Source organism: Streptomyces sp. HNM0574, from assembly GCF_012726235.1.
GTDB lineage: Bacteria > Actinomycetota > Actinomycetes > Streptomycetales > Streptomycetaceae > Streptomyces.
The window spans coordinates 113,133-170,607 of record NZ_JAASAH010000007.1 but is presented as its reverse complement, the minus strand read 5'-3'; the positions used below and the strand labels follow the sequence as shown (position 1 = coordinate 170,607).

General features: G+C 73.1%; 53 protein-coding genes, 1 tRNA gene and 1 pseudogene (1 of these 55 running past the window's edge). 40 read left to right on the top strand and 15 right to left on the bottom strand.

All coding sequences use genetic code 11. The annotated features are described in order from the left end of the window. The 29 genes from HCC30_RS15030 to HCC30_RS14890 all read left to right on the top strand — a co-directional run. Positions 1-288, top strand: the end of a protein-coding gene (locus HCC30_RS15030) for an MFS transporter (RefSeq protein ID WP_169443017.1). 927 nt of this gene lie to the left of the window's left edge; only the last 288 of its 1,215 coding nucleotides appear in the window; its start codon lies beyond the left edge, outside the window; the stop codon is at positions 286-288. Then, positions 285-677 carry an acyl carrier protein gene (locus HCC30_RS15025; protein WP_169443016.1) on the top strand — a complete coding sequence of 131 codons (393 nt, stop codon included), beginning with the start codon at positions 285-287 and terminating at the stop codon, positions 675-677. The genes HCC30_RS15030 and HCC30_RS15025 overlap by 4 nt, the downstream gene beginning before the upstream one ends. Beyond that, positions 674-1,498: a 4'-phosphopantetheinyl transferase superfamily protein gene (locus tag HCC30_RS15020; RefSeq protein WP_206323842.1), complete on the top strand. Its 825-nt coding sequence runs from the start codon at positions 674-676 to the stop codon at positions 1,496-1,498. The genes HCC30_RS15025 and HCC30_RS15020 overlap by 4 nt, the downstream gene beginning before the upstream one ends. Positions 1,499-1,521: 23 nt before the next feature. Continuing rightward, entirely contained in the window at positions 1,522-3,066 is a 1,545-nt protein-coding gene (locus tag HCC30_RS15015; RefSeq protein WP_169443015.1) for an acyl-CoA carboxylase subunit beta, read from the top strand. 13 nt (positions 3,067-3,079) lie between these two features. Beyond that, a complete protein-coding gene (locus tag HCC30_RS15010; RefSeq protein WP_169443014.1) occupies positions 3,080-3,313 on the top strand; it encodes an acyl-CoA carboxylase subunit epsilon in 234 nt (77 codons plus the stop codon). Next, positions 3,310-3,792, top strand: a complete 483-nt coding sequence (locus HCC30_RS15005) for a nuclear transport factor 2 family protein (RefSeq protein WP_169443013.1) — start codon at positions 3,310-3,312, stop codon at positions 3,790-3,792. Before HCC30_RS15010 ends, HCC30_RS15005 begins: the two co-directional genes overlap by 4 nt. A 47-nt stretch (positions 3,793-3,839) precedes the next feature. Next, positions 3,840-5,138, top strand: a complete 1,299-nt coding sequence (locus tag HCC30_RS15000; protein WP_169443012.1) for an activator-dependent family glycosyltransferase — start codon at positions 3,840-3,842, stop codon at positions 5,136-5,138. Positions 5,139-5,294: 156 nt separating this feature from the next. Further along, positions 5,295-5,894 (top strand): NAD(P)H-dependent oxidoreductase, encoded by a 600-nt coding sequence (locus HCC30_RS14995; RefSeq protein WP_169443011.1) that lies wholly within the window; start codon positions 5,295-5,297, stop codon positions 5,892-5,894. A 127-nt stretch (positions 5,895-6,021) separates the two neighbouring features. Continuing rightward, a complete protein-coding gene (locus HCC30_RS14990) occupies positions 6,022-6,888 on the top strand; it encodes an NAD(P)H-binding protein (RefSeq protein WP_169443010.1) in 867 nt (288 codons plus the stop codon). A gap of 31 nt (positions 6,889-6,919) precedes the next feature. Beyond that, positions 6,920-7,546, top strand: a complete 627-nt coding sequence (locus HCC30_RS14985; RefSeq protein WP_169443009.1) for an antibiotic biosynthesis monooxygenase — start codon at positions 6,920-6,922, stop codon at positions 7,544-7,546. Positions 7,547-7,589: 43 nt separating this feature from the next. Next, positions 7,590-8,375: a class I SAM-dependent methyltransferase gene (locus HCC30_RS14980; RefSeq protein ID WP_169443008.1), complete on the top strand. Its 786-nt coding sequence runs from the start codon at positions 7,590-7,592 to the stop codon at positions 8,373-8,375. 32 nt (positions 8,376-8,407) lie between these two features. Further along, on the top strand, positions 8,408-9,541 hold the full coding sequence (locus HCC30_RS14975; protein ID WP_169443007.1) for a glycosyltransferase: 1,134 nt from the start codon (positions 8,408-8,410) through the stop codon (positions 9,539-9,541). A gap of 56 nt (positions 9,542-9,597) precedes the next feature. Next, positions 9,598-10,536: a hypothetical protein gene (locus HCC30_RS14970; RefSeq protein WP_169443006.1), complete on the top strand. Its 939-nt coding sequence runs from the start codon at positions 9,598-9,600 to the stop codon at positions 10,534-10,536. Positions 10,537-10,652: 116 nt separating this feature from the next. Then, positions 10,653-11,666, top strand: coding sequence for an NADP-dependent oxidoreductase (locus HCC30_RS14965; protein WP_169443005.1), 1,014 nt, complete (start codon positions 10,653-10,655; stop codon positions 11,664-11,666). A 57-nt stretch (positions 11,667-11,723) separates the two neighbouring features. Next, positions 11,724-12,479, top strand: a complete 756-nt coding sequence (locus tag HCC30_RS14960) for a class I SAM-dependent methyltransferase (protein ID WP_169443004.1) — start codon at positions 11,724-11,726, stop codon at positions 12,477-12,479. 236 nt (positions 12,480-12,715) lie between these two features. Beyond that, entirely contained in the window at positions 12,716-14,023 is a 1,308-nt protein-coding gene (locus HCC30_RS14955) for a nucleotide disphospho-sugar-binding domain-containing protein (RefSeq protein ID WP_169443003.1), read from the top strand. An 80-nt stretch (positions 14,024-14,103) separates the two neighbouring features. After that, positions 14,104-15,195, top strand: a complete 1,092-nt coding sequence (locus tag HCC30_RS14950; protein WP_346776638.1) for a Gfo/Idh/MocA family oxidoreductase — start codon at positions 14,104-14,106, stop codon at positions 15,193-15,195. Further along, positions 15,188-16,855: an MFS transporter gene (locus HCC30_RS14945; protein ID WP_169443001.1), complete on the top strand. Its 1,668-nt coding sequence runs from the start codon at positions 15,188-15,190 to the stop codon at positions 16,853-16,855. Before HCC30_RS14950 ends, HCC30_RS14945 begins: the two co-directional genes overlap by 8 nt. Continuing rightward, positions 16,852-18,009 (top strand): DegT/DnrJ/EryC1/StrS family aminotransferase, encoded by a 1,158-nt coding sequence (locus HCC30_RS14940; protein ID WP_169443000.1) that lies wholly within the window; start codon positions 16,852-16,854, stop codon positions 18,007-18,009. The genes HCC30_RS14945 and HCC30_RS14940 overlap by 4 nt, the downstream gene beginning before the upstream one ends. Positions 18,010-18,141: 132 nt before the next feature. Further along, entirely contained in the window at positions 18,142-18,759 is a 618-nt protein-coding gene (locus HCC30_RS14935) for a dTDP-4-dehydrorhamnose 3,5-epimerase family protein (protein ID WP_169442999.1), read from the top strand. A 3-nt stretch (positions 18,760-18,762) separates the two neighbouring features. Continuing rightward, positions 18,763-19,830, top strand: coding sequence for a glucose-1-phosphate thymidylyltransferase (locus tag HCC30_RS14930; RefSeq protein ID WP_169442998.1), 1,068 nt, complete (start codon positions 18,763-18,765; stop codon positions 19,828-19,830). Next, positions 19,827-20,816 (top strand): dTDP-glucose 4,6-dehydratase, encoded by a 990-nt coding sequence (gene rfbB, locus HCC30_RS14925; RefSeq protein WP_169442997.1) that lies wholly within the window; start codon positions 19,827-19,829, stop codon positions 20,814-20,816. The genes HCC30_RS14930 and rfbB overlap by 4 nt, the downstream gene beginning before the upstream one ends. A gap of 8 nt (positions 20,817-20,824) precedes the next feature. Beyond that, entirely contained in the window at positions 20,825-22,156 is a 1,332-nt protein-coding gene (gene rfbH / locus HCC30_RS14920) for a lipopolysaccharide biosynthesis protein RfbH (RefSeq protein ID WP_169442996.1), read from the top strand. Next, the gene (locus HCC30_RS14915; protein WP_169442995.1) at positions 22,153-23,559 is read left to right on the top strand and encodes an NDP-hexose 2,3-dehydratase family protein; all 1,407 of its coding nucleotides are present in this window, start codon (positions 22,153-22,155) and stop codon (positions 23,557-23,559) included. The genes rfbH and HCC30_RS14915 overlap by 4 nt, the downstream gene beginning before the upstream one ends. Next, entirely contained in the window at positions 23,556-24,548 is a 993-nt protein-coding gene (locus tag HCC30_RS14910) for a Gfo/Idh/MocA family oxidoreductase (RefSeq protein WP_346776637.1), read from the top strand. Before HCC30_RS14915 ends, HCC30_RS14910 begins: the two co-directional genes overlap by 4 nt. Before the next feature lie 86 nt (positions 24,549-24,634). Beyond that, positions 24,635-24,949 carry a VOC family protein gene (locus HCC30_RS14905; RefSeq protein WP_169442994.1) on the top strand — a complete coding sequence of 105 codons (315 nt, stop codon included), beginning with the start codon at positions 24,635-24,637 and terminating at the stop codon, positions 24,947-24,949. Between the two features lie 299 nt (positions 24,950-25,248). Further along, entirely contained in the window at positions 25,249-25,896 is a 648-nt protein-coding gene (locus HCC30_RS14900; RefSeq protein WP_169442993.1) for a hypothetical protein, read from the top strand. A gap of 108 nt (positions 25,897-26,004) precedes the next feature. Continuing rightward, on the top strand, positions 26,005-26,904 hold the full coding sequence (locus HCC30_RS14895; RefSeq protein ID WP_169442992.1) for an alpha/beta fold hydrolase: 900 nt from the start codon (positions 26,005-26,007) through the stop codon (positions 26,902-26,904). Beyond that, positions 26,901-28,187 carry an MFS transporter gene (locus tag HCC30_RS14890; protein WP_346776636.1) on the top strand — a complete coding sequence of 429 codons (1,287 nt, stop codon included), beginning with the start codon at positions 26,901-26,903 and terminating at the stop codon, positions 28,185-28,187. The genes HCC30_RS14895 and HCC30_RS14890 overlap by 4 nt, the downstream gene beginning before the upstream one ends. 24 nt (positions 28,188-28,211) lie before the next feature. Here the strand turns inward: HCC30_RS14890 and HCC30_RS14885 are convergent, their stop codons facing one another. The 6 genes from HCC30_RS14885 to HCC30_RS14860 all read right to left on the bottom strand — a co-directional run bounded on the left by HCC30_RS14885 (position 28,212) and on the right by HCC30_RS14860 (position 33,910). Beyond that, on the bottom strand, positions 28,212-29,084 hold the full coding sequence (locus tag HCC30_RS14885) for a serine hydrolase (protein WP_169442991.1): 873 nt from the start codon (positions 29,082-29,084) through the stop codon (positions 28,212-28,214). A gap of 139 nt (positions 29,085-29,223) precedes the next feature. After that, positions 29,224-29,490, bottom strand: coding sequence for a hypothetical protein (locus HCC30_RS14880; RefSeq protein WP_206323841.1), 267 nt, complete (start codon positions 29,488-29,490; stop codon positions 29,224-29,226). Between the two features lie 453 nt (positions 29,491-29,943). Continuing rightward, the gene (locus tag HCC30_RS14875) at positions 29,944-30,129 is read right to left on the bottom strand and encodes a DUF397 domain-containing protein (protein ID WP_169442990.1); all 186 of its coding nucleotides are present in this window, start codon (positions 30,127-30,129) and stop codon (positions 29,944-29,946) included. A 16-nt stretch (positions 30,130-30,145) separates the two neighbouring features. After that, on the bottom strand, positions 30,146-30,997 hold the full coding sequence (locus HCC30_RS14870; RefSeq protein WP_169442989.1) for a Scr1 family TA system antitoxin-like transcriptional regulator: 852 nt from the start codon (positions 30,995-30,997) through the stop codon (positions 30,146-30,148). A gap of 123 nt (positions 30,998-31,120) precedes the next feature. Then, the gene (locus tag HCC30_RS14865; RefSeq protein ID WP_169442988.1) at positions 31,121-32,374 is read right to left on the bottom strand and encodes a hypothetical protein; all 1,254 of its coding nucleotides are present in this window, start codon (positions 32,372-32,374) and stop codon (positions 31,121-31,123) included. Between the two features lie 249 nt (positions 32,375-32,623). Beyond that, entirely contained in the window at positions 32,624-33,910 is a 1,287-nt protein-coding gene (locus HCC30_RS14860) for an adenylosuccinate synthase (protein ID WP_169442987.1), read from the bottom strand. Between the two features lie 152 nt (positions 33,911-34,062). Between HCC30_RS14860 and HCC30_RS14855 the strand changes: the two genes are divergently transcribed. Then, complete coding sequence (locus HCC30_RS14855) at positions 34,063-35,181, top strand: hypothetical protein (RefSeq protein WP_346776635.1); 1,119 nt, start codon at positions 34,063-34,065, stop codon at positions 35,179-35,181. 180 nt (positions 35,182-35,361) lie between these two features. On the opposite strand, the gene HCC30_RS14850 is transcribed toward HCC30_RS14855, so the two are convergent. Both HCC30_RS14850 and HCC30_RS14845 read right to left on the bottom strand, forming a co-directional pair. Then, positions 35,362-35,940: a DinB family protein gene (locus tag HCC30_RS14850; protein WP_206323839.1), complete on the bottom strand. Its 579-nt coding sequence runs from the start codon at positions 35,938-35,940 to the stop codon at positions 35,362-35,364. 42 nt (positions 35,941-35,982) lie between these two features. Then, positions 35,983-36,516 carry a MarR family transcriptional regulator gene (locus HCC30_RS14845; RefSeq protein WP_169442985.1) on the bottom strand — a complete coding sequence of 178 codons (534 nt, stop codon included), beginning with the start codon at positions 36,514-36,516 and terminating at the stop codon, positions 35,983-35,985. A gap of 99 nt (positions 36,517-36,615) precedes the next feature. On the opposite strand from HCC30_RS14845, the gene HCC30_RS14840 reads away from it, so the two are divergent. Continuing rightward, positions 36,616-37,551, top strand: a complete 936-nt coding sequence (locus tag HCC30_RS14840) for an ABC transporter ATP-binding protein (protein ID WP_169442984.1) — start codon at positions 36,616-36,618, stop codon at positions 37,549-37,551. After that, a complete protein-coding gene (locus HCC30_RS14835; protein ID WP_169442983.1) occupies positions 37,548-39,182 on the top strand; it encodes an ABC transporter permease in 1,635 nt (544 codons plus the stop codon). The genes HCC30_RS14840 and HCC30_RS14835 overlap by 4 nt, the downstream gene beginning before the upstream one ends. A 449-nt stretch (positions 39,183-39,631) precedes the next feature. On the opposite strand, the gene HCC30_RS14830 is transcribed toward HCC30_RS14835, so the two are convergent. The 3 genes and pseudogenes from HCC30_RS14830 to HCC30_RS14820 all read right to left on the bottom strand — a co-directional run. After that, complete coding sequence (locus HCC30_RS14830; RefSeq protein ID WP_169442982.1) at positions 39,632-41,617, bottom strand: serine/threonine-protein kinase; 1,986 nt, start codon at positions 41,615-41,617, stop codon at positions 39,632-39,634. A gap of 130 nt (positions 41,618-41,747) precedes the next feature. Then, the gene (locus HCC30_RS29180; protein ID WP_169442981.1) at positions 41,748-42,593 is read right to left on the bottom strand and encodes a DUF4328 domain-containing protein; all 846 of its coding nucleotides are present in this window, start codon (positions 42,591-42,593) and stop codon (positions 41,748-41,750) included. Between the two features lie 163 nt (positions 42,594-42,756). Beyond that, positions 42,757-43,662 (bottom strand): annotated as a pseudogene (locus HCC30_RS14820) (serine/threonine-protein kinase); the annotation flags it as partial. A gap of 299 nt (positions 43,663-43,961) precedes the next feature. Here HCC30_RS14820 and HCC30_RS14815 point away from each other — a divergent pair. The 4 genes from HCC30_RS14815 to HCC30_RS14800 all read left to right on the top strand — a co-directional run bounded on the left by HCC30_RS14815 (position 43,962) and on the right by HCC30_RS14800 (position 47,955). Beyond that, positions 43,962-44,900 carry a VTC domain-containing protein gene (locus HCC30_RS14815; RefSeq protein WP_169442980.1) on the top strand — a complete coding sequence of 313 codons (939 nt, stop codon included), beginning with the start codon at positions 43,962-43,964 and terminating at the stop codon, positions 44,898-44,900. Positions 44,901-45,084: 184 nt separating this feature from the next. After that, on the top strand, positions 45,085-46,464 hold the full coding sequence (locus tag HCC30_RS14810) for an aspartate aminotransferase family protein (RefSeq protein ID WP_206323838.1): 1,380 nt from the start codon (positions 45,085-45,087) through the stop codon (positions 46,462-46,464). 37 nt (positions 46,465-46,501) lie between these two features. Beyond that, positions 46,502-47,173, top strand: coding sequence for a GntR family transcriptional regulator (locus HCC30_RS14805; RefSeq protein WP_169442978.1), 672 nt, complete (start codon positions 46,502-46,504; stop codon positions 47,171-47,173). Between the two features lie 131 nt (positions 47,174-47,304). Next, positions 47,305-47,955, top strand: coding sequence for a hypothetical protein (locus HCC30_RS14800; RefSeq protein WP_169442977.1), 651 nt, complete (start codon positions 47,305-47,307; stop codon positions 47,953-47,955). Between the two features lie 346 nt (positions 47,956-48,301). On the opposite strand, the gene HCC30_RS14795 is transcribed toward HCC30_RS14800, so the two are convergent. Next, positions 48,302-49,099 carry an SLATT domain-containing protein gene (locus tag HCC30_RS14795; RefSeq protein WP_169442976.1) on the bottom strand — a complete coding sequence of 266 codons (798 nt, stop codon included), beginning with the start codon at positions 49,097-49,099 and terminating at the stop codon, positions 48,302-48,304. A 345-nt stretch (positions 49,100-49,444) separates the two neighbouring features. On the opposite strand from HCC30_RS14795, the gene purD reads away from it, so the two are divergent. The 4 genes from purD (at position 49,445) to HCC30_RS14775 (ending at position 56,080) form a co-directional block, all read left to right on the top strand. After that, complete coding sequence (purD, locus tag HCC30_RS14790; RefSeq protein WP_169442975.1) at positions 49,445-50,731, top strand: phosphoribosylamine--glycine ligase; 1,287 nt, start codon at positions 49,445-49,447, stop codon at positions 50,729-50,731. A gap of 551 nt (positions 50,732-51,282) precedes the next feature. Continuing rightward, the gene (locus tag HCC30_RS14785; protein ID WP_169442974.1) at positions 51,283-53,097 is read left to right on the top strand and encodes a hypothetical protein; all 1,815 of its coding nucleotides are present in this window, start codon (positions 51,283-51,285) and stop codon (positions 53,095-53,097) included. 478 nt (positions 53,098-53,575) lie between these two features. After that, positions 53,576-55,063, top strand: a complete 1,488-nt coding sequence (locus tag HCC30_RS14780) for a N,N-dimethylformamidase beta subunit family domain-containing protein (protein ID WP_169442973.1) — start codon at positions 53,576-53,578, stop codon at positions 55,061-55,063. Positions 55,064-55,171: 108 nt separating this feature from the next. Beyond that, complete coding sequence (locus HCC30_RS14775) at positions 55,172-56,080, top strand: phosphoribosylaminoimidazolesuccinocarboxamide synthase (RefSeq protein WP_169442972.1); 909 nt, start codon at positions 55,172-55,174, stop codon at positions 56,078-56,080. A 100-nt stretch (positions 56,081-56,180) separates the two neighbouring features. Here the strand turns inward: HCC30_RS14775 and HCC30_RS14770 are convergent. The 3 genes from HCC30_RS14770 to HCC30_RS14760 form a co-directional block, all read right to left on the bottom strand. Next, a tRNA-Gly gene (locus HCC30_RS14770) sits at positions 56,181-56,253 on the bottom strand. 12 nt (positions 56,254-56,265) lie between these two features. Beyond that, positions 56,266-56,433 (bottom strand): hypothetical protein, encoded by a 168-nt coding sequence (locus tag HCC30_RS14765; protein WP_169442971.1) that lies wholly within the window; start codon positions 56,431-56,433, stop codon positions 56,266-56,268. A gap of 333 nt (positions 56,434-56,766) precedes the next feature. After that, entirely contained in the window at positions 56,767-57,363 is a 597-nt protein-coding gene (locus tag HCC30_RS14760; protein WP_169443128.1) for a response regulator transcription factor, read from the bottom strand. Positions 57,364-57,475 lie beyond the last annotated feature (112 nt).

Below are 57,475 nucleotides of genomic sequence, written 5' to 3'. Positions count from 1 at the left end.
CCCACGCTGCTGCTGGTGGGCGCCGCCTTCGTGGGCGCCTTCGGCGCGCTCAACATGCAGGCGACGTCCGGGATTCCGGCGGCGGACCGGGGCCTGGCCGTCCCGCTCTACCAGACCGGTGTCCAGCTGGGCGCCGTCGTGTCACTGACCACCACCGCCGCACTGCTGACCGCCGCCGCCGACGAGCGCCCGGCGCTGTACGTCATCACCGCGCTCGGCGCCCTCGGCCTGCTCACCGCGCTGGCCGGACGGCGCCGACCGGACGAGGAAGAGGACACCCGAAGATGACCGCGACCACCGTTCCCCAGGGCCGCGCCCCCGCGCGCTCCGCGCTGCTGGCGCAGGACATCGACGCCCGCATCCGCGGCATCGAGACCTTCGTGGCCGGCGAGCTGACCCGGCTGCTGGAGGTGCCGTCCGCGCACCGCGTCGACACCAGCCGCCCGCTGCACACCCAGGGCGTCGGCTCGATCCTCGGACTGCACCTGAAGCAGCTGCTCCAGCTGTCCTTCGGCGTCGACATCGGCGTCGTCACCGTCCTGGACGACAGCGTGGCCGAGCTCGCCGCCAAGGTGGCGCTCCGGCTGGAGGACGAGCCCGGCACGGACGGCACTCCGCTCGCGGCCGCCACCGTGCGGGAGGAGGCCGGCTCCGCGCACCTCGGCGGGCACCGGTGACCGGGTACGCCGGGCCGGACCCCGTCCCGCGCGGCCGGCTCGACCTGTGGATGCTGCGCCAGCCGTGGACCGAACCGCCCGCCGACCCGCTCGTCACCGCCGAACTCGACGAGCGGGAACGGGCCAGGGCCGCGGCCTTCTCGCTGCCGCACGACCGGCTGCTGTACCTGTCGGCGCACATCGCGCTGCGCCGGGTGCTCGCCGCCTACCTGGACGTGCGCCCCGGCGAGATCCGCTTCACCCGCGAGGCGTGCCCGGGCTGCGGCGAGGCCCACGGCAGGCCGGCCGTCGCGTACCCGGACACCCCGCTGCACTTCTCGCTCTCGCACAGCAACGGCCTGGCCCTGTTCGGCGTCGCCACCGAGCCCGTCGGCGTCGACGTGGAGAAGCTCCCGGCGGCGGAGACCGTCGAGCTGTGCTCCTCGTCCCTGCACCCCGCGGAACAGGAGGAGCTGGAGCGATCGGCGTCCCGGGAGCGGCAGTTGGCCTTCGGCCGGCTGTGGACGCGGAAGGAGGCGTACCTCAAGGGCCTGGGCACCGGCCTGGGCCGCAGCCTCTCGGCCGACTACCTGGGCAGCGGCCCCGGACCCGCCGGAGCGGAGGGACCCGAGCGCCCGCGCGGCTGGACGGTGGACAACGTCTCCTGCGGCTCCTCGCACGTCGTGCACGTGGCCGCCGCCGCGGTACGGGGCGACGTCGCCTGGCCGGAAGCGGTGCGCTGGCTGCCCGCCGACTGCCTGTACGCGCCCGATCCCGCGGGACTGCTCGCACCGCTCCCGCTGCCCGGCCCGCCCCCGGTCCGGGCGGCGGCCTGGGCCTGACCACCGACAGGAGAGTGACTGGCATGGCATCGGCTCATCTCGAGGAACTCGCCTCCGTCAAGGAGGAGATGCTGCGCGGGGACGCGCGGGCCACCGAACGACAGCACGCCAAGGGCAAACTCACCGCGCGCGAACGCATCGCCCTGCTGCTGGACGAGGGCTCCTTCCACGAGCTGGAAGGGCTCCGCAGGCACCGCGCCACCGGCTTCGGCCTGGAGCGCAAACGGCCCGCCACCGACGGCGTGATCACCGGCTGGGGAACGGTCTACGGCCGGACGGTCTTCGTCTACGCCCACGACTTCCGCATCTTCGGCGGCGCCCTGGGCGAGGCCCACGCCGAGAAGATCCACAAGCTGATGGACCGGGCCGTCGCGGTCGGCGCCCCGCTGGTGTCCCTCAACGACGGGGCCGGGGCCCGCATCCAGGAGGGCGTCACCGCGCTGGCCGGGTACGGCGGCATCTTCCGCCGCAACACCCGCGCGTCCGGCGTCATCCCGCAGATCAGCGTGATGCTCGGCCCGTGCGCCGGCGGTGCCGCGTACAGCCCCGCGCTGACGGACTTCGTGTTCATGGTCCGGGAGACCGCGCAGATGTTCATCACCGGGCCCGACGTGGTCGAGACGGTGACGGGCGAGAAGATCAGCCACAACGGGCTCGGCGGCGCCGATGTGCACGGCGGCACCTCCGGGGTGGCCCAGTTCGTCCACGACGACGAGGAGAGCTGCCTGGAGGAGGTCCGCTACCTGATCTCCCTGCTGCCCTCGAACAACCGCGAACTGGCACCCGAGGAGCCCTCCGACGACCCGGCCGACCGCCCCACCGGCGCCCTGCGCGAGGTGGCGCAGCTGGAGGGCAACTGCGCCTACGACGTGCGCACCGTCATCGAGGAAGTCGTCGACGACGGGCAGTACTTCGAGATCAGCGCCGCCTGGGCGGCGAACGTGGTGTGCGCCTTCGCGCGGCTGGACGGGCAGACCGTCGGCATCGTGGCCAATCAGCCGCAGTCCATGGCCGGCGCCCTGGACATCACCGCCTCCGAGAAGGCGGCCCGCTTCGTGCAGTTCTGCGACGCCTTCAACATCCCGCTGGTCACCCTCGTCGACGTACCCGGCTTCCTGCCCGGGGTGAGCCAGGAGCACGACGGCATCATCCGGCGCGGGGCGAAGCTGCTGTACGCCTACTGCAACGCGAGCGTCCCGCGGGTCTCGCTGGTGCTGCGCAAGGCGTACGGCGGCGCGTACATCGTCATGGACTCGCACGCGATCGGCGCCGACGTGGCCCTGGCCTGGCCGGCCAACGAGATCGCCGTGATGGGCGCCGAGGGCGCCGCGAACGTCATCTTCCGCCGGGAGATCGCCGCGGCCGAGGACCCCGAGGCGGTGCGCGGGCAGCGGGTGAAGGAGTACCGGGCCGAGCTGATGCACCCGTACTACGCGGCCGAGCGCGGGCTGATCGACGACGTCATCGATCCGGCCGAGACCCGGCAGGTGCTCATCGGCTTGCTGGCCATGCTCCGGGCCAAGCACGCCGACCTCCCGTCCCGCAAGCACGGAAACCCGCCGCAGTGAGGAGGAGCCCGCGATGCCGCACAGCACGGACCCCGCACAGCCGGCGCCCGCCCCGTACCTCCGCGTGACCCGGGGCAACCCGGACGCGGCCGAAGTCGCCGCCCTCACCGCGGTGTTGCTCGCCCGGGGCGCGCGGCCCGGCGCGGCCGCCCCCCGCCGGGAGCGCGCTCTCGCCCGCTGGTCGCGCGCCGAGACCGGCTTCGCCGGCGCCGGCACCTGGTGGCGGCGCGAGGACCGGAACCGGTGACGTTCCCGACCGCCGCGCGGCCGCCCGCCGGTCCGGCGCGGCGGCCGCCCGGCGAGGACCGGCGCCGGATCAGGGAACTCGTCGCCCGCTACACGGTGTTGCTGGACACCCACGACGCGAACGGCTTCGACGCCGAGTGGCCCCGCACGGTCTTCACCCGGGACGCCCGGCTCCGCTTCCCCATCGGGGAGGTCGACGGGCTGGACGGCGTCGCCGCGTTCCACCACGAGGCCAAGGCCAAGTTCGAGAGCACCCGCCACCGGTCGTTCCGCGTCCGGACCGCGCTGCGCGGGGACCTGGCGGACGTGCGGTTCCGGATGCGCGCCACGCACGTCCACCCGGAGCGACACGGGCGCCCGGGGCCGCTGTTCGAGATCGGCGGCCACTACACCTGCGAGGCGGCGCGTACGGAGCAGGGCTGGAGGTTCCGCGCGCTGACCTTCCACCTGTCCTGGCAGCGGGGCCCGGGACCCGCGTGAACGCGCCCCACTCTCCCTCCACAGGCTGCGAAAGGCGGCGACGGTACATGAGGATTCTGTTCGGGATCATCCCGGCACCGGCACACCTGCTCCCGGTCGTGCCCCTGGCCTGGGCCTTCCAGAGCGCGGGGCACGAGGTGCGGATCGTCTCGCACCCGCAGGTGGCCGGCGCCGTCCAGGCGGCGGGCCTGTTCCCGGTGCCCCTGGCGGACGACGTGGACCTGCGGGCCTCCAGCCGCTCGGCCGCGGGCGACGAGCGGCTGGAGGCCGTCGTCGGGGCGCTCCCCATGGACGAGGCCACCCGGGACCTGCGGTCCCTGCTGAAGGCGTACATGATGGCGCCCTTCGCGTACCACTACACCCCGGCGCCGCCCGGCGGCGCGCGGCCGATGACGGACGAGCTGGTGCGCTTCGCCCGGTACTGGAAGCCCGAACTGGTGCTCTGGGACCCGCTGTTCTTCCCCGCCCCCGTCGCGGCGCGCGCCTCCGGCGCCGCGCACGCCCGGCTGCTGTGGGGCCAGGACTACGTCGGCTGGATGCGGCAGACCTACCGTGAGCAGCTGCGCCGCTCCGGCGGCGAACCGGGCGGCCCCTCGGACGCCATGGCCGCCATGATGGAGCCCCAACTGCGCCGGTTCGGGCAGCGGTTCGACGAGGAGCTGCTGCTGGGCCAGTGGACGGTCGACCCGACGCCGGACGCGCTCCGGCTGCCCGTCGAGACCCGCTCGGTGCCGGTGCGCTGGACGCCGTACCACGGTCCGGCCGAGGTGCCCGAGTGGCTGCGCACCCCGCCGCAGCGGCCTCGGGTGTGCATCTCGCTCGGCATGAGCGGGCGGGCCTTCCTGGGCGGCACCGACCTGGCCTCGGAACTGTTCGAGGCGGTGGCCGGGCTGGACATCGAGGTGGTGGCCACCCTGAACCAGAACCAGCTGGAGGGCCAGGCGGCCGGACAGGCCGTGCCCGAGAACGTGCGGCTGATCGACTACCTGCCGCTCAACCTGCTGCTGCCGACCTGCTCGGCGATCATCCACCACGGCGGCAACGGCACGGTCATGGCCGCGCTGCACCACCGGGTGCCGCAACTGGCCGTCCCCAGCCCGGACCCCTTCGCGCTGCGGCAGGTCCGGCACGTCGCGGACAGCGGCGCGGGGCTCGTCCTCGACTCCGCGGAGGTGTCCGCCGGGAGCCTGCGCGAGGGGCTGCTCCGGCTGCTCGGCGACCCGGCGTTCCAGCAGGGGGCCGACCGGCTGCACGCGGCGGCGCAGGCCGTACCGGGGCCGGCCGAACTGGTGCCGGTGCTCACGGAAATGGCCGAGAAGCACCGGCCGGAATCCACCGTGTTCTGAAAGCCGGTGAAGTCAACTACAACTCTGTGTCAACCCACTTGCGGCGGCCGCGCGCGCGTGAAGAGACTTGTCCACAAGCCCCGGCCGGTTCAACGGCCCCCCGTCGCGGGGGAATTACGTCCCGCGGCAATTTCCCGAGACGTTGGGAGCGTCACTGTGCAGGAGAATCCGATTAAGCTCGCCGTCATCACCGGCAGTATTCGCGACGGCCGGTTCGGCCCCACGGTCGCCCAGTGGTTCGCCGGTCAGGCCGAGCGGCACGGAGGCGTCACCGTGGACGCGATCGACCTCGCGGACTACCCCATCACCTCCAAGATGCCCGACGTCATGGTCGGCGCCGAGCCCGACGAGGCCACCCAGAAGGTGCTGGACAAGCTCTCGGCGCGGCTGACGGCGGCGGACGCGTTCGCGGTCGTCACGCCCGAGTACAACCACTCGGTGCCGGCCTCCCTCAAGAACGTCATCGACTGGTACCTCGACGAGTGGAAGGCCAAGCCGGTCGGCCTGATCAGCTACGGCGGGATGGGCGGCGGCCTGCGCGCCGCCGAGCACCTGCGGCAGATCTTCGCGGAGGTCCACGCGACCACCGTGCGCGACATGATCAGCTTCCACAACGCCTGGGGCGCCTTCGAGAAGGACGGCCAGGCGGTCAGCCCCGAGGGCAGCGAGGGCGCGGCCAAGTCCCTGACGGACCAGCTCGTCTGGTGGGGCAACGCGCTGCGCGAGGCCAGGGAGAAGACGCCCTACACCGCGTGAACAGACCTTCCGCCGGACCTTTTGAGCGGAAGCGGCAGCCGGCTGCCCGGGTTCCACCCGGGCAGCCTTCTCATGTCTCCGGGCCCCTGTGCCGGTGCCGGTGACCGAGACGAAGGAGACGCCTCGCATGGCGAAGCAGCAGCGCGTACTCGTGACCGGCGCGACGGGCAACGTCGGCCCGCACGCCGTGGCCCAGCTCCTCGACGCCGGGGTGGAGACCCGCGCCCTGGTCCTGGAGAACGACCCGAACAGCGACCGGATTCCGCCGGGCGCCGAGGTGTTCCACGGCAGCCTCGCCGACCCGGACAGCCTGGACGCGTGCCTCGAAGGCGTGGACGCCGTATTTCTGATGTGGCCGTTCTTCACGCTCGACGTGGACACGGTTCCCGCCGTTCTGGAAAAGCTGGAGAAGCACACCCGCAGGGTCGTCTTCATTTCCTCGATCGGTGTGCACATCGGCCTGGAGCCGGTCGGAAACAGGTGCCACGCCTATCTGGAACAGCAGATCGAGAAGACCTCCCTGGAATGGACCTTCCTCCAGACCACGGGATTCGCCTGCAACACCCGGATCGGCTGGGCGGCGCAGCTCAAGGAGAGCGGCGTCATGCGCTCCCCGTACGGCGAGGCGGCCCGCTCGCCCATCCACGAGGCCGACGTCGCCGCCGTGGCCGTACGCGCGCTCACGCGGGACGGGCACGCGGGCCGGCGCTACGTGGTGACCGGCCCCGAAGCCCTGCCGCAGATCGACCAGTTGGCCGTCATCGCCGAGGTCACCGGACGCGACCTGCGCTGGGAGGACGTCCCCGCGGACGCGGCCAAGGCCGCGATGGTGGAGGTCGGCTGGCCCGAGTCGTACGCCGCCGGCGCGCTGGACTACTTCGCGATGCTGGTGAAGGAGCCCGAGACCGTCACCGACCACGTGGCACAGGTCCTGGGCCGCGCGCCCCGCACCTTCCGTGAGTGGGTCACCGAGCATGCCGACGACTTCCGCTGACCGCCCGACGGGCGCCGGAGCGCCGGGCTGCGTGACCTTCTGCACGCTGCACGCGCGGGACCGCGCCGCCGGCGAGGAACTGGCCCGCACCATCCGGCAGGAGCTGCGCCAACGGGTGCGGCACGCCCGGGGGTTCGCCCGCGCGCGGGTCCACCTCAGCCAGGACGGCACCACCACCGTGGTGCGCGGCGAGTGGGCCTCGGAGGCCGACCACCGCGAGGCGCTCGGCGGCCCCGCCGGCGAGGTCCTGCGCGGCCTGGCCGAGCGTCCCGCCGTACAGGAGGCGCACACCTTCAGCGGCGTGCCCGTGCCCGGCCTCGACGGGCCCGACGCCGGGCGGCTCCCGGGCGTCGTCTGCGTGGCGACGCGGCACGTCGGCACCGCCGGCAACGCGCACCGCCTCGCGGGGCTGCTCCGCAGCGGGGAGTGGAAGCGGGGCTTCCCCGGCTTCATCTCCGCCGAGCCCTTCATCAGCCACGACGGCGGCACCTACGTCAACTACCCGCAGTGGGTGGACGAGGCGGCCTTCGCGGCGTACATGGCCGACCCCCGGAACCAGGCGGGCCAGCCGGACATCGCCGATCTGGAGGTCGCACCGCCGCAGCTCGTGATGTGCACCGTCGTGGAAGAGGTGCGCGGCCCGGAGGCCGCGGGCTGAGCGGGCCCGCCGAGGCAAGCCGAGAGACACCCGAGGGGGAGAGATGGCGTCAGCCCGGAGCACCGGGTCCCTGACCAGGGGGCAGTTGTCCCCGCTCGACCAGCTGCGGCTGTTCGAGCAGAAGTACGACCCCGGCACCCGAGCCCTGATCGACCGCCTGGGGCTCCCGTCCGACGCCAGGTGCCTGGAGTTGGGCGCCGGCGCGGGCTCGATGGCGTACTGGCTGGCCGGCCGCGCCGAGCGGGGCAGCGTCCTCGCCGTCGACACCGACCCGCGCCACCTGGACGCCGGCCGCGCCCCCAACCTGTCCGTCCGCCGGGCCGACGTCACGGAGGAGGACTTCGGGGAGGGCGCCTTCGACCTGATCCTCGCGCGCGCCGTACTGGAACACCTGCCCCGGCCCGACGAGACGCTGGCGAGGGCGGCGCGCTGGCTCGCCCCGGGCGGTCTGCTGCTGGTGCAGGACTTCTACTACCTCCCGGCCGAGCACGCCGCGACCCCCGTCAGCCGCGCCCTCGTCGGCGCCTACGTGCGGCGCATGGAGCAGCAGGGCGCCGACATGGGCTGGGCCCGGCACCTCCCGTCCGCGCTGGCCCGCGCCGGTCTGTCCGGCGTGGACGGCTCCGTCGCCCCGGCGGGCCCCGGACAGTCGCCGCAGGACGACGAGCTGATCGGCACCCGGCTCCGGCAGGAGGGCCACACGCTGGTGGAGAACGGGCTGGTGACGCAGGAGGAGCTCACGTCCTTCGTCGACGCCCTCGGCAGCCCGCACGCAAGGGACATGACGACGCTGCTCGTCTCCGCGTGGGGGCGGCGCCCCCGGGCGTGACCCGCGTCGGACGACACCTTCCAGGAGGAACCGTGAAAGTCCTGTTCGTCGGCGGGGGTTCACCCGCCACCATCTTCGGGATCGTCCCGCTCGCCACGGCGGTCCGGAACGCCGGGCACCAGGTCTTCATGGCCGCGCCGGAGGAGATGGCCCCGGTCGTCTCCCGGTCCGGCCTGCCGGCCCTGTCGGTCACCCCGCACGACATCTGGCACTACATCGGGTCCGACCGGGCCGGGAACCCCGCCACCGTGCCCGAGGAGCCGCGCGCCCTCATGGAGTTCATCGGCTCCTGGTTCGCGCACATGGGCGCCGACGGCTACGCCTCGCTGAAGGAGATCACCGGCAACTGGCGTCCCGACCTCGTCGTCGGCGGCACCATGAGCTACGCGGCCCCGCTGACCGCGGCGCGGCTCGGCGTCCCCTGGGTCCTCCAGGAGTGGGACGCGAGCGAGTGGGAGTGGACCGACGACGGCGCCCGCCGGGTCCTCGAACCCGAACTGCGCGAACTCGGCCTGCCCGGCATCCCCGAGCCCGACCTGCGGATCGGCGTGGCACCGCCCGCGCTGGCGCCGCCCCGTCCCGGACCCGTGCAGCTGATGCGCTGGACCCCGGGAAACCTGCAGAGCAGCCTCGAACCCTGGATGTACACGCGCCCCGCGCGCAAGCGGGTCTGCGTGACGGCCGGAAGCCGGGCCAGCAGCGACCGGAACCTGGAGCAACTGCTCTGGCTGGCCGACCGGTTGGAGGGCCCGGACGTCGAGGTCGTCATCCCCGCGCCCGCCGAGATCGCCGACGAGCTGCGCGCCCGCCGTCCCGGTGTGCTCACCGGCTGGATCCCGCTCGACGTCCTCGCGCACACCTGTGACGCGCTCGTCCACCACGCGGGCGGCGCCACCACGCTGACGGCCGTGCACGCCGGGGTGCCGCAGCTGATCATCCCCGAGTCGAAGGCGTTCATGCCGCTCGCCAAGCGGCTGGAGAAGCTCGGCGCGGCCCTCGCGCTCGGCCCCGACGAGGCCACGGACGACGAGGTCGTCCGGTCCTGCCGGCGGCTGCTGGACGAGCCGGACTTCCGGCGGAGCGCGGCCGCGCTCGGCGGGGAGATGGCCCGGCTGCCCGCTCCCGCCGACTTCGTGCCGCAGCTGGAGAAGCTCGCGGGCCGCTGACCCGCCCACCGGGTAGCTCCCTTTCACCCCTACTCCGGATCAGGAGAGTCACCACCGTGAAGAGAAGACCCCGCACCCTTGCCGCCGGGCTGGCCGGCGGCACCCTGGCGGCGCTGCTGGCCGTCATACCGGCCTCCGCCGAGGCGCCCCGTCCGGCCCCGGCCGCCCCCGCCGCCGTCTCCGCCGCGCCGTCGGCGGCGAGCGAGCAGGTGCTCGACATCCGCTCCACGGCCGACGGGCTGCACGCGCCGAGCAAGGCGGCGCCCGGCGCCGTCACCTTCCGGACGACGACCGAGGCCGAGGGCTCCGGCTCCGTCGGGCTCGCGCGTCTGCACCCGGGCGTGAGCTGGGACCGGTTCCGCACCGTGCTGCGCAAGGTCATCCAGAACAACCCGGACGACATCATCGAGGGCAGCCGCGAGCTGGAGGGCACGGCCGACCTGCTCGGGGGCACGGTCATCTGGCCGGGCATGAAGGCCGAGTTCAGCCAGAAGCTGGAGCCCGGCACGTACTACCTCTTCGACTTCAACCACATCCACGACGCCCAGCCCCGGTACCAGACCCTCACCGTCGAGGGGGCGCCGCAGGGTGAGCTGCCGAAGACCTCGACCACGCTCACGGCGAAGATGTCCGCCGACGGCAAGCCCGTCTACGACCTGGCGGGCGAGGTGCGCGCGGGGCAGCCGCTGACGTTCACCAACGCCATGCCGGCCCGCCAGCCCGCCGAGGCCATCGTCTTCAAGCTGGAGGACGGGGTGACGGAGGAGGAACTGGTCGCGTGGTTCGACAAGTTCGGTGACCACGGCGAGTTCCCGCCGGGGCCCGACCCGCTCGGCTACGGACCCGGCGCGCTCCCGCTGTCGCCGGGCGAGTCCCAGGTGGTCAAGCTCCCGCTGTCGCCGGGACGGCACATCGTCATCGACTGGTTCCGGGACGCGAACGACGCCGTGATGCTCCTGAAGAAGGGGCACTACAAGATCTTCCAGGTTCACTGAGCCCGGCCGCACCGACAGCTCCACCACTTCCAGCAGGCCGGCGCACGGCACCCCGTGCGCCGGCCTGTTCCCTTGCGCGCACCCCGCGCGGCACGAACACCTCGGAGGAGAACGTCATGCAGGCTGCCGTACCCGCGACGCACACGGAGATCCGGCTCGCCCGTCGCCCGACGGGACCGCTGGGCCCCGAGCACTTCCGGCAGGTCCGGGTCCCGGTGCCCGATCCGGGCCCCGGCGGGGTCCTCGTGCGCAACCGCATGATGGCCGTCACCTCCGTGATGCGGACCCTGATGGAGGAGAGCTCCCCGCTGCCCATCCCGGAGTTCCGGGTCGGGGAGACCATGATGGCGCCCACCGTCGGCGAGGTGATCACCCCGGGCGACAGCGGGCTGCGCCCCGGTCAGCTGGTGCTGCACCACGCCGGGTGGCGCGAGTGGGCCGTACCCGAGCCGGACGACGTGCAGCCGCTGAACACCGCGAGCCTGCCCGACCCGGCGGCGCACCTGTCCCAGTCCTTCGCGTCCTGGGTCGCCGTCGTGCGCGGCGCCGAAGTACGCCCGGGCGACACGGTGTTCGTCTCCGGCGCGGCCGGCGGGGTGGGCGTCATGGCCGGCCAGTTCGCGCGGCTGCACGGGGCCGGCCGGGTCATCGGCAGCGTCGGCTCCCAGGCCAAGGCGGACTTCGTGGTGCGGGAACTGGGCTACGACGCGGCCGTCCTGCGCAACGCGGGCGAGGGCACCTTCGAGGAGCGGCTGCGGGCCGCCGCGCCGGACGGGATCGACGCCGTCGTCGACAACGTCGGCGGCGAACAACTCGGCGCCGCCGTGCGGGTGGCCCGGCACGGCGCGCGGATCTCCGTCTTCGGGACGCTGGCCGAGCAGGGCGGCGGCAGCGCGCTCACCGAGATCGACACCGGCCTCCTCATCGGGAAGGGCATCGTGCTGCGCGGCACGCTGGTCTTCGACCACACCGATGTGATCCCGGACTTCGAGGCGGCACTCGGAAAGGGCCTGGAGGACGGCTCCCTCGCCTTTCCGCACAACCGGTTCACGGGCGTCGAAGAGGCACCGCGCGCACTGCGGGAACTTCTCGCCGGAAAACTCAGCGGCTCCGTTCTCGTGGAGTTGTGAGCACACCCGCCGGCATCACGGACGCAGGAAATTCCGACCAACGACACAGGGGGCACGATGAGTTCCGCACCGGAGGCCGTGCATTCCGCGTACAGCGCGGAGCACGCCGAGATCTACGACTTCATTCACGCGGCCCGCGGCCGTGACTGGGCGGCCGAGGCGGACGAACTGGCCGGCATCGTCAAGCAGCGCAATCCCGGCGCCGATTCGGTGCTCGACGTGGCCTGCGGTACGGGTGAGCACCTGGTGCACTTCTCCCGCCGCTTCGGCCGCGCCGACGGCCTGGAGCTCTCCGAGGGGATGCGCCGCATCGCCCAGGCCAAGCTGCCGCACGGCCGGGTGCACGCCGGGGACATGCGGGACTTCGCGCTCGGCACCACCTACGACGCGGTGCTGTGCATGTGCTTCTCGCTGGCCTACGCCGCCGACGAGGCGGAGATGCGCGCCGGCGCCGCCGCGCTCGTACGGCATCTGGCCCCGGGCGGCGTCGTCGTCGCCGAACCCTGGTGGTTCCCGGAGAAGTTCCTCGACGGCTTCGTCTCGGCCGGTCTCGCGCAGGAGCCGGGCCGGGCCGTCAGCAGGCTCTCCCACTCGACCCGCGAGGGCCGCAGCAGCCGCATGACGGTGCGGTACACCGTGGCGGACACGAAGGGCATCCGGGAGTTCACCGAGCACGAGGTGTACTCGCTCTTCACCCAGCAGGAATACGAGGACGCCTTCGCCGCCGCCGGCTGCCCCGTGACGTACCACCCCGGGGGCCCGAACGGCCGCGGGCTCTTCATCGGCCGACGGGAGACCGGGCCCGGGGCCTGACGCCCCGGAGGGTCCGGGCCCGCCCCGTCGCGCCCGTTTCTGCAACTCTTTGTCAAGTGGCTTGCCGGTCTTGCGCGGTGCGAAGAGACTTTCCGGTGTGCTCGACACATGTCCCGGCGCATGGTCAGAAACATGCCCCGGTACAGGAAATCGGGCGAGGGAACGCCCCCTTTTCCGTCGAGTTCTTCCGGACGATTTCGCAGGGCGCGCAGGGAAGCCGAAGAAAGGGAAGACCCATGAGGGTTCTCATCACCGTCCCGCCTGCCTTCGCGCACATCAATCCCGTGATTCCGCTGGCCGGAGCACTCCGGGGAGCCGGACACGACGTCTGCTTCGCCACCCACCCGGAAATGACCGAGGTCATCAGGGACTTGGGTTTCTTCGTCGTGCCGGTGGGCGGAGAGGGCTTCGGAAAGGTGCAGCTGCCGGGGAGCGAAGCGCTCTACGACCGCATCGTCGAGGTCCTGGCCGGAGAACTCTCCGAGGGGTCAGGGCCGGGCGGGGAGAGCCCGCACCGGCTGCCGACGAAGCCCGTGTTCGAGACGTTCACGAACTACTGCAGCGACCGCCCGACCGCCGAGGGCGCCGGACTGATGGCCGACGAACTCGTCGAGTTCGCCCGCGGCTGGCAGCCGGACCTCGTCCTGTGGGACACGGTCGCCTTCCCCGGCGCGGTGGCGGCGGCCGCCTGCGGCGCGGCCCACGCCCGCCTGGTCTGGGGCATGGACGACTTCGGCTGGACCCGGCAGCGGCTGTCCGAGCAGCGGCGGCGCCCCGGCGCGCCCGCCGACGCGGACCCCATGGCCGAGATGATGCGGCCCCTGCTGCGCCGCCACGGCCTGGAGTTCCACGACGAACTGCTGGTCGGCCAGTGGGTCATGGACAACTTCCCCGCCATCGGCCTGCGCGCCCCGCTGGACCTGCCGTACCTGTACTCCAGGCCGGTGCCCTTCAACGGCTCCGGCGTGGTCCCCGACTGGCTGTACGCGCGCTCGGGCCGCCGCCGGGTCGCCCTCTCGCTGGGCGCCGGCATGCGCAGCTTCTACCCGGCGGACAGCGTCATCGACCTCGACGCGCTCTTCGAGGCCGCCGTGAAGCTGGACGTCGAGATGGTGGCCACGCTCAACAGCGTCCAGCTGGAAAGCGTGCGGAACGTGCCGGAGAACGTGCGGGTGATCGACTACCTGCCGCTCAACCTGCTGCTCCCCACCTGCTCGGCCCTGGTGCACCACGGCGGCGGCGGAACCTTCGGCGCGGCCGTGGCGTACCGCGTCCCCCAGCTGGTCTGGCCCGAGGAGAGCCAGTACTACGAGGACATCGCCCGGTACGTGCACCGCAGCGGCGCCGGGCTGGCCGTCGACCGCGAGGACGACTCGCCCGGCACGGTGACCGGACAGCTGGCCGGTCTGCTCGACGACCCGGCCTTCGCGGACGGCACCGAGGCCCTGCACCGGAACATGCTGACGGTGCCGAGCCCGACCGACGTCGTGCCCGCCCTGGAGAGGCTGACCGCGCAGTACCGCGGGAACGCCCGCCACCGGTGATGGCCTACCGACAGGGGCCCGGGGCCGGCCCGTTCACCGCAGGACCGCCCGCAGGACCGCCCGGAGGACGGAGCGGGCCCGTGCGGATCGGCGTCCTGGGCGCCGCCTCCATCGCCCGGCGCCGGGTGCTCCCCGCGATGGCCCGGCGCCCCGAACTCACCCTTGTGGCGACGGCGAGCCGGAGCCTGCCCAAGGCGAGGGAGATCGCCGAGGAGTTCGGCGGCGAAGCGGTCGAGGGGTACGAGCGGCTGCTGGCCCGGGACGACATCGAGGCGGTCTACATCCCGCTTCCGGTGACGATGCACGCCGAGTGGACCGAGCGGGCGCTCCGCGCCGGGCTGCACGTGCTGTGCGAGAAGCCCCTCACCGGCGAACTGGGCAGCACCCGGCGGCTGACGGCCCTGGCCCGCGAGCGGGGGCTGACGCTCATGGAGAACCTGATGTACCGGTGGCACTCCCAGCACCGCACCGTCCGGGAGCTGCTCGACTCCGGCGCGGTGGGGGAAGTCCGCACGCTGACCGCCGAGTTCGCGTTCCCGCCGAAGTCGCCGAAGGACATGCGCTACCAGCCCGTCGGCGGCGGCGCGCTGATCGAGATCGGGGTGTACCCGATCAGCACCGCGCTGCTCTACCTGGGAGACCGGCTCGACGTGCTGGGCGCCTCCGTGCGCCGGCACGCGCGCACCGGCGTCGACCTGTCCGGCGCGGCGCTGCTGTCCGCGCCGGACGGCAGGTACGCGCACCTCACCTGGGGCATGGAGCACGCCTACCGCTCCGTCTACGAGATCTGGGGCAGCGAGGGGCGGCTGGTCGTCGAGTGGGCGTACACGCCTCCGGCCACGCACAGCCCGGTCGTCAGGATCGAGCAGCAGGGACGCGTCGAGCGGCTCACGCTGCCCCCGGACGACCAGTTCGGGAACGTCCTCGCCGACTTCGGCCGCGCGGTGCGCGGCGCCGACGAGGGGACGCACGCCGAGGACTCCCTCCGGCTGGCCGCGCTGATGGACGACGTGGCCACGCGGGTCCTGATGGACGACGTGGCCACCCGCGTCCGCTCCGCGGCCTCCGCACCGCCCCGCCGTACGGAGGGTCGCCGAACGACCGGCAGCTTGCCGGGTGTTCGGCCCGTGCGTGCCGGAACACCCACCCTTGAAGGAGAGAAACATGGCTGAACAACCGCCACCCCGCGCAGGACGGCGGGAGTGGCTCGGGCTGGCCGTCCTGGCGCTGCCGACCCTGCTGCTGGCGCTGAGCATGACCTCGCTGAACCTGGCGATCCCGCACCTGAGCGCGGACCTGAAGCCCAGCGGTACCCAACTGCTGTGGATCATCGACATCTACGGGTTCCTGATCGCCGGAACGCTGATCACGATGGGCTCGCTCGGGGACCGGTTCGGCCGCCGCAGGCTGCTGATGATCGGCTCCGTGACCTTCGCCGCAGCCTCGGTCGTCGGCGCGTTCTCCACCAGCCCCGAGATGCTGATCGTGATGCGCGCGCTGCTCGGGCTGTCCGGCTCGACGCTGATGCCGTCCACGCTGGCGCTGCTGAGCACCATGTTCCGGGACAAGGCGCAGCGGACCTTCGCCATCTCGACGTGGATGGCCACCTTCATGGGCGGAACGGCCGTCGGGCCGCTGGCCGGCGGGGCGCTGCTGGAGTACTTCTGGTGGGGCTCGGTGTTCCTCATGGGCGCGCCGGTCATGCTGCTCCTGGTGCTGCTGGGGCCCCTGCTGCTGCCGGAGAGCAAGACGGAGGACTCCGGCCGGATCGACGTGATCAGCGTCCTGCTGTCCCTGGCGGGCATCCTGACCATGGTCTACGGGCTGAAGAAGGGCGCCGAACAGGGCCTGGAGGTCGTCCCGTTCGTCTTCATGGGCGTCGGCGCCGTGATCTGTCTGGTGTTCCTGCGCAGGCAGCGGCGCCTCACGCATCCGCTGCTCGACCTGGACATCTTCAAGGAGCGGTCCTACAGCACGCCGATCGCCGCCGTGGCCATGGCGATGATCATGAACGGCGGCATCAACTTCTTCCTGATGCAGTTCCTGCAGATGATCGTCGGCCTCTCGCCGCTCCAGGCGGGCCTGTGCACGCTGCCGCCGACCGCGGTCAGCATGGCCAGCTCCATGCTCGGCCCGAAGATCACCAAGGGGATACGGCCCGGCTACGTCCTGGCCTGCTCGTTCCTGATCACGGCCGGCGGTTTCGCCGTGGTCGCGCAGGCGGACCGGAACTCCGGCGTGGTGCTCGTGGTCTCCGGCCTCGTCGTCATGGCCGTCGGCTTCGGCACCGCCATGGCCCTGTCGACCTCGCTCGCGCTGGGCTCCATCTCCACGGAGAAGTCCGGTGTCGCCTCGGCCACTTCGGAGACCAGCACCGAGCTGGGCATGTCGCTGGGCATCGCCTTCCTCGGCAGCCTGGGCACGGCCGTCTACCGCAACCAGATCAACGCCCTGGCCCCGGACGGCGTGCCGGAGGCCTCGCTGGCCCGGGCCGAGGACACGATCGGCGCCGCCATGACGGAGGTCGAACGCCTCTCCGGGCAGGCCGCCGACGGGCTGCTGGACGCGGCGAGCACCGCCTTCGCCACGGGCCTGCGGGTCAACTCGATAGTCGGCGCCGCCGGCATGGCCCTGGTGGCCGTCGTCGTCGCCGTCCTCCTGCGCAAGGTGCCGCCGATCGCCGACGACCCCGACGACGCGGACAAGGCCGACGACGCCGAACAGCCCGACGGGGGCGACGGCGACGGAGCGGCGGAGAACTCCGGGCAGCCCGAGGACGCGGAATCCCGCGGGGAACGGCAGCCGGAAGCGACCATGAGAGGCACGGAATGATCAACGTATTCCAGCCCAGCCTGGGCGAGGAGGAAGCCGCCGTCGTGGCGGACGTGTTCGCCGGGAACTGGCTGGGCCACGGCCCGCGCACCAAGAACTTCGAGGCGGAGTTCGCCGCACACCTCGGCGCCGACGCCGACCAGGTGCTGTTCATCAACTCCTGCACCGCGGGACTGTTCCTCGCCACGGAGCTGCTGGAACTCGGCCCCGGGGACGACGTCGTCCTGCCCTCGGTGAGCTTCGTCGCGGCCGCCAACGCGGTGGCCGCGACGGGCGCCAGGCCGGTGTTCTGCGACACCGACCCCCGCACCCTCAACCCGACGGCCGCGCACGTGGAGGCCGCGCTGACCTCCCGCACCAAGGCGGTCCTGGTCCTGCACTACGGCGGCCACCCCGGCGACATCGAGGCCATCGCCGCGCTCTGCCGCCGGCGCGACGTCACGCTGATCGAGGACGCGGCCTGCGCGGTCGCCTCCCGCGTCGGCGACACCGCCTGCGGCACCTTCGGCGACCTGGCCATCTGGAGCTTCGACGCGATGAAGGTCCTGGTCACCGGTGACGGCGGGGCCCTCTACGCACGCGACCCCCAGGTCGCCGCCAAGGCCCGCACCTTGGCGTACCACGGCATCGAGCAGGCCAGCGGCTTCAGCGCGGCACGGGTCTCCCCCCGCTGGTGGGAGCTGAACGTGCAGGACTTCGGGCGCCGCATCATCGGCAACGACATGACCGCCGCGATCGGCAGCGTCCAGCTGCGCAGGCTGCCCGAGTTCGTGGAGCGCAGGCGCGAGGTGGCCGCGATGTACGACAGCCTGCTCGCCGGCCTGGCGGACGTCGCGCTGCCGCCGAAGCTGCCCGAGGGGCACAGCGGCTCGTACTACTTCTACTGGGTGCAGATGGACGCCGCGATCCGCGACCAGGTCGCCGCCGACCTGCTGGAGCGCGGCATCTACACCACCTTCCGGTACCCGACGCTGCACAAGGTCCCGGCCTACCGCGCCGAGGACAGCGTCCTGCCCGGAGCCGACCTGGCCGCCGACACGACGCTGCTGCTGCCGCTGCACCAGGGGCTGACGGACGCCGAAGTACGCACCGTCGCCGAGGAGTTCCGCACGGCCGTGGAGCACCGGACGCGGGAGCTGGCGGCAGCCGCCTGAAGAACCCGACGTCCGAGCACGCCCCCACAAGGCCCCGGCACGGGTTGCCGGGGCCTTCGCCGTTCCGGCGGCACGAGCGTTCCGGCGGCACGAGGGCCCGGCGGCGCGACGAGAGGAGAGGACGGATGAGGCATGCGCGTTGAGGAGACCCCGGTCCCCGGGGTGTACGTCGTCACCCCGCGCGCGCACCGCGACCCGCGCGGCGACTTCTTCGAGGGGATGCGTGCCGACCTGCTGGAGGAGGCGACGGGCGAGCCGTTCGTCCCGCGCCAGATCAACTACTCCTCCTCGCGCCGCAACACGCTCCGCGGGCTGCACGGCGTCACGGTGCCCCCGGGACAGGCCAAGTACGTCACCTGCGTGCGGGGCGCCTTCCGCGACATCGTCGTCGACCTGCGCCTGGGCTCTCCCACCTTCGGACGCTGCCATGTCACCGAACTGGACGCCGAGTCGGGCCGGAGCGTCCTGGTGCCCGAAGGGGTCGGGCACGGCTTCCTGACCCACGCCGACGACACCTGCATCTGCTACGTGCTGTCCAGCACCTATGTGCCGGGCACCCAGATCGACATCGACCCACTGGACCGCGAGCTCGCCCTGCCCTGGGGGTTCACGCGACGGCCGCTGATGTCCGAGAAGGACGCGCGCGCACCCTCCCTCGCCCAGGCCCGCTCCGCGGGGCTGCTGGCCCGGTGGGACGAGGTCCGCGCGCCGCTGGCCGGTGGACCCTCCGCCCCACGTGAGGAGACATAAGTCATGAAGGCTCTGGTGCTGTCCGGCGGGTCGGGAACCCGCCTGCGGCCGTTCAGCTATTCCATGCCCAAGCAGCTCATACCCATCGCCAACAAGCCCGTGCTGGAACACGTGCTGGAGAACATCCGCGACCTCGGCGTCACCGAGATCGGGGTCGTCGTCGGCGACCGCGCCCAGCAGATCTCCGAGGTCATCGGGGACGGGACGCGGCTGGGCGTGAGGATCACCTACATCCCGCAGGAGAAGCCGCTGGGCCTGGCCCACTGCGTGGCGCTGGCCCGCCCGTTCCTCGGCGAGGACGACTTCGTGATGTACCTCGGCGACAACATGCTGCCCGACGGCATCACCGCCGTCGCCGAGGACTTCGCGGCGCACCGCCCCGAGGCGCAGGTCGTGGTGCACAAGGTGCCCGACCCCCGCTCGTTCGGCGTGGCCGAACTCGACACCGAGGGACGGGTGGAGCGGCTCGTCGAGAAGCCGCCGCAGCCGAAGAGCGACCTCGCCCTGATCGGCGTCTACTTCTTCACCCCGGCCGTCCACGAGGCGGTGGCCGCCATCGAGCCCAGCGCCCGCGGCGAGCTGGAGATCACCGACGCGATCCAGTGGCTCGTCACGCACGGCCGCCGCGTCGAGGCCAGCGTGTACGACGGCTACTGGAAGGACACCGGCCGGGCCGAGGACGTCCTGGAGTGCAACCGGCGGATGCTGGAGAGCCTGCGCCCGTGCCTGGCGGGCGAGGTGGACGCGCACAGCCGCGTCCACGGCACCGTCGTGGTGGAGCCGGGCGCCCGCGTGGTGCGCTCCACCGTCGAGGGCCCCGTGGTGATCGGCGCCGGCTCGCTCGTCGAGGACAGCCACATCGGCCCCGGCACCTCCGTCGGGCGGGACTGCGAGCTGCGCGGCACCCACGTCACGGACTCCATCGTGCTCGACGGCGCCCGGATCAGCGGCGTCCCCGGGCTGCACGGATCGCTCATCGGACGCGGTGCCCACGTGGGAGCCACGTCCGCCGGCACGGCCCACCACCGCCTGGTGGTCGGCGACGACACCCGGATCGAGGTGGCGGCATGAGGCTCCTGGTGACCGGCGGCGCCGGTTTCATCGGCTCGCACTACGTGCGGACCCTGCTGGACGGCGGCCACCCGGGCTTCGAGGACGCCCGGGTCACCGTGCTGGACAAGCTCAGCTACGCCGGGAACCGGGCGAACCTGCCCGCCGAGCACCCGCGGCTGGACTTCGTCGAGGGCGACATCTGCGACCTGGACCTGCTGCGCGAGGTCTTCCCCGGGCACGACGCGGTGCTGCACTTCGCCGCCGAGTCGCACGTGGACCGCTCGGTGGAGTCCGCGGCCGAGTTCATCCGCACGAACGTCGGCGGCACCCAGACGGTGCTGGACGCGTGCCTGGAGACCGGCGTCGACCGCGTCGTGCACGTCTCCACCGACGAGGTGTACGGCTCCATCGCCGAGGGCTCGTGGACGGAGGAGTGGCCGCTCGCGCCCAACTCCCCCTACTCCGCGTCCAAGGCGGGCTCCGACCTCGTCGCCCGCGCGTACTGGCGCACCCACGGGCTCGACGTGTCGATCACCCGCTGCTCCAACAACTACGGCCCCTACCAGCACCCCGAGAAGCTGATCCCGCTGTTCGTCACCAACCTCATGGAGGGCGAACAGGTGCCGCTCTACGGGGACGGCAGGAACGTTCGCGAGTGGGTGCACGTCGACGACCACTGCCGGGCTGTCCAGCTGGTGCTCACCAAGGGCCGGGCCGGCGAGATCTACAACGTCGGCGGCGGCAACGAGCAGACCAACGTCGGCATCACCGAGCGGGTGCTCCAACTCTGCGACGCGGACTGGTCGATGGTCCGCAGGGTCGCCGACCGCAAGGGCCACGACCTGCGGTACTCCCTCGACGACAGCAAGATCCGCGAGGAGCTGGGCTACGGCCCGAACGTCCCCTTCGACCAGGGCCTGGCGGCCACCGTCGCCTGGTACCGCGACACCCCCTACTGGTGGAAACCCCTCAAGCACGGCAGCGAAGCACACGAGGAGAAGTGAGCCGCGACATGAGCGACCCCACCGGGCACGGCCCCGGCACCGACCACAAGGCCCTGGTGCTCGACGAGACCCGCAAGTACCACCTGGAGCAGCAGTCCGGCGGCGGCTTCGTCCCCGGCGTCACCGAGATCTGGCCCTCCGGCGCCGTGCTCGACGCCGACGACCGCGCGGCGCTCGTCGAGGCCGCGCTGGAGATGACCATCGCCGCGGGGAGCCGCTCGCAGCGGTTCGAGTCGCGGTTCGCGAAGCTGCTGAAGCGGCGCAAGGCCCACCTGACCAACTCGGGCTCCTCCGCGAACCTGCTGGCGCTGACCGCGCTGACCTCGCACGTCCTGGGCGACCGCAGGCTCCGCCCCGGCGACGAGGTGATCACCGTGGCGGCGGGTTTCCCGACGACGGTGAACCCCATCGTGCAGAACGGCCTGGTGCCCGTCTTCGTCGACATCGAGCTGGGCATCTACAACACCACGGCGGACCGGGTGGCCGAGGCGATCGGCCCGAAGACCCGCGCCATCATGATCGCGCACGCGCTGGGCAACCCCTTCGAGGTCGCCGAGATCGCCCAACTCGCCAAGGAACACGACCTGTTCTTCGTCGAGGACAACTGCGACGCCGTCGGCTCCACCTACGGCGGGCAGCTCACCGGCACCTTCGGCGACCTCACCACCGTCAGCTTCTACCCCGCGCACCATCTGACGATGGGCGAGGGCGGCTGCGTCCTCACCTCGAACCTGAAGCTGCATCGCGTCGTGGAGTCACTGCGGGACTGGGGGCGGGACTGCTGGTGCGAGCCGGGCAAGTCCAACACCTGCCTCAAGCGCTTCGACCACCAGCTGGGGCGGCTGCCCGCCGGCTACGACCACAAGTACATCTTCAGCCACGTCGGGTACAACCTGAAGGCCACCGACCTCCAGGCGGCGCTGGGCCTGACCCAGCTCGACAAGCTGGACGGCTTCGTCGAGGCCAGGCGCCGCAACTGGCGCCGGATGCGCGAGGGGCTCGACGGGGTGCCGCACCTGCGGCTCCCCGAGCCGACGCCCGGCAGCGACCCGAGCTGGTTCGGCTTCATCCTGTCCGTCGACCCGGAAGCGCCCTTCACCCGGGCCGCGTTGGTGGACTTCCTGGAGAGCCGGAAGATCGGCACCCGCAGGCTGTTCGCCGGCAACCTGACCCGGCAGCCCGCCTACACCGACGTCCCGCACCGCGTGGTGGGCGACCTGGCCAACAGCGACTTCGTCACCGAGCACACCTTCTGGACGGGCGTCTACCCCGGCCTGACCGACGAGATGATCGACTATGTCGTCGCCTCGGTACGGGAGTTCGTCGGGAGCCACACATGACCCCGGCGGCGACGGCCCCCGCGCTCCGCCTCACCACCCGCGCCGACGTCCGGCTGCCGGAGCTGCTGGCCCGCTCGGCCGCGGCCCGGACGGAAGGGACGCAGCTCGCCACCGGGGACTTCGCGCCCTGGCTGGCGGCCCGCGGCCGGGCCCACCGCTTCGCCGTCGAACGGATACCGTTCGACGGGCTCGACGGCTGGTCCTTCGCCCCGGAGACCGGCAACCTGGTGCACCGCAGCGGACGGTTCTTCACCGTCGAGGGGATGCACGCGCGCACCGGCGAAGCGCCCTTCCCCGAGTGGCACCAGCCCGTCATCAAGCAGCCCGAGGTCGGCATCCTGGGCATCCTGGCCAAGGAGTTCGACGGCGTCCTGCACTTCCTGATGCAGGCCAAGATGGAGCCGGGCAACCCCAACCTGCTCCAGCTCTCGCCGACGGTGCAGGCCACCCGCAGCAACTACACCAAGGTGCACCGCGGCGCGGACGTGAAGTACATCGAGTACTTCGTACGGCCGGGGCGCGGACGGCCGCTGGCCGACGTCCTCCAGTCCGAGCACGGCTCCTGGTTCTACCGGAAGTCCAACCGGAACATGCTCGTCGTCACCGACGAGGAGGTGCCCGTCGACGAGGACTTCTGCTGGCTGACCCTCGGGCAGCTGGGCGAACTCCTCCGCCGGGACAACGTGGTCAACATGGACGCCCGCACCGTCCTGGCCTGCCTGCCCGGCGCCCTCACCGGCGACCTCGCCCTGCACAGCGACACCGGGCTGCTGTCCTGGTTCACCGGCGAGCGCTCCCGGCACGACCTGCACACCCGGCTCACGCCGCTGCGCTCCACCCCGGGCTGGCAGCGGGACGAGTGGAGCGTCCACCACGAGGCGGGCCGCTACTTCCGGGTGGTCGCCCTCGCCGTCCAGGCCGGGAACCGGGAGGTGACGGGCTGGACCCAGCCGCTGTTCGAGCCGGTCGGCACCGGCGTCACCGCGTTCCTCACCCGCCGGATCGACGGGGTGCCGCACCTGCTGGCGCACGCCAGGGTGGAGGGCGGGTTCCTCGACACCGTCGAGATCGGCCCCACCGTCCAGTACACGCCGGAGAACCACGCGCACCTCGGCCCCGACGGCCGCCCGCCGTACCTGGCCGAGGTGCTGGCCGCCGAGCCCTCCCGCATCCGCTACGAGGCCGTGCACTCCGAGGAGGGCGGCCGCTTCCTCAACGCGGAGAGCCGCTACCTGTTCGTGGACGCCCAGGACCTGCCGGGGGAGACGGTCACCGAACCGCCTCCCGGCTACCGCTGGGTGACGCCCGCGCAGCTCGGCTCGCTGACCCGGCACGGGCACTACGTCAACGTCCAGGCCCGCACCCTGCTGGCCTGCCTCAACACCGGTGCGGTGACGCTGTGACCGAAGCGGAACCCGTGCGGTTCGGCGTCCTCGGCTGCGCCGAGATCGCCCGCCGCCGGATGCTGCCCGCGATCGCCGCCCACCCGGACGCCGAACTCGCCGCCGTCGCCGCGCGCGAGGCGCACCGGGCCGAGGAGACCGCGCGCCCGTACGGCTGCCGGGCCGTAGGCGGCTACGAGGCGCTGCTCGCCGACCCCGACGTCGAGGCCGTGTACGTGCCGCTGCCCAACGCGCTGCACGCCGACTGGGTGGCGGCGGCGCTGGACGCGGGCAAGCACGTGCTGGCCGAGAAGCCGCTGACGCTCGAAGCGGAGCGCACCGCGGCGCTGTTCGCGACGGCACGGGAGCGGGGCCTCGTCCTGCGGGAGAACGTGATGTTCCTCCGGCACCGCCAGCACGCGCGCGTGCGCGAGCTCCTCGCCGACGGCGCGCTCGGCGAACTGCGCGCGTTCCGCGCCGAGTTCACCGTCCCCGCGCGGCCCGAGGGCGACATCCGGCACAGCCCCGCGCTGGGCGGCGGCGCGCTGTGGGACACCGGGGTCTACCCCGTACGCGCGGCCCTGCACCTGCTCGGGCCCGGCCTGTCCGTCGTCGGCGCGGTTCTGCGGCAGGACCCGCGCCACGGCGTGGACACCGCGGGCTCCGCGCTGCTGCGCACCCCGGACGGGGCGGGCGTCCAGCTCGCCTTCGGCATCGACCACGGCTACCGCTCCGCGTACGAGCTGACCGGGGAGCTGGGCCGCCTCGTCCTGGACCACGCCTTCACCCCGCCCGCGGGCCACGTGCCCCGGCTGCGGCTGGAGCGGCCCGGGGGAGTGGAGGAGCTGCCGCTGGAGCCGGACGACCAAGTGGCGGGCACCGTCGGCGCGTTCGCCGCCGCCGTCCGCCGCGGCGCCGGCCACCGGGACCGGATCGAGGAGGAGGAATCCCTCCGCCAGGCGGAGCTGCTGGGGGAGCTCGCCCGGTACGGGGCCCCGGCCGGGGCATGAGGACGTCTGCCCGCGGCGGCACGGGGCCGGCGCGGGCGGCACAGGTGGGACCACCCACCGGAACCACGAGAAACACAGGAGGAGAAATGCACGGACGGCTCAGCCTCACGGTGTACTACTGCGAGGACCTGGAGGCCATGGCGTCCTTCTACCGCGACAAGCTCGGCATGAAGACCGTCGCGGAGAAGGAGGACGAGGTCGTCCTCGACGGGAACGGCCACGGGATTCTGCTCCAGAGCCGCGCGACCAAGGGTGCGGAGACCATCTTCACCGGGGTCGACGTCGACGCGGCCTACGAGGACCTCGCCGCCCTGAACCCCTCGCGCCTGGAGGGCGAGGAGTCGCGCGGCTTCGTCGTACGCGACCCCGAGGGCAACACGGTCTGCTTCGTCAACGACTGAGCGCCCCCGGCCGCGTGGGGGAGTCGGACGTGGTCCAACTCCCCGTTCGCAGCGAGGAGTTGACTTCAACATGAGTTGAAGTCGTCTGATGGGTTCTGCGCCGCCGGAGTCCTCCGGCGGCGGAACCCCCGGGAGACGGCTGTGCCCGCAGCTCCCGGCCGGGTTCCCCGGTCCGCCGCCCCGCCGGCCCGCGCCGTGCGTCCACCCCCGTGCGCACGGCGCGGCCGGCGGGTGCGGCCCCCGCCTCCGGACGGCACCGCCGCCGGACCTCTCACGCCCTACCGAGACCAGGAGCGCACATGAGCGCCACCGATCCGCCGAGAATCGCCAAGTACCTCGTCTATCTGGCCGGTTGCGCCGTCTTCTCCAGCGGCGCCTACCTCTTCATCCACTCCGAGCTCGGGGCCGACCCGCTCGACGTCTTCGCCCTCGGATTAATGGAGCACCTGCCCGTCACCGTCGGCCTGGCGCAGACCGGCGTCGCCCTCGTCTGCCTGGCCACCGTCGCGCTGTGGACCCGCAGCAGACCGCTGCTGGCCCCGATGCTGACGTTCTTCCTCTGCGGCAGCGTCATCGACCTGCTGCTCTGGGCCGACCCGGCCGACCTGCTGACGGTCCACCCCGCCGGGCTGCTGATCCTCGCCTCCATGCTCTGCGCCTACGGCTCGGCGCTCATCATCATGAGCAGCTTCGGTATCCGCGCCATCGACCTGCTCGCCATCACCATGACCCGCAAATGGCGCTGGCCGTTCTGGGCGGGCAAGGGCAGCATCGAGGTCACCCTGCTGGTCACCGGCATCCTGATGGGCGGCCCCGCCGGCATCGGCACCGTCGCCTTCCTCGCCGCCGTCGGCCTCCTCATCCAGCCCCTGGTACGCGCCAACGTCCGCTTCCTGGGCATCCCCAACCTCGGCCTCCCCGACCGGAAGCCGGCCGAGGCCGTGTAGCACCCGCACCATTTCGCGCCACGCCACCCCGCCCCGTCACGGTGCGGGGTGCGCTCGTTCCCCGCGCCCCGCGAGAAGGGCGCCCGCCGAAGCGGAGGACACCCGCCGATGCCCGCAGAACCGACCCTCACCGCCCCCGCGAGCACGCCCGTACGCCGCATCACGGTGGAGGCCGCCGACGGCATCACCCTGTCCGGACTGCTCGCCGAGCCCCCGGCGGACGCCGCGGCGGCGCGACCCCGCGCGACCGTCGTCGCCCTGCACGGCGGCGGCATGAGCGCGGGGTACTTCGACTGCCCGGGCAGCCCCGAGCTGTCCCTGCTCGCCCTCGCCGCCCGGCGGGGCCACACCGTCCTCGCGCTCGACCGCCCCGGCTACGGCGACTCGGCGCGCGAGCTCCCCGAGGGCCTCGGACTGACCGGCCAGGCGGCGGTCCTGCGCGGCGCCCTCACCGCCTTCGCCCGCCAACACGCCGTCGACGCAGGCTACTTCCTCGCCGCGCACTCCTACGGCGGCAAGCTCGCCCTGGCCACCGCCGCGGCCCACGAGGACGCGCACGGCTACCGCCTCCTCGGCGCCGACATCTCGGGACTCGGCCACCGCTGGGCCGTCCGCCCGCCGGAGCCCGGCGACGGCGTCCGCACCCACCACCTGCACTGGGGCCCGCTGCGCAGCTACGCGCCCGAGACCTTCCGCCACGTCGCCCGCCTGACGAGCCCGATGCCAGCCCGCGAGGCCGCCGAACTCCCCACCTGGCAGGACACGTTCGACGCGCTGGCACCACGGGTGCGCATCCCGCTGCGGCTGACCTTCGCCGAGCACGAGCGCTGGTGGCGGCACGACGAGGCGTCCCTCGCCGACATGGCGGCACGGCTCGGCAGCCGCCGCGTCCTGCTGGACCGGCAGCCCGGCGCGGGCCACAACATCAGCCTCGGCCACGCGGCCGGCGCGTACCACCTGCGGCTGCTCTCCTTCCTGGAGGACTGCCTCTCCGGCGCCGCCCGGTGACCGGGGAGCGGGCCCGCGAGCCCCTGCTGCGCCGTACGTTCCGCTCGCTCGGGGTGCGCAACTTCCGGCTGTTCGCCGTCGGCCAGGTCGCCTCCGTCTCCGGAACCTGGATGATGGTCACCGCGCAGGACTGGCTGGTGCTACGCATGACGGACGACTCGGCGGGCGCCCTGGGGCTGGTCACCGCGCTCCAGTTCGCGCCGGTGCTGCTGCTGACGATGCTCGGCGGACGGCTCGCCGACCGCTACGACAAGCGCGTCCTGCTGATCGCCGCGAACCTCGTCTCCGGCACCTTCGCCGCGCTGCTCGCGCTCGCCGTGCTCACCGGCTCAGTCCGGTTCTGGCACGTGGCGGTGGCGGCGGCCGCGCTCGGCACCGTCAACGCGGTGGAGATCCCGACCCGGATGTCCTTCGTCAGCGAACTCGTCGGCTCCGAACTCCTGCCCAACGCCTCCGCGTTGAGCGCCGCCTACTTCAACACCGCCAGGGTCCTGGGGCCCGCCGTCGCCGGACTGCTGATCTCCACCGTCGGCACCCCGGCCGTGATGCTGCTCAACGCGGCCAGCTACCTCGCCACCGTCCTCGGCCTGCTGCTGATGCGCCCCGCCGAACTGCACCGCTCCGCCCGCCGCCCCGGCAACGCCGGAGTCGGCGACGGACTCCGCTACGTCCTCTCCCGGGGCGACCTCGTGCTGCCGCTGGCGCTCACCGCCGTCGTCGGGCTCGTCGGCTTCAACTTCCAGCTGACGCTGCCCCTGATGGCCAAGACCGTCTTCGACGCGGGGCCCGCGTCCTTCGGTCTGCTCACCACGGCGCTCGCCGTCGGCTCCCTGCTGGCCGCGCTGGTCACCACGGCCCGGCGCGGCAGGCCCGCGGCCCGCACCGTCGTCCTCGCCGCGCTCGCCTTCGGAGTCCTGGAAACCCTGGCCGGTCTCGCGCCCGGGTACGTCTCGGCTGCGCTCGCGCTCGGGCTGACCGGCTTCGCGATGCTGTACTTCTCGCAGGCCGCCAACCACCGTGTCCAGCTGGGCACCGAGGCCGCCTACCGGGGCCGCGTCCTCGCCCTCTACACCGTGATCGTGCAGGGCAGCACCCCGCTGGGTGCCCTGCTCACCGGCCTGCTCACGGAACAGCTCGGCGCCCGCGCGGGCCTGTACGGCGGCGGCCTGGCCTCCCTCGCCGCGGCCCTGGTGGCGCTGGCCGTGCTGCGCCGCACCGCACGTACCACCGCCCCGCACCGGGCTGCGGGTCCCGTCGCGGAACCCGCCGGTACGGGGCGGTGAGCCCGGTCAGCCAGGTGAGCCAGGTCAGCCCTCGAAGGCGTCGTCCAGGAGGCGCTTGGCGTCGGCCGTGCGCTTCCCCGCCGACGGGGCGCCGAGGACGGTGCCGGCGACGGTCTTGCCGTTCCGTTCGGCGGCGAAGACCAGGGAGTACCCGGAGGCCGGGCCCGAGCCGGTCTTGATGCCGAGCGTGCCCTGGTACGTGCTGAGCAGGCTGTTGGTGTTCTCCCACTCCATGTAGCGGTAGCCGCCGTTCTTCGTGTCGACCTTCTCCTTGACGGACTTGGTCTGCACGACGTCGCGGAACGTCGGGTTCTGCATGGCGCTGGAGGCGAGCTTCGTCAGGTCACGCGGCGTCGAGTAGTTCGCGCCGTTCCCGATGCCGTCGAACGAGTCGAAGTTCGTGTTCTTCAGACCGAGTTCCCCGGCCTCGTCGTTCATCTTGCCGATGAAGGACTTCACCCGCGCCGAGCGGGAGGCCCCGCTGCCGTAGGTGTCGGCCAGCGCGTACGCCGCGTCGCAGCCGGACGGGAGCATCATCCCGTACAGCAGCTGGCGGACGGTGACCTTGTCGCCGACGATCAGACGCGCCGAGGAGCCGGTCTTCCCGACGATGTAGTCGCTGTACGCCTTCTGGATCGTGACCTTCTTGTCCAGGTCAAGATTCTTCTGTTCCAGCACCACCTTGGCGGTCATGACCTTGGTGGTGGAGCCGGTGGAACGGCGTGTGTCCGCCGATTTGGAGAAGAGCTCCTCCCCCGAACCGTCGTTCATCACGTATCCGCCCTTGGCGGAGATCTCCGGTGCCTGGGTGGCGACGGCACCGGCCGCCCCGAACGTACCCGCGGCCAGCACCGTCCCGGCGGAGACAAGCGCGTACACCCGGCGCCTGCCTTTCATGCGAATTTTCAAGTTGCATACTCCAAATGCCCCTTATGTGCGGCCACTTCAGAACGTGGCCCGATGGTGAGACGCACGGAAAGGGCGGGCAGATGCACGATCACGAGAATTTCTCCGGGTTATTTTCCGCGATCCCGCCTCAGGGCCAACGCACCCCCGCGCTGCCCAGCGTGGCCTTCCGGCAGTCGGGTGCCGGAAGGCCCGGCACGCCGCCGCGCGTGACCGGGTGCCCGTCGAGCGCGAAGCAGAGCTGCGCGTGCAGCAGCTCGGCCTCGGCCGGGGTGAGCCGCAGCGCCACGTCCCCGTCGAAGTGCCCGTCCCGCCGCAGCCACAGAGGGATCGCGAACCGCCCGTCCGCCTCCCGTTCCACACCTTTGCTCGGCACCCGGTCCACGTGCCGCGTCATGCTGCCACCCCCGTCGCACGCTCGTGCGCGAGAAGGTACGGGCGGACGAGCGGACCCGTGACGTCGAACGTCTCGTCGGGACAGGGCAATTGAGGCGGATCGAGCGCCCGGACGAGCAGCCCGAGCCCGGAGGTGGTGGTCCGCCGCCGCACGACGGACCGCCGCCGCCCGCCGCAGGAACACACCCGGTGCCGCCCGGTGGCCGGAAGCAGCAGCGCGATCAGAGGCGGCAGGAGACGGGAGAGTAACCGAGAGATACGGTGAGACATGCTGACGCTCCTGGTAAGCGTTGGCCATGCCCCGGGGTGTTGCTAGCACCGCCGGGGCGCCTTTGTGCGCCCGGACGCCCATGCGTCGCGAGCGTACGGCAACGCTATATCCAAGATGGCGGCGCATCCAACATATTTGACGGAAGTTCCTCGAAATGGCATATGCCTGCGGGGAGTTGGTGCGTCATACCAGGTCGTCGAACTCGCCCGCCTTGGCGCCTGCCAGAAAAGCGCGCAGCTTCGTAGGGCTCGTTCGGACGACCGACGTGGGATCGTCGCTCTCCCGAACCAGTATGTCGCCGTCGTGCGAGGCCAGTTCGAGGCAGTCGTCGGTCTCCGAGAACGAGGACTTGCGCCACTGCGGTTCCACTCTTCTTCTCCCGCCTTCAGAGCTGTGTCAGTTCTGCGTGGATGAACTTCCTGGACGCTTCCGGATCGAGGGAGATGCGCTCCATCCGGTCATGGACTTCCCGGTAGTTGGCCAGAGGCGTCTCGGCGTGCTGGAACAACGAGCCGGTCGGAATGTCCGTCTGCGCCATGTCCAGTCTGGCAACAGGACCGTAGGCATACGAAGTGGAGACGCCCGCGGTGGCGAACCCGCCTGCGGCGAAGGGGATGACGCGGATCGTCACGTTCTCCCGGTCCGTCTGTTCCAGCAGGTGCTTCAACTGTGCCCGGGTGCTGTTGCTGTCCCCGAACCGCATGTGCAGGGCCACCTCATGGATGAGGAAGGTGAACTGCGGCCGGCCCTCGCGGTCGAGCACTCGACGGCGCTCCATTCGGAAGTTCACCTTGCGCTCGAAGTCATCGGGCGCCAGCGCCGGAACAGCGTGCCGGAAGACGGCCTTCGTGTACGCCTTGTGCTGGAGCAGCCCAGGCACATGCGTGATCTGGGACGTCCGGAGCGCAACCGCGTACTGCTCCATCTCCGCGAGGTCCAGGACCCCGGCGTTGAGCAGGTCCCGGTACTCGTCCCACCAGTGGGGTCCGCGCTCCTTGGCCATGTTGGCCAGGGCGTTGACGTAATCCGTCTCGCGGCACGCGTAGTTGGAGGCCCAGACCCGGACGCGGTCCGCGCTCACGCCGAAACGGCCCACCTCGATGTTGGTCATGGTGGTGCGGTCCGTCCCGTGCATGGCGGCCGCCTCGCTGATCGTCAGCCCCGCCTGTTCGCGCATGATGCGCAGCTCCGCGCCGAGTCGCCGTCGCCGTTCGGTCTGCGGCTTTCTCGGAGGCATCCGCTCCCCCTCCTTCCACTACGGCGCACAGCGTAGCCGCAGAGGGGAAAGCCCCGGTGCGGTTGTCCACAGCCCTGTGGACAACCGCACCGGGGTGTACGCGCTCCTCACCCGTGGGTGGACTCAGAGGCAGACGGTAACGGGCCAGGTCCGCTTGGAGTCCGACGCCGAGTACCTGACCAGGGTGTCCTGGGAAAACTGCGCCTCGTCCTGGTGCTCCAGGACATCGGGCCACACCGAGAACCTGAGCGTGTACGTACCCCTGGCCCCGGCCAGGCCCAGCTTCTCCCGGTACTTGAGCACGTAGAGCTGGCAGAAGGCGCTCACCACGTGGGTTCCGGCGGGAAGCAGGTTGTACATGGCGCGGAACTCCGCCGTGTTCAGGATCCGGACCATCTCGTCGCATGTCTCGCTCATGACCGGGCGGGGCGGGAAGCCCGTGGTCCCGGTCTGCTTGACCTCCCCGTCACCGAAGACGATCGCCGAGGAGGTGGGGTGGACCCCCTTCGGGGTCTTGTACTCCCAGAACTGCTGCGCGCAGCTCTCGAAGTACCGCTTGAAGTCCTCGAATCCGGGCCATGTGGCGTCGCTCAGCTTCCGCTCGATGGCCCCCGCGGGCAGCGTGATCCCGCCGGAAGGCGTGGCCGTCCCGGTCTCACCGGCACCGCTGGGCGCCTCGGATCCGGCGTCCGTGGCCGGCGGAGCCGTCCCCTCCCACTCCTGGAGCCGCTGCCACAGGTGCGGCCACTTCTCCTGGACCGGGCGCGGACCCTCGATGATCCCGGAGTCGTCGAAGAGGACGACCTCGCTGCCCTTGGTGCACAGGTACTTCCACCGGGATTCGGGGACGATCGCCACGGAGTCGATGTCGGTCTGGAAACGCGGGGGAAGGAACGGCCACTTCCGGGAGATCGTGCCGGTCTCCCACACCTTGCTGCCGTCGCCGAAGAAGCCATAGCGGTCCCCCGACAGGGCGAGGAGTTTCCAGACGCCGTTGCGCCTGACCGTCCCGAGGGCCTGCAACGCGGCCCCGCCGAGCCAGGAGTTCATCCCGCTCCACTTTTTGGCGACGGTGCTCTGCTCGACGAGTTCGCGGTCCCGGAAGACGGCCACGTCCTCGCCCTTGACGAGGGTGTACGTGTGGAACCGCGGGTCCCCGTACGACACGGACGCCTCGCCGACGACGCCGGCGTCGGTGTTGTCCCGCCAGAAGATCTCCGGGACGACGGAGCGCCAGCGCCCGTCGCCGCCCCCGATCTCCCCGGCGTCCAGAATCCGGGTGTCGTCGAACTCCACGTAGCGGTGCTCGGCAAAGGCGAAGTGTTTCCAGCCGTCGGGGGTCTGCACGACGGTGAGGGCCGGAATGCGGTCGACCATACGATCCTCCACGGGGTACCGGAACGGAGTTCTCCTCCAGGCGCCGCGCCCGGGGAGCACCCGGCCGCGCACACCTCCCCGTGCCTACCCTCGGCATCGAACCGGCCACGCCCCGTAACCGCACTCTGGCTGAATCCGTCCCGCGGCTCAAAACCCCGCCCGCCGGGAGGACTTGCGGTAACGCGCCGCGCCCGCCGCGCACCGCGGCCGGAAAGGGCCGGGGCGCGCGGCGGGCGCGGGGAGGAGTGATCAGTCCAGGAAGGAGTTGATCTGGATCGTCTCGTCGCGGCCGGGGCCGACGCCGATGGCGGAGATCGGGGCGCCCGACATCTCCTCCAGGGCCTTCACGTACGCCTGCGCGTTCTTCGGGAGCTCCTCGAAGGTCTTGGCCTTCGTGATGTCCTCGCTCCAGCCCGGCAGGTACTCGTAGACCGGCTTGGCGTGGTGGAAGTCGCTCTGGTTGAACGGCAGTTCCTCGACGCGCTTGCCGTCGATCTCGTACGCGACGCAGACCGGGATGCGCTCCCAGCCGGTCAGCACGTCGAGCTTGGTGAGGAAGAAGTCCGTGAGGCCGTTGACGCGCGTGGCGTAGCGGGCGATGACCGCGTCGAACCAGCCGCAGCGCCGGTCACGGCCGGTGGTGACACCGCGCTCGCCGCCGATGGTCCGCAGCGCCTCGCCGTCCTCGTCGAACAGTTCCGTCGGGAACGGGCCCGCGCCGACGCGGGTCGTGTACGCCTTCAGGATGCCGATGACGCGGCTGATCTTCGTCGGGCCGACGCCCGCACCCGTGCACGCCCCGCCCGAGGTCGGGTTCGAGGAGGTGACGAAGGGGTACGTGCCGTGGTCGACGTCGAGCAGCGTGCCCTGGCCGCCCTCGAAGAGGACGACCTTGCCCTCGTCGATGGCGTTGTTCAGGGTGAGCGTGGTGTCCGTGACGTACGGGCCGATCTTGTCGGCGTAGCCCAGCAGTTCCTCGACGATCTGCTCGGCGCGGACCGCGCGTCGGTTGTACAGCTTGGCGAGGACCTGGTTCTTGAAGTCGAGAGCGGCCTCGACCTTCTGTTCCAGGATCGACTCGTCGAAGAGGTCCTGGACGCGAATGCCCACCCGGTTGATCTTGTCCGCGTAGGCCGGGCCGATACCGCGGCCCGTGGTGCCGATCTTCCGCTTCCCGAGGAAGCGTTCCGTCACCTTGTCGACCTCGGTGTGGTACGGGGTGATCAGGTGCGCGTTACCGCTGACCAGCAGCTTGGAGGTGTCGACGCCGCGCTCGTTCAGGCCGCTCAGCTCGGAGAGCAGCACCGAAGGATCGACGACGACACCGTTGCCGATGACCGGGGTGCACCCCGGCGAGAGAATCCCGGAAGGCAGCAGATGCAGCGCGTACTTCTGGTCGCCGACGACGACCGTGTGGCCGGCATTGTTGCCGCCCTGGTAGCGCACCACGTAATCCACTGAGCCACCGAGCAGGTCGGTGGCCTTTCCCTTTCCTTCGTCACCCCACTGAGCACCGAGCAGCACAAGTGCGGGCACAGGCGTACACCCCTTCCGGGCGGGGCATGTCCCACGTGCGTGGCGCTTTTGCCATCGCAAGAGCCGCGGACCGGTGCCCCAGATAGAGGAAGCCCCTGTCGCAACAGCGAAAGGGGCTCTTGCACCGAGAGGTTACCTGAGAGAGGAACAAGGTGTCGGCTCCAGACCCCGCGAACGACTCACGGGCCCCGCTGCTCGTGCTCGTCGACCCCGTCGCCAGGCTCACGGACGCCGAATCGGTGCGGATCGCGAGAGACGTGCTGTGCGCCGGGTCACCCGGCGCCAAGGTGTGCCTGCCGGACGGGCCCGAGGAGGCCGAGCGGATGCTGGCCCGCAGAGGCAGCCGCCGCCCGGTCGTGATCGGCGACGACCGGTCGCTGCTGCGGGCCGTCGAGCTGCTGCACCGGGGCCGGGAGCTGGACGAGGCGGAGCTGTCGGTGGTCCCGGTCGGCACCCTGGAGTCGGTCGCGCTGACCCGGGGGCTCGGGCTCCCGCCGGACGTGGTGGCCGCCTCCCGCACGGTCCTCGCCGGGGTCGAGCACCGCTTCGACGTGCTGATCGACGAGAGCGGCGGCGTCGTCATCGGCGGCCTGCGCATCCCCGCCCCGCAGCCGGAGGAGGCCCCGGAGGGCGCCTCCCGCGTCGCGGCGGGCGCGCTGGCGCGGGGCGTACGCGGCGGGATGCTGAGCGTGCGGGCCGCGCGTCCGGCGGCGGACGGGGGCGAGGTGCGGTCGGACGCCGGGTCGGGTACGTCCGGCTCCGGGGCGTACGCGCAGGACGCGGAGGCGGACGCGGGGCGCGCCGACGGGGGTGCGGGCTCGCCGCTGCGCCGGGTCGCGCGGAGCCTCGCGCGGACCATGCAGGTGCCGCAGCAGGGCGGGAGCCGGGAGCGGGGGCCGGAGCCGCAGCGGCTGCGCGTCGAGGCCGACGGGGAACTGCTCGCCGATCTCGACTGCGCGGTGGAGGAGATCTCCGTCTCGACGGTCGACGGGCGGGGTGCGAGCGGGTGCCGGGGGCTGGCCGAGGTGACGGTCCGCTCGCGGTCGCTGCCGGACTCGGTGCTGGCCGCGGCCTCGCGCGCGGTCGCCGTCGCCGACCCGTCGGCCGGCTTCGTCCGGGCCCGGGCCCGCGCGGTCACCGTCTCCGGCCGCGACTTCCACTACCGCGCCGACACGTCCGAACGCGGCCCCTTCCGCACCCGCACCTGGACCGTAGCCCCCGCCGCCCTCCGCCTCACAGTCCCGGCAGTACCACCGCAGGGGGCGCGGTAGCGCCCTGAAAGGGGCGCGGGGAACTGCGCGAAAGGCCCGAGCCACGGCGCCGCCGCACCTGAACGAGCGGGGCGAGCCCGCGAAAAGGGGCGCGGGGAACTGCGCGAAAAGCCCGAGCCACGACGCACCCGCACCCCGCGCACGCACAGGCACCCGCACCCCGAGAAGCGCCGCGCCCCCCTACTCCCCCACCCGCCCGTCCACCCGCTCCCGGAGAAGATCCGCGTGCCCGTTGTGGCGCGCGTACTCCTCGATGAGGTGCACGACGACCTCCCGCAGCGAGACCCGCACCGCACCCCCGTCGTGCCCCACGTACCGCACCTCCGCGTCGAGCCCGGAGGCCGACGACAGCAGGCGGTCGGTGAACGCCGTCTCCTCCCGCCACGCGCGCCACGCCCCGGCGACGACCTCCGGGTCGGCGACGGCGCCGTCGAAGTCCCCGTCCGGGTCGGCCGCCGAGCGGAAGCGCGGTGCCACGTTCTGTCCGGCGACGCGGGCGCGCATCCAGCCGCGTTCCACGTCGGCCAGGTGCCGGACGAGGCCGAGCAGGGACATCGTGGACGGTTCGGCCGAGCGACGGGCGAGCGCGGCGGCGTCGAGCCCGGAGCACTTCAGCTCCAGCGTCGCCCGCTGGCCGCGGAGGAACGCGGCGAGCACGGCGCGTTCACCGTCCGGCGGCGCGGCGCCCGCGCGCGGGTCGTCCCCGGCGGGCAGGAACATGTCGGCGCGGCGGCCCGGGGTGCTCCAACTGTTCGTCATGGCAGCCATGTTGGCTGTGCCGGGGGAGCGGGGCCACCGGTTTCAGGTGCGGCTGCGTGCTGCCCGGTGGGCGCGCCAGCGCTCGACCATGCCGTCCAGCTCGGCCCGCATGAACTCGAAGAACTCGACGGTCTCGCCCATGCGTTCGCCGGCGGGGGTGCGGGCGCCGAGCACGTCGACGCCGGTGCGGAAGGTGGTCAGCCAGCGGGCGAGGACGTCGTCGCGGTTCACGATCGCCTCGTACCAGACGTCGGCGTGCAGCCGGTACTGCTCGCGGCGGGAGCCCGGCACCCGTTCCCGGCTGATCATCCGGACCTGGCTGAGGTAGCGGACGGCGCCCGAGACGGCGGCGGGGGAGATCTGCAGGCGCTCGGCGATCTCGGAGGAGCCGAGCACCCCGCTGTCCTCGGCGAGCAGGCAGGCGAAGACGCGGGAGGGCATGCGGGGCATGCCCGCCTCGGTCATGTCGGCGGCGAAGCGTTCGACGAAGGCGGACACGTCCTCGTCGTAGGGGCGCTCGGGGGGTTCCTGGCCGCTGGGCCGCTCGTTCGCTCGCTGCTGATCGTCGTTCGCCATCACGCCCCCATCCTCTCGCACGCCGGGGCCCCGTACGGCTCGCACTCTTGATACTTCTTTAACTTCACAAATTTATGAAGCAAGCGTAGCTTCGGGAGTATGAACGCGACGGCAGACTCCGCCATCTCTGTCTCCGGCCTGGTCAAGACCTTCGGCCGGACCCGCGCCCTGGACGGCCTCTCGCTGGAGGTCGGCACCGGCGAGGTGCACGGCTTCCTCGGACCGAACGGCGCCGGGAAGTCCACCACCGTCCGTGTCCTGCTGGGCCTGCTCCGCGCCGACGCCGGCACCGTACGGCTGCTCGGCCGCGACCCCTGGGGCGACGCCGTCGCCCTGCACAGCCGCCTCGCCTACGTGCCCGGCGACGTCGAACTGTGGCCCAACCTGACCGGCGGCGAGTGCATCGACCTGCTCGCCAGGCTGCGCGGCGGACTCGACACCCGCCGCCGCGACGAACTCCTCGAACGCTTCGACCTCGACCCCACCAAGAAGGGCCGCACCTACTCCAAGGGCAACCGGCAGAAGGTCGCCATCGTGGCCGCCCTCGCGTCCGACGCGGAACTGCTGCTGCTCGACGAACCGACCGCCGGGCTCGACCCGTTGATGGAGGTCGTCTTCCAGGACGTCATCCTCCGGGCCAAGGAGGAGGGCCGGACCGTCCTGCTCTCCAGCCACATCCTGGCCCAGGTCGAGAAGCTCTGCGACCGCGTCAGCATCGTCCGGCTCGGGCGGACCGTGCAGTCCGGCACCCTCGGCGAGATGCGCCACCTGACGCGCACCACCGTCGAGGCCGAGACCGAACGGCCCGTGCCCGGGCTCGGCGGCCTGCCCGGGGTGCACGACGTCAGCGCCGAGGGCAACCGCGTCCGCTTCGCCGTCGACGGCACCCATCTCGACCGCGCCGTACGCGAGTTGACCGCCTCCGGCATCCGCAGCCTCACCAGCCACCCGCCGACGCTGGAGGAGCTCATGCTCCGCCACTACGGCGACGAACTCGCCGCCAACGGCCACCTGACCGAGGAGGCCCGGCGATGACCGCCGTCGGCTCCGTACCGCGCGCCGCCGCCACCGGCGGGCCCCTCACCGGCACCGGGACGCTCGTCCGGTTCGCGCTGCGCCGGGACCGGGTGCGGCTCCCCGTGTGGCTGCTCGCGCTCGTCCTCGGCACGCTCGCCACCGCGCAGAACCTCGCACAGCTCTACCCCGAACCCGCCGACCGTGCCGCCGCCGCCCGCACCATGGGCAGCCCCGCCGCGCTCGCCATGACCGGGCCCGAGCAGTACCTGGAGAGCTACACGCCCGGCGCGATGCTCGGCCACCAGATGATCGGCTTCGTCGCCGTCCTCGTCGGGCTGATGAGCGTCCTCCTCGTCGTCCGGCACACCCGCGCCGAGGAGGAGACCGGACGGGCCGAACTGCTGCGCTCCACCGTCGTCGGACGGCACGCGGCGCTCACCGCCGCACTCCTCACCGCCCTCGCCGCCAACCTCCTGCTCGGACTGCTGCTCGCCGCCGGCCTCGCCGCGCTCGGGCTCCACGGCGTCACCGCGGGCGGCGCCCTGCTGTACGGGGCCGCGCACGCCGCCACCGGGCTGGTCTTCGCGGCCGTCGCCGCCGTCACCGCGCAGATCACCCCGTACGCGCGGGGCGCCTCCGGCACGGCACTCGCCGTCATCGGACTCGCGTACGCGCTCCGCGCCGCCGGGGACGTCGGCGGCGGCGCGCTCTCCTGGCTCTCGCCGATCGGCTGGGCCCAGCGCAGCTACCCCTTCGCCGGGGACGACTGGGCGCCGCTGCTCCTCTCCCTCGCCGCCGCCGCGCTGCTCGCCTGGACCGGCTACGCGCTCAGCGTCCGCCGCGACCTCGGGGCCGGGCTCCGCGCCGCCCGGCAGGGCACGGCCACCGCTTCCGCCGCGCTCACCCGGCCGTTCGGGCTCGCGCTGCGGCTCCAGCGCGGCGTCCTCCTCGGCTTCGCCGCCGCCCTGCTGCTGCTCGGCGCGATGTACGGCTCGATCCTCGGGCAGGCGGGGGACATGCTGGAGGGCGTCGACGCGCTGGACCAGGCGCTCGCCGCGACCGGCGGGGCGTCCTTCGAGGAGTCCTTCGCCTCCGTCGTGATGGTCGTCGTCGCGATCGTCGCCGCCGTGTACGTCGTGATGGCCGCGCTCCGGCCGCGCGCCGAGGAGACCGCGGGACGGGCCGAACCGCTGCTCGCCACCGCGCTGTCCCGGGCCCGCTGGGCCGGGAGCCACCTCGCCGTCGCGCTGCTCGGCGGCACCCTCACGCTGCTCCTCGCCGGCCTCGGCTTCGGCCTCGCGGGCGCGGCCTCCACCGGCGACGCCGGGCTCGTCCTCCGGCTGACCGGGGCCGCGCTCGCGTACGCGCCGGCGCTCTGGGTCACGGCCGGTGTCGCGGCCGTCCTCTTCGGCTGGGCGCCCCGCGCGACGGCCCTCGCCTGGCTCGTCCCGGTGTACGCCTTCGTCGTCGGCTACCTCGGCAAAATCCTCCGCTTCCCCGACTGGACCGACAACCTCTCCCCCTTCGGCCACATCCCCCAACTCCCCGCCACGGCCCTCTCCTGGCCCCCACTCCTCACCCTCACCGCCCTAGCCGCCGCCCTCCTGACCCTGGGCCTCGCGGGACTACGACGCCGTGACGTGGGCTAGCGCCCACAGGGGCGCGGGGAGGACGCGCCCGAAGGGGCGCGGGGAACTGCGCGACCAGCCACGACGTACGGGGTGGCCCGGTGACGGCAGTTGTGCACCCCGCGCCGGGGCTGAGGCGCTGCGCTTGCCAGCCCTGCGCCTAAGGCGCAGTTCTCCCAAGCGGGGTGGGCCCGCGATGAGGGGCGCGGGGAACTGCGCGACAGGCCACGGCGGCGCGGCGGTCGTCAACGGTGGTGCGGGGGCAGCGCGTTGAACGCAACGGCACCCCGCGCCGGGGCGGGCTCGCGCTGCGCTTGCCAGCCCTGCGCCTCGGCGCAGACCTCCCAAGCGGGGCGGGCCCGAGAAGCGGGGCGAGCCCGAAGAGGGGCGCGGGGAACTGCGCGGAAGGCCCTAGCCACGACGCACCCGCACCCCGCGACGCGACAGGAGGGGCGGGCCCGTGAAGCCCCTCACCCCGCCCGCGTGTAGCGGAGCGTCGCGCCCGTGTCCGGGAAGTGGCGGAGGAGGACCCCGTCGCTCAGGCGGAGGGTGGAGCTGTGGCCGGTCGTGCAACTGCCGGAGGAGGTACGGGAGTCCACGTCCGGCGGGGCGATCCGGACGGGCCCGTTGCCCCGGCCGGCGGAGAAGAGGTCGACCCCGGCCTCGCAGTGCTGGCCGGGCCCCTCGGAGACCATCCGGACCCCCCGGCTGCTGCCCGCACGGGCCGAGGACTCGATCGTGAGCCGCTGCGTCCCCCCGTTCGCGAGCGGCCGCGTCCAGGTGCCGCGCAGGGCGGGCGCCGGCTGCTCCTCGCCGCGTACCCGGTGCAGGGTGGCGCGGCGTCCGGCCGCCTCCCAGTCGAGGGTGGCGGACGAGCCGGTGCGGGTCAGCGAGTGCGAGCCGAGGGCCGAACAGAAGTCCTCGGGAACGCTCTTGACGACCTTGGTGTCCAGCTTCAGCCCGCCCTCGGCGGAGACGAGCGTGCCGTCGCTCTTGCACATGTAGGACCGGCCGAGGCTGACGCTGTTGGCGACGATCTCGCCCTTGCGGCCCTCGCTGAGCTCGAACCTGCGGTACTGGCCGGTGGGTTCGCCGTCCCGCTCGACGGGGCCGCTCCAGGTGCCGACGTAGGACGCGGGGACGTCGGAGGCCGAGGGCGGCTCGCCGGGCCCCGCGCCGCCGCCCGTTTCCCCGCCGAACCCGGGGACGAGGCCCGAGACGAAGAGCCCCGCCCCGGCGGCGGCCAGCGCCAGCAGCGCGGCCCCGGCCCCGAGCCACGCCCGGCGCCTGCCGGACCGCCGCCCGGTCTCGGTCGGCCCCGTACCGGCGTCCGTCCCGGGGTCCGCGGGTGCGCCAACGGTCAGCGGTGGCACGGAGGTCGTGGTCGGCGTGGGCGTCGCGTCCGAAGCGGGCGCGGGCGTCGAACCGGACTCCGGCGCCGGCTCAGGCGCCGGCTCCTCGCCCCGGGCCGTGCCCGGGCCGTCCGCATCCCCCGCGTCCGCCCCGCCCACGTCCGGCCTGGCGCCCGAACCCGAAGGGGGCGTGTCCGTGTCGAGCAACTGGACGGCGCGGCGGCCGAGTTCGGCGATGAGGGGGGCGGGGAGCCAGGGGGCCGCCGCGTTGCTGGCGCCCTCGGGGCGGGCGCGGGTGATGACGTCGGCGGGGGTGAAGCGCTTCTCCGGGTCCTTGACCAGGCAGCCCTCGATGAGCGAGCGCAGCGGCTCGCCCACCCCGTCCAGGTCCGGCTCCTCGGCCGCGATGCGGAACATCACCGAGTGCATGCCGCCGGAGCCGCCGCCGTTGCCGAAGGGCGGGCAGCCGGTCGCGGCGTACGCCAGGACCGAGCCCATGCAGAAGACGTCGCTGGCGGGCGTCAGCCGCGCGCTGCGGACCTGCTCGGGGGACATGTAGCTGGGGGAGCCGACGACGACGCCGGTGTGCGTCATCGTCGACTCGGGCACCGCGTCCAGCGCCCGGGCGATGCCGAAGTCGATGACGCGCGGGCCGTCGATGGTGATCAGCACGTTCGAGGGCTTCAGGTCCCGGTGGACGATGCCCGCGCGGTGGATGTCGCTCAACGCGCCCGCCAGTCCGTACGCGAGGGTGCGTACCGACTCCTCGGGCAGCGGGCCGTGGTGCTCGCCGGAGACGACCTGGTCCAGGGAGGGGCCGGCGATGTAGCCGGTGGCGACCCAGGGGGTGTCGGCCTCGGTGTCGGCGTCGAGGACGGGGGCCGTCCAGCGTTCGCCGACGCGGCGGGCCGCCTCGACCTCCAGCCGGAACCGCTCCCGGAACTCGGGCTCGGCCGCGAGCTCCGCCTTGATGTGTTTGACGGCGACGGTGCGGCCGCCCTCCGAGCGTGCGAGGTAGACGCGGCCCATGCCGCCGCTGCCGAGCCGCCTCAGCAGACGGTATCCACCGATCCACTGGGGATCGTCAGCCGCCAGCTCCGCCATCCGTACCGCTCCCCGTTGCCAGTTCGTCCGCCGGTCGTCCCCGTCGGTCCCACGTCCGCGCGCCGCCGCGCGGTTCCACCGTCGCCTCTCCCGCGCCGTAACTACCGTGCGCCGGGAGGCCGTTCGGCGCTCATGCGCCGGCCGCCGCGAGCGCCTGCCGCTGGCGCCTGCCGAGCCGCTGCACCAGCATCAGGGCGACGATACCGAGCGGGAAGCCCAGCAGGTCCAGGACGAGGTCGCCGCCCACCGAGGAACCGGCGTCGTACAGCGGGGACTGGTACCAGGCGCCCCACTGGCCGAACACGCGCAGCGTGAAGAACAGGACCCACAGCGTCCACCAGGCGTTGGTCAGCGTGCGGCCCGTCACCGGCTGCGGTCCGCCGAACGGCGAGGGGGCCCGGGCGTCCAGGTCCTGCGAACTCGCCCGCCACACGTCGTTGATGATCTGCTTCGGGAACCACCAGCAGCACACCGGGATGAACCACGCGCCGATCGCCATGCCCGCCGGGTAGCGGACGCGTCCGGGCGCGAGGGCCTCGGCGTTGGTGCGGACCCGCCAGAACCAGGTCAGCCAGGCGGCGACCAGCGGGGCGCTCAGCAGGTAGCCGACCACCGTCAGGCCCTCGCTCCACGCCCTGAGCGCCGGGTAGTCGTCGATGGAGCTGGTGTCCTCGTGGCCCAGCGCCTGCGCGTCGTCCAGCGCGCCGGAGACCGTCACGTTGACGACGAAGTGGCAGACGATCCACAGCAGGAACAGGCCGAGCAGTCCGCACAGCACCTTCGTCGGGAGCCGCACCGGACGCGTCCCGCCGCCGGGCGGCGGGGGAGTGCCGGCGGCCGGCGGCGGCGTGCTCGGTACGCCCGGCACGGGGCCGGCCGCCACGCCCGCCGGACCCGGCTGCGGCGCCGCGCCCGCGGCGAAGCCGCCCGCCACGCCCGCCGGCTGCGGCCAGGGCTGCCCGAACGCGCCTGTCACGCCGACGGCCTGCGGGCCGCCGGGGCCGACCGGGGCGGCGGGCGGCCCGTACACGCCGGTCGGCGGGCCGTAGGCGCCGGGCGGGGTCCCGGGCGCGCCGAAACCGGGCGAACCCCCCGGCCGCCGCCGGTCCGTTGGGGCCGCCGGGGGCCTCCGGCTCGCCCTCCGGGTCCTCGCTGTCCAGCAGCTGCACGGCGTGCCGGCCCAGCTGCGCGAGCACCTCGCCGGGCAGCCACACGCCGCGGATGTCGACGTCGGTGGCCGCCAGCAGCGCCTCGACGGTGGGGCGTTCGGCGGGGTCCTTGCGCAGGCAGCCGGCGACGAGTTCGTGGAGCGCGCCGGTGATGCCCGTCAGGTCGGGCTCCTCCTCGGCGATCCGGAACAGCAGCGCGTGGATGCCGCTGTCGCTGGTGCCGAACGGCATCCGCCCCGTCGCCGCGTACGCCAGGACGGCGCCGAGGCAGAACACGTCGCTGGCCGCGCTGACCGCCTGGCCGCGCACCTGCTCGGGCGACATGAAGCCGGGAGAGCCGACGAGCGCGCCCGTCCGCGTCATGCCGCCGGCCGACTGCACGGCGCTGTCGAGGGCGCGGGCGATGCCGAAGTCGATGACGCGCGGGCCGTCGATGGTGACCAGGATGTTGGACGGCTTCAGGTCCCGGTGCACCAGGCCCGCGCCGTGCACGGCCTCCAGCGCCCGGGCCAGCCCGGAGGCCAGCGCGATCACGGAGCGCTCCGGCAGCGGGCCGAACTGCTCCTCCACCACCTCGGTCAGCGAGGGGCCCGCGATGTAACCGGTCGCCACCCAGGGGGTGTCGGCCTCGGTGTCGGCGTCGAGGACGGGGGCCGTCCACTCGCCGCCGACCCGCCGGGCCGCCGTGATCTCCTGCGCGAAGCGCCGCCTGAAGTCGGCCTGCCGCGCCAGCTCCTGCTGGACGACCTTGACGGCGACCGTGCGGCCCCGCCCGGAACGGGCCAGGTAGACGCGGCCCATGCCGCCCTCGCCCAGCCTGCGCAGCAGCCGGAAGTCGCCGATCCAGCGCGGGTCCTCGGTACTCAGCCGCTGCATGCGCGTCCCATCTCCCCCGATCTCGGCTCCCCCCGAGGATAGGGGCGATCGCCCGCCGCGCCGGGGGCGGCCCCGCACCGATTCTGTTGCAGCTGGACAACAGCCCGTGTCCCCGGGGGCCGCCGCTCGTCCTGCCACCCGTACACAACAGCCTTGAGTCTCGCGGCGGTTGAGCTGTCCCGGTGAGGTGTGTGCGCGTACGGTCGAGCGGTAAAGGATTGGCCAAGGGATAGCAAAAGCCGCGTCGGTACCGGACCGCACAGAGCCGACGCGACCAACTCGCCGGAGGACGCACCCCCATGACCGCTCCCGCCGTCCGCGCCATCGGGCGCGCAGCGCTCGCCGCGCGCCCCATCGGACTCCCGGACGCGCTCGAACGCGCCCAGCTGCTGGCCCGCTTCGAGCGCACCTACCTCGTCCCCGCACGCGTCTTCCTCGACTTCGCGGCCCAGCTGAGCGACCCCGGAGGTGAACGCCCCTTCCGCTCGCTGTCGATCGACGGCAGGCGCTGGTTCCGGTACCACTCCGTCTACTACGACACGGCGGAGCTGCGCGCCTACCACGACGAGAGGCAGGACCGGCAGCACCGGTTCACCGTCCGGCAGCGGCGCTACGAGGACTCGGGGGAGCGGCAGTTCGAGCTGAAGCTCGCGGGCGGCAGCGGCGAGACGGTGAAGTACCGCCGCCCGCTGGCCGGTTCCCCCTCCGACCGCGCCCTCGCCGGGGACGCCCCCGCCGCCACCCCGGGCCCCGCCGCGTCCGGCCCCGGCATCGACGGGGGCTCGCGCCGCTTCCTCACGGACACCCTCCAGGAGGCGTACGGCATCGAGCCGCCGGAGCCGCCCGAGCGGCTGACCCCCTCGCTGACCACCAGCTATCTGCGCGCCACCTTCGTCGCCGAGGGTGAGCGCGTCACCTGCGACGCCGGGCTCGTCTGCCGCGACCCCGGACGGCTCCCGGGCGGCGACGGGCACCCGCACGCGGCCCCGCCGGGAGCCGCCCGCGCTGCCGGGCCCGCCGAGGCCAGGGGCGCCCGGGACCTCGTCGTCGTCGAGACCAAGTCGGAGCAGCCCACGACGGCGACCGACCGGCTGCTGCGCGAGCTGGGCGTCCCCGCCGCCGACTTCACCAAGTACGCCTCGCTCGCCGCGCTCCGCCCGGCCCTCCCCGGCAGCCGCTGGCGGCCCGCGCTGCGCCAGGCGTTCCCCGCCCTGCCGGCCACGGCGGCGGCCGGCTGAACCCGGGCCCGAGCCCCCGCAAGGGAGCCTTCCGCACGGGGGCACTGGTGACGTACGGCGGTGTGCGCTGGGACGATGGCCGTCCCGTCGCGTGATCGCGGAGTGCCGCGCATCACGAGACGGGACGGCGCGCGCCTCTCTAGGCTGGTGCGCGTCAGCCCGGTCCCGCCTCGTCAGAGGAGTTATGAACGTGACCCGTACGTCTCCCGTCGCCGATCCCGCCGCCGGTCGGGCCGTCAAGGCCGCCGACCGCGCCCACGTCTTCCACTCCTGGTCGGCGCAGGGGCAGATCGACCCACTTCCCGTCGCGGGCGGTGAGGGCTCGTACTTCTGGGACTACGACGGCAACCGCTACCTCGACTTCGCGTCCCAGCTGGTCAACACCAACATCGGCCACCAGCACCCGAAGGTCGTCGCCGCGATCCAGGAGCAGGCCGGCCGGATGTGCACCATGGCGCCCGGCTTCGCCGTCGACGTCCGCTCCGAGGCCGCGCGGCTCATCGCCCAGCGCACGCCCGGCGACCTGGACAAGATCTTCTTCACCAACGGCGGCGCCGAGGCCGTCGAGCACGCCGTCCGGATGGCCCGCGTGCACACCGGCCGCAACAAGATCCTGAGCACCTACCGCTCGTACCACGGCGCCACCGGCACGGCCATCAACATCACCGGCGACGCCCGCCGTTGGGCCTCCGACAACGGCACCGCCGGCACCGTGCACTTCTTCGGCCCGCACACCTACCGCTCGCCGTTCCACTCCGAGAACGACGCCCAGGAGACCGAGCGCGCCCTCGCGCACCTGGAGCAGACGATCGCGGCCGAGGGCCCGCAGACCGTCGCCGCCGTCATCCTGGAGTCCGTCGTCGGCACCGCCGGCATCCTCGTGCCGCCGCCCGGCTACCTCAGCGGCGTCCGCGAGATCTGCGACCGGTACGGCGTCGTCTTCATCCTCGACGAGGTCATGGCCGGCTTCGGCCGCACCGGCACCTGGTTCGCCGCCGACCTCTTCGACGTCACCCCGGACCTGATGACCTTCGCCAAGGGCGTCAACTCCGGCTACGTGCCGCTCGGCGGCGTCGCCATCTCCGCCGAGATCGCCGCCACCTTCGACCAGCGCCCCTACCCCGGCGGCCTCACCTACTCCGGGCACCCGCTGGCCTGCGGCTCCGCCGTCGCCACGATCAACACCATGGCCGAGGAGGGCATCGTCGAGAACGCCGCCCACATCGGCGAGACCGTCATCGGCCCGGCCCTGCGCGAGATGGCCGAGCGGCACCCGTCGATCGGCGAGGTGCGCGGCGTCGGCGTCTTCTGGGCGCTCGACCTGGTGCGCGACCGGGAGACCCGGGAGCCGCTGGTGCCGTTCAACGCCTCGGGCGCGGACAACGCGCCGATGGCCGAGTTCGCCGCCGCCTGCAAGAAGGGCGGGCTGTGGCCGTTCGTCAACAACAACCGCACCCACGTCGTGCCGCCGTGCACCATCACCGAGGCCGAGGCCAAGGAGGGCCTGTCGATCCTCGACCAGGCGCTGACCGCGGCCGACGCCCACACCACCGCCGGCGCCTGACGGGCACCCGGCCCGGACCCACCCGAGCTGACTCACGATGATCAAACGCAGCACCCTGCGTTCGCAGATCGCCACCGCACTGCGCGACGAGATCCTCGCCGGACGCCTGCCCGCGGGCAGACAGTTCACGGTCAAGGAGATCGCCGAACAGTTCGGCGTCTCCGCCACACCCGTGCGCGAGGCACTGGTCGATCTCGCGGCGCAGGGTCTGCTGGACGAGGAGCACCACCGGGGCTTCCGCGTCCACGAGTTCACGCTCGACGACTACCGGGCGATGGTGCGGGCCCGCGCCCTCGTCCTGAACGGACTGTTCCACGGCGGCCCCTCCGGCCGCCCGTCCGACGAGATCCACTTTCCGGGACCGGAGGCCGTCGCCTCCGTCCGGCGCCGCGCCGAGGCCGCCGAACGGGCCGCGCAGGCAGGCGACCTGGACGTCCTCATCGGCTACGACCTCCGGTTCTGGAAGGAGCTCGGCGGCCTCGTCGGCAACCCCTACCTGTGCGAATTCCTGGACCGGCTGCGCGTCCAGAGCTGGGTCTTCACCGTCCCCGCCCTCCGCCGGCAGCGCCGTCTCGCGGGCCGGCTCTGGGCGGGCCACCGGGAGTTGGTCGACGCCGTCGAGGCGCGGGACGCGGAGGCCGCGCACCGCCTCATCGCCGCGTACAACGCACACGCCCTCGCCCTCGCCGAGGAACTCGCCGCCTCCTGACGCCCCCGGCCGCCGGGCCCGCGCGCGAGCGCGCCACTGCATGCGCCACTGCGTACGGGGGTACGCGCCACTACGCTGTTCCGACCGGCTGTCGTCACCGACAGTGGACCCGTAGTGGATGGAGCGTTTCCTTGGCGTGTGATCTCTGGTTGGTCCCGCTCGTCGACGTGCTGTGCCACAGCCCCGACAATCCGTTCGCCGAAGAGATCGCCGCGTACGACAAGGCGCTGACCGAGGCGGGACTGCCACCGGTCCCCGTCTACAACTACATGCCGGGCCTCTCCGGCGACGTGGCGCCGGTCGCCGGATTCGACTACGACGCGCTGCACTTCCTGCGCCGCGCCCACCTGCTCCAGCTGTGCGGCCTGGAGGTCACCCCCGTCGACGAACTCGGCGGGGACTACGAGCAGTTGCTGGAGATGTTCGAGCCGACCGCCCAGCAGTCCCACCTGGTGTGGCACTACGACCACGCGGGCGCCTACGTACCCGTCGACTTCGCCGCGCCGCTCGGCAACGAGGAGCTCATGGAGGGCGGCGGACCGCTCGGTTCCGCGCACGGCCTGCTCCGCGAACTGGAATCCGTGGCCCCCGCGTTGGGCATCGACCCCGCCAACCCGCCGCCCGCGCCGCAGCCCCCCGCCCGCCCCACCGAACTGGAGGAGCCGGCGGCCCCCGTCGTGTACGGCGACAGCCCCTTCGCCCGCGAACGCCACGTCTGGCTCGGCCTCCACGCGGCCGCCACCCGCAGCCTCGCCCAGGGCTCCATGATCATCTTCAGCTGAGCCCCGCACCCGACGGGGGCGGCCCACGACGTACGGGGCGGCCCGCCGACGGCAGTTGAGCACCCCGCGCCACGACGGCGCCGCACCCGACAAGGCACGCGCACCCGAAATCAGGGGCGCGGGGAACTGCGCAAAAGACCCCGGGCCACGAAGCACCCGCACCCGACATCGCACGGGCACCCGCACATCAGGGGCGCGGGGAACTGCGCAAAAGACCCCGGGCCACGAAGTACCCGCACCCGACATCGCACGGGCACCCGCACATCAGGGGCGCGGGGAACTGCGCAAAAGACCCCGAGCCGAACCGCACCCGCACCCGAGAACCACCGCACCCGCGAAGCAAAGCTCACCGAGGCCAGTCCGGCCGCCGCTGCCCCGGCATGTTCGGCCGCGTCCCCGGCGGCAGCAGAAACCGCGCCCCCGACCCCCCGCACTCCTCACCCCGCGGCACCCGCACCCCCGCGGACTGCGTCCGCAACGGCGCCGACCCCGCACGGAACTCCACCATCCAGTCCGCCGTCTCCGCCCGCACGATCTCCGAGACGTCCTCCGCGAACCGCCGCAGCACCCCGAGACACCGCTCGGCCGCCTCGGCGGCCGTCCCCTCCGTCGGCCCGAGCACCTCCCGGATGCTCTCGGTCGCCCAGTCGTAGCGCAGCGCCGTCAGCCGCCGCTGGACGGCCTGCGCGGTGGCGACGTTCCGCATCCACCCGGCCGTCAGCCCGAAGTACCGGTCCCCGCCGACGCACACGGCCGCGCCCAGCAGCGCCAGATACCCGCACGCACCGACCCCGCTCCCGACCAGACCGGCCAGCTCCAGCACCGGCAGCACCGAGCCCGCCGCCACCCCCGCCGCGGCACCGCCGCGCAGCACCCGCGCCCCCCGCCGCATCCGGGCCCGCTCGGCCCAGTGCCGGTCCACCAGCTCCAGCGCGCCCCGCTCCACCCACTGGTACAGCTCGTCCAGGCGTTCCGCGGGCTCGCCCCAGTCCCCGAGCGGGAACGTCCGGCCGAGCAGATCGCCGCGCGGCTGCTCGTCACCGTCCCCGTGCGGGACGTCCCGGCCGCGCCGGCCGCCGCTTCCCCACCCCCGGCCGCCCCGTCGTCCCCGGGGCCCTCCGGGCTGCATGTCAGACCGGCTCACAGCTCCCCCACTCCCAACTGCGGGCCACGGCGGGGCCCTCGACGACCACTCGAAGCGTCTTTCCTACCGCCATCGGTGGGATCGCATTGCTGCTTTCTCGGGGCTTCCGCCGCATTTCCGCCCGCACCAGGCCTCTGATCAGGTATAGGGCCGGGCCCCCGCACCGGCACATCTCACTCGAAAGAGGTCCCCCACCGCCCCGCGCCCCCGAACCGCCCCGTACCTCCCCGCACCACCCCGTACCTCCGCGAGCCGCCGCGTGCGCCCCGCCTGTGCCCCGGTGCCCCGCCCGCCCGCGAGCAGGGGCGGGGGAGGGGGCCGCGGATACGCCGTTAGGCTGCTCCTGTGCGAATCCTGGTCATTGGCGGCGGTGCCCGCGAACACGCCCTGTGCCGTTCTTTCTCCCTCGACCCCGAGGTCACCGAGGTGCACTGCGCGCCGGGTAACGCCGGGATCGCCGAGGTCGCGACGGTGCACACCGTCGACGCGCTCGACGGCGACGCCGTGGCCGCCCTCGCGCAGGACCCGCGCGTGGCCGCCGACCTCGTCGTCGTCGGCCCCGAGGCGCCCCTGGTCGCCGGGGTCGCGGACGTGCTGCGCGAGCGGGGCGTCCCGGTCTTCGGCCCGTCCGCCGAGGCGGCGCGGCTGGAGGGCTCCAAGGCGTTCGCGAAGGACGTCATGGCGGGCGCGGCCGTGCCCACCGCGCGCAGCTACGTGTGCACCACCCCGGACGAGATCGACACCGCGCTCGACGCCTTCGGCCCGCCCTACGTCGTCAAGGACGACGGGCTCGCCGCGGGCAAGGGCGTCGTCGTCACCGAGGACGTCGAGGCGGCACGCGCGCACGCGCTCGGCTGCGTCGCCCCCGGCGCGGACGGCGAGGCGGGCCGGGTCGTGATCGAGGAGTTCCTCGACGGGCCCGAGGTGTCCCTGTTCGCCGTCACCGACGGCACCACCGTCGTCCCGCTCCAGCCCGCGCAGGACTTCAAGCGCGCCCTCGACGCCGACGAGGGCCCCAACACCGGCGGCATGGGCGCCTACTCGCCGCTGCCCTGGGCCGACCCGAAGCTGGTCGACGAGATCCAGCAGACCGTCCTCCAGCCCACCGTCGACGAACTCGCCCGCCGCGGCACCCCGTTCTCCGGCCTGCTGTACGCGGGGCTCGCGCTGACCTCGCGCGGCGTCCGCGTCATCGAGTTCAACGCCCGCTTCGGCGACCCGGAGACGCAGGCCGTCCTGGCCCGCCTCAAGACGCCCCTCGCCGGGCTGCTGCACGCGGCCGCCACCGGCCGGCTCGCCGACTTCCCGCCGCTGCGCTGGAGCGAGGACGCCGCCGTCACCGTCGTCGTCGCCGCGCACAACTACCCCGGCACGCCCCGCACCGGCGACGTCATCGAGGGCCTCGACGAGGTCGCGGCCCAGGACGCCCCCGGCGCCTACGTGCTGCACGCGGGCACCAAGCGGGACGAGCAGGGCCAGGTGGTCAGCGCCGGCGGCCGCGTCCTCTCCGTCACCGCGACCGGCGAAACCCTCACCACGGCCCGCGACCGCGCCTACACCGCCCTCACCCGCCTCCACCTCCCCGGCTCCCACCACCGCACCGACATCGCATCCAAGGCAGCCGAGAACTGAAGAGACGCGCGCCCAAAGGGGCGCGGGGAACTGCGCGACCGACCACGATGGACGGGCACCTGGCGACGTGCGGGGATAGGGGGCGCGGGGAACTGCGCGACCAGCCACGGCGGACGGGCGCTCGGCGACGTGCGGGGATAGGGGGCGCGGGGAACTGCGCGACCAACCACGACACACCCGCACCCCGCGAAGCACGCACAAGGGCACCCCCGCCCCGCAACGGCCCCGCCCCCCGCGAAGCACGCCCCGCGGCACCCCCGCCCACGACAGCCCCCCGAAGCCGGCAAAGGGCCCCCGCCAGGACCCGCATAAGGGGACACCCCTGGCACCCCACCCCGACGCAAGACCTCTCCCCAAAGCCATTCCATCGAGTGACCGGCGCCCGGGGCGGCTGACGGCGGCCGATACCCCAACTAGTGTGCGGCGCACGGCGTGTGAAAGGGCCGTCGGCCAACCCTGACTGGCCCTGCGCGCGTTGCGGTGTCACTGCTCGGTGCAACAGTGGGGGAGTCGGAAGCCAGGAAGCCGGAGTGCCGGGAAGCCGTCCGGGGGTGAGCGAGCTCGTGGTTGGCCAGGAAGCAGACGCGCGGTCGGCGCGGTCCCATGCGCTCGCCGTGCTGCGCGTACGCGGCACGGCGACGGGAGCGGCGCTGCTGCCCGCGGCAGCGGCCGTCGTCCTCCTCGCGGGGGAGGCGACGGGCACGCTCGGCGCGGGAGCGGCCTGGGACGGCGTCCGCACGGCGCTGCTCTGCGTCGCCGTCGTCGCGCTCGTCCTCGCGGTGACGGTCGGCGCCGTCGTCGCCCGGGCCCGCCCCGCCGTCACCCCGACCGTCCAGGTCGAGGAGCGCGAGGCCCCCGACCTGTACCACCTCGTACGGGATCTCGCCCACCGCCTCGACGTCCCCGCACCCTCCGCCGTCGCGCTCACCCCCGACTGCGACAGCTGGCTGGAGGACCGCACCCACCCGGCGCACGCCGACGCGGCAACCCCCGGCCCGGCCAGGGGAGTTGAGCGGGCCGCGCCCGTCCTGGTGATCGGCTCCCCGTTCCTGTGGTGGATGCGCGTCGCCGAACTCCGCGCCCTGCTCGCCCCCGTCGTCGCGGGCACCGGCCCCTCCACGCACCCCGACATCGCGGCGGCCCGCCGCTTCGTCCGGGGGCTGGACGCCGCCGTCGCCGTCGCCGACCGCGCCCGCGGCCTCCGCGCGCTCCCGCTCCGCCTCGTCGGCCGCTGCGCCCGCCTGATGCTCCGCGCCGCCGGGCCGCACGCGGCCGAGATGGAACGCGGCGTCGCCATGGCCGCGTCCGAGCGGGCCCAGCACGTCGACCACGGGCTGCGGATCGTCGCCCAGGAGCAGGTCGGGCTCGCCTACGCGGGCTGGGACCGGCTGCTCACCCGGGTCGCGCTCCCGGCCTGGCGGACGGGCCGCTGGCCCTCCCGGCTCGACGCCGGGGTCGTCTCCGCCCTCACCGAACTCTCCCGCCGGGACCGCCTCGCCGAGGGCTTCACCTCCCGGCTCGGCGAACGCCCCGCCTGCGACCTGCTGGAGGACCCGGGCGCGGTGGACGCCGCGATCTCCCTGCTCGCCGCCCAGCTCTTCCACGCCGGCGCCCGCGAACCGGGCCCCGACTGGGCGCCGGTGGACTGGCAGGCGTACCCGGAGGAGGTCGTCGACCGCATCTGGCGCACCGAGGCGTCCCGCCTCTTCCGCGCCCTCGACGACACGGACGGCACGGCGGCCGACGGCACCGGGTGCGCCCCCGCGCCCGAGGGCGCGTACGCGGAAGCCCGCACCGGCGAGTACGCCCACGCGCACGCCGCGAGCTTCACGCGCGAGCACCGCCCCGCCGCACCCTCCGGCACCGGAGCGCGCCTGCACGGCCCCACCCTCGCCCGCGTCATCGAGGCCCTCGCCCACCCGGAGCCACCCGACGGTCCGCCCCGTGCCGAACCGGGCCCCGACGGCGGGAGCGGCACGTCCCCCGGCGCGGAGGCCGTCGCCGCCCGGGTCGCCGCCTCCACCGCCAGGGACGAGGCCGCGGACGGCGCCGGCGGCCTGCTCATACCCGGTGCCGGGGACGGTCCCGCGGCGCCGCTCGGCATGCCGCTCCCACCCCGCCGCGGCGGCGAGGAGTTGCTCGTCGGCCACGTCACCGCCGCCGTCTGCTGCGCCGCCGTCGACACCGGCGTCGCCGCCCCCGGACTCGACTGGCTGGACGGCCCCGTCCTCCTCGTCGACGGCGAACGGCGGAGCGACCTCGCGGACCCGGTGCTCACCCTCGTCGAGGACGGCGACGCCCAGCCCCTGCGCGACTGGCTCGCGGCCACGGGCGTCCGCCCCGACAAGCCCGTCCGCCTCGTCTGACCGCACCGCCCGCAGCACCGCCCCGCCGCGAAGTCCCGCCCCACCGGCCCCGGTTGCCGGAACCCGCGCCGGAGACGGACCCCGACCCCGGCGCGCGCCCGCCGCACGCACGGCGCGCGCCGGCCGCACCGCACCCCACAATCCGGCAGGGCGCTCCCCCGGGGCCCCGAGCTCCCGCCCCCCTCCGGACTCCATCACGGCAAACGGTGACGATATGCCTGCTTAATGTGATGTGCTGTGACAGTGACGGACAGCGGCACATAGCGATCACCACCTGCCAACCGGCCCGAACCAGGCGGTACATGGCAGAAATCGGCAAACCGCCCGCCGCACCGCCACCACGGAAGCAGGCACCGCCCCGAAGCGCCCGCCCCGGACGCCGAAGGGCCGCACAGCCGACGACCGCCGGGCGCCGCCGGCCCCGGCACGCAGGCCGCACAACCGAGGAGCGCAGCGGGACGAGGGAGGGGAGCCACAGGTGACCACGGAGCAGATCCGGCGCTGGGAGTCGGGAGCACTCGCGCACGCGGTGACCGACCCGTTCGGCCAGGGGCCAGTGCCCTGGCTGCGCGGCAGCGAGCACTACTTCGAGAACGGCCAGGTGGTCCCCTGGTACGTCGATTCCACCGACCTCGACCGGGTGCTCCCCGGCGGCCTCCGGGGAGCCTCCAGCGGCCCCCGCCTCGCCGACGACGTGCACTGCCAGATCAAGGGCTTCGCCGGCGACGGCGGCGGCACCGCACCCGGCGAATCCATCGACTTCCGCGTCACCGTCAGCCCAGCGCAGCCGTTCAGCATCGACATCTACCGCATCGGCCACTACGCGGGCGAAGGCGCCGTCAAGATCACCACCAGCCCCCGGCTGTCCGGCATCGAACAGCCCGAACCGCTCACCGCCGACCGCACCGTCTCCTGCCACCACTGGTGGCTCTCCTGGCGCCTCCAGATCCCCGACTACTGGTCACCCGGCGCCTACGTCGCCGTCCTCACCACCGCCGACGGCGAGCACCGCTCCCACATCCCCTTCACCGTCCGCTCCACCGACGCCGCCGACCTGCTGCTCCTGATCCCCGACATCACGTGGCAGGCGTACAACCTCTTCCCCGAGGACGGCCGCACCGGCGCCAGCCTCTACCACGCCTGGGACGAGACCGGCCGCCTCCTCGGCGAACGCGACGCCGCCGTCACCGTCTCCTTCGACCGCCCCTACGCCGGCTCCGGCCTCCCCCTGCACGTCGGCCACGCCTACGACTTCATCCGCTGGGCCGAGCGCTACGGCTACGACCTCGCCTACGCCGACGCCCGCGACCTGCACGCCGGCCGCGTCGACCCGTCCCGCTACCGCGGCCTCGTCTTCCCCGGACACGACGAGTACTGGACGTGCCCCATGCGCCGCGCCGTCGAGAAGGCCCGCGACAGCGGCACCGCCCTCGTCTTCCTCTCCGCCAACACCATGTTCTGGCGCGTCGAACTCGACCCGCTCCCCGGCGGCGCCGCCGACCGCCTCCTCTCCTGCCGAAAACGCCGCGGCCCCGGACGCGCCGCCCTCTGGCGCGAACAGGGCGAGCCGGAGCAGCAGTTGCTCGGCGTCCAGTACGCGGGCAAGGTCCCCGAACCGCACCCCCTCGTCGTCCGCAACGCCTCCCACTGGCTCTGGGAGGCCACCGGCGCCGGCGAGCACGACGAACTCCCCGGCCTCGTCGCCGGCGAGGCCGACCGCTACTTCCCCCGCACCCCGCTCCCCGAGCACACCGAACGCATGCTCCTCGCCCACTCCCCGTACGAGGACGAGCACGGCACCCGCCGCCACCAGGAAACCTCCCTCTACCGCGCCCCCTCCGGCGCCCTCGTCTTCGCCGCCGGCACCTTCGCCTGGTCCCCGGCCCTCGACCGCCCCGGACACGTCGACCCCCGCATCCAGCGCGCCACCGCCAACCTCCTCGACCGCATCTGCAAACGCGACTGACCCCGCACGCCCGGCCCGCACGCCCGGGGCCGGGCGAGAGGCGCGGACCGCGTACGGGAGAATCGGGGCTCCGACTGTCCGGCTTGGACGTAACCCCCGGAGGAACTGTTGTCCGGATTCGTGGAAAAGCCCGAACCCGCACAGGTGCCCGGCCTCGTGCATCTGCACACGGGCAAGGTGCGCGATCTCTACCGGAACGACGCCGGTGACCTCGTCATGGTCGCCAGCGACCGCACATCCGCCTTCGACTGGGTGCTGCCGACGGAGATCCCCGACAAGGGCCGCATCCTCACCCAGCTCTCCCTCTGGTGGTTCGACCAGCTCGCCGACCTCGTCCCGCACCACGTCATCAGCACCGACGTCCCCGCCGGCGCCCCCGCCGACTGGGCAGGCCGCACCATGGTGTGCCGCTCGCTCGACATGGTGCCCGTCGAATGCGTCGCCCGCGGCTACCTCACCGGCTCCGGCCTCAAGGAGTACGAGGAGAACCGCACCGTCTGCGGACTCGCCCTCCCCGAGGGCCTCCAGGACGGCTCCCGGCTGCCGGCCCCGATCTTCACCCCCGCCACCAAGGCCGCCGTCGGCGACCACGACGAGAACGTCAGCTACGAGGAGGTCGCCCGCCAGGTCGGCGCCGACACCGCGGCCCTCCTCCGCCAGACCACCCTCGCCGTCTACCAGCGCGCCCGCGACATCGCGGGGGAGCGCGGCATCATCCTCGCGGACACCAAGTTCGAGTTCGGCTTCACGCACGGCGACGAGCCCACCCTCGTCATCGCCGACGAGGTCCTCACCCCCGACTCCTCCCGCTTCTGGCCCGCCGACCAGTGGCAGCCCGGACGCTCCCAGCCGTCCTTCGACAAGCAGTTCGTCCGCGACTGGCTCTCCGGCCCCGAATCCGGCTGGGACCGCACCACCGAGCAGCCCCCGCCGCCGCTGCCGCAGCACATCGTCGACCAGACCCGCGCCAAGTACGCGGAGGCCTACCGCCTCCTCACCGGCCTCGACTGGGACTGACGCACACCACGAGCCCCGGGCCCGCGCGGCCCGGGGCTCTACTGCCTCCGGACACAACAAGAAGGGCCCCGGTCTTCCGACCGGGGCCCTTCTCTCAGAGAGCGGACGACGAGGCTCGAACTCGCGACCTCAACCTTGGCAAGGTTGCGCTCTACCAACTGAGCTACGTCCGCTTGCGTGCTCCACTATAGCCGACCGCGCACGGTGCTCCGACCACGCTCTGCCCGGCCGCCCTTGGCGCTGCCGCCGCCCTTCGCCCACTGGGTCCGCATCCGCTTCAGGTCGTCACTGAAGAGGATCGAGAGCAGCAGCGCGAAGCTGAGGACAAAGACGATCGCGGAGGACTCAGTCACGGGGGCGGGCTCCTAGTGCATCGGCGTCAGGACTGTCGGGTGACGTGGAGTGCGTGGACTGTGGCCTGCGCCACAGCGGTTGGGCTTCTCCCTATCGCTATCGGCCCGGACGCCCGCCGTCACGGATGTGAACGGCGTGTGCCGCGGACCAGTGTTCTGCCCTGCCCGAGCGCCCTCCAGGGCTCCCGCGCACGGCGTGCGACGGCGCAATACATGCACCCGACTCGTCGCCGACGGCGATCCGTACCCCGGATATGCAACCCAACTCCGTGTTCCACGTCACATCTTCGGCGTCCGGGGTTCGACCGCTCTTTCCCGATTCCTCCCGCCCCGCTACAGCCAGCCGCGCTCGCGAGCCATGCGGGCCGCCGTGTGCCGGTTCTCCGCACCGAGCTTCGCCGCGGCCGACGACAGGTAGTTCCGCACCGTGCCCGGCGTCAGCGACGCCCGCTCGGCGATCTCCGCGACGGGTGCCCCGTCCGCCGCCAGCTCCAGCACCTCGGCCTCGCGCGAGGTGAGCGGGGAGTCGCCGGCGGCGATCGCGTCCGCCGCCAGATCCGGGTCCACGTACCGCGTACCCGCGTGCACGGTGCGGATGATCTCCGCGAGTTGCTGCGCCGAGGCCGTCTTCGGCACGAAGCCACGCGCCCCCGCCGCCAGCGCCCGCTTCAGATGCCCCGGCCTGCCGTGCGAGGTCACGATCATGGTCCGGCACTCCGGCAGCAACCGCCCGATCTCCTGCGCCGCCTTCACCCCGTCCAGCCCCGGCATCTGCAGATCCAGCACAGCGACATCGGGCACCCGCGCCCGCGCCATCGCCACCGCCTCCGCCCCCGAAGCCGCCTCCCCCACCACGCTGAGGTCATCCTCCAACGCCAACAAGGCCGCCAACGCCCCACGAATCAAATGCTCATCATCGGCCAGGAGCACCCGAATCCGGTTGTGGGCGGTCTCGTCGGTCTCTTGGGGGGTGGGGTGCTCGGGCCGGCCGTCGGGTTTCTCGGGGCGGGGCAATGAGGAGGTCTCGTTCGGTGGGGAGTGG

Bases quoted from the DNA above. Each gene is read 5' to 3' on its own strand.
- HCC30_RS14990 (WP_169443010.1), top strand. From the start codon at position 6,022: ATGGCGAAGCAGCAGCGCGTACTCGTGACCGGCGCGACGGGCAACGTC.
- HCC30_RS14900 (WP_169442993.1), top strand. From the start codon at position 25,249: ATGAGCGCCACCGATCCGCCGAGAATCGCCAAGTACCTCGTCTATCTG.
- HCC30_RS14895 (WP_169442992.1), top strand. From the start codon at position 26,005: ATGCCCGCAGAACCGACCCTCACCGCCCCCGCGAGCACGCCCGTACGC.
- HCC30_RS14870 (WP_169442989.1), bottom strand. From the start codon at position 30,997: ATGCCTCCGAGAAAGCCGCAGACCGAACGGCGACGGCGACTCGGCGCG.
- HCC30_RS14965 (WP_169443005.1), top strand. From the start codon at position 10,653: ATGCAGGCTGCCGTACCCGCGACGCACACGGAGATCCGGCTCGCCCGT.
- HCC30_RS15010 (WP_169443014.1), top strand. From the start codon at position 3,080: ATGCCGCACAGCACGGACCCCGCACAGCCGGCGCCCGCCCCGTACCTC.
- HCC30_RS15025 (WP_169443016.1), top strand. From the start codon at position 285: ATGACCGCGACCACCGTTCCCCAGGGCCGCGCCCCCGCGCGCTCCGCG.
- HCC30_RS14850 (WP_206323839.1), bottom strand. From the start codon at position 35,940: ATGACGAACAGTTGGAGCACCCCGGGCCGCCGCGCCGACATGTTCCTG.
- rfbH (WP_169442996.1), top strand. From the start codon at position 20,825: ATGAGCGACCCCACCGGGCACGGCCCCGGCACCGACCACAAGGCCCTG.
- HCC30_RS14845 (WP_169442985.1), bottom strand. From the start codon at position 36,516: ATGGCGAACGACGATCAGCAGCGAGCGAACGAGCGGCCCAGCGGCCAG.
- HCC30_RS14865 (WP_169442988.1), bottom strand. From the start codon at position 32,374: ATGGTCGACCGCATTCCGGCCCTCACCGTCGTGCAGACCCCCGACGGC.
- HCC30_RS14960 (WP_169443004.1), top strand. From the start codon at position 11,724: ATGAGTTCCGCACCGGAGGCCGTGCATTCCGCGTACAGCGCGGAGCAC.
- HCC30_RS14835 (WP_169442983.1), top strand. From the start codon at position 37,548: ATGACCGCCGTCGGCTCCGTACCGCGCGCCGCCGCCACCGGCGGGCCC.
- HCC30_RS14840 (WP_169442984.1), top strand. From the start codon at position 36,616: ATGAACGCGACGGCAGACTCCGCCATCTCTGTCTCCGGCCTGGTCAAG.
- HCC30_RS14810 (WP_206323838.1), top strand. From the start codon at position 45,085: ATGAACGTGACCCGTACGTCTCCCGTCGCCGATCCCGCCGCCGGTCGG.
- HCC30_RS14815 (WP_169442980.1), top strand. From the start codon at position 43,962: ATGACCGCTCCCGCCGTCCGCGCCATCGGGCGCGCAGCGCTCGCCGCG.
- HCC30_RS14940 (WP_169443000.1), top strand. From the start codon at position 16,852: ATGATCAACGTATTCCAGCCCAGCCTGGGCGAGGAGGAAGCCGCCGTC.
- HCC30_RS14805 (WP_169442978.1), top strand. From the start codon at position 46,502: ATGATCAAACGCAGCACCCTGCGTTCGCAGATCGCCACCGCACTGCGC.
- HCC30_RS14880 (WP_206323841.1), bottom strand. From the start codon at position 29,490: ATGACGCGGCACGTGGACCGGGTGCCGAGCAAAGGTGTGGAACGGGAG.
- HCC30_RS14945 (WP_169443001.1), top strand. From the start codon at position 15,188: ATGGCTGAACAACCGCCACCCCGCGCAGGACGGCGGGAGTGGCTCGGG.
- HCC30_RS14885 (WP_169442991.1), bottom strand. From the start codon at position 29,084: ATGAAAGGCAGGCGCCGGGTGTACGCGCTTGTCTCCGCCGGGACGGTG.
- HCC30_RS14935 (WP_169442999.1), top strand. From the start codon at position 18,142: ATGCGCGTTGAGGAGACCCCGGTCCCCGGGGTGTACGTCGTCACCCCG.
- HCC30_RS14980 (WP_169443008.1), top strand. From the start codon at position 7,590: ATGGCGTCAGCCCGGAGCACCGGGTCCCTGACCAGGGGGCAGTTGTCC.
- HCC30_RS14905 (WP_169442994.1), top strand. From the start codon at position 24,635: ATGCACGGACGGCTCAGCCTCACGGTGTACTACTGCGAGGACCTGGAG.
- HCC30_RS15015 (WP_169443015.1), top strand. From the start codon at position 1,522: ATGGCATCGGCTCATCTCGAGGAACTCGCCTCCGTCAAGGAGGAGATG.
- HCC30_RS14930 (WP_169442998.1), top strand. From the start codon at position 18,763: ATGAAGGCTCTGGTGCTGTCCGGCGGGTCGGGAACCCGCCTGCGGCCG.
- HCC30_RS14955 (WP_169443003.1), top strand. From the start codon at position 12,716: ATGAGGGTTCTCATCACCGTCCCGCCTGCCTTCGCGCACATCAATCCC.
- HCC30_RS14830 (WP_169442982.1), bottom strand. From the start codon at position 41,617: ATGGCGGAGCTGGCGGCTGACGATCCCCAGTGGATCGGTGGATACCGT.
- rfbB (WP_169442997.1), top strand. From the start codon at position 19,827: ATGAGGCTCCTGGTGACCGGCGGCGCCGGTTTCATCGGCTCGCACTAC.
- HCC30_RS14915 (WP_169442995.1), top strand. From the start codon at position 22,153: ATGACCCCGGCGGCGACGGCCCCCGCGCTCCGCCTCACCACCCGCGCC.
- HCC30_RS15000 (WP_169443012.1), top strand. From the start codon at position 3,840: ATGAGGATTCTGTTCGGGATCATCCCGGCACCGGCACACCTGCTCCCG.